Consider the following 57,061-nt stretch of genomic DNA (forward strand, 5'->3'; position numbering starts at 1 on the left):
GGGGTGGAGAGGCGGGGGAACGGTGTCGTGGTCATGTCGGTGCTGCGTCCTTCTTCGAGAGCTGCGACCGGCACGTTCGACCCCCACGACGGGGAGCCGGTCCGGCTACGCCCCGCCGTGGCGGCGAAGAAGAAGGTGCTCTGACGAGAACATGGCTAGACTGTAACACAACTCCTCAGACAAGTAGAGGAGAGGAAGAAGAGGTCCATGGCACAGGTGAGGCGAGCGCCCCTTGCGGATCAGGCTGCGGAACTGCTTCTGGAGCGGATCCGCTCAGGCGAGTGGGCGCTCGGGGAGAAGCTTCCAGGCGAGACCACACTGGCGCCACAGCTCGGCGTCGGTCGCTCGACGATGCGAGAGGCCATCCGACAGCTCGCCGGACGTGGTGTGCTGGCATCGCGGCAGGGTGCCGGAGTGTTCGTCACCGCGCTCGACGCCCCGGAGGACTGGGATGCCGTGTTGCGCAAGGCCGGCATCGTCGCGGTGATCGAGGCGCGCATCGCTATCGAGACGGAGGCGGCCGCGCTCGCCGCCGCACGACGTACGCCTGCCGACCTCCGCGCCATCCGACGCGCGCTCGCTCAGCGCGCCGAGCACCTGTCCGACATCGACAGCCACGTCGATGCTGACACCGTGTTCCACCGCTCGATCGTCGCCGCCGCGCACAATCCGGTCCTCCTCGACCTGTTCGACAGCTTCACCCCACGGCTGCGCGAGGCCATGATCGAGATGCTCCGCATCAGACGGCACTTCGGTGGAGACGCCGATCACGATGTCCACGCCGAACTGGCCGGTGCGATCGCCGACCGCGACGAGGGCGCGGCAGCAGCTCGCAGCCGCGCCCACCTACTCAACCTTCGGGAGTCGCTGGCATGATCGTGTCGGGGTAGGGGCGGTGGATGGGTCCTCTCGCGCCCGTTGCCCCGGCCCGCCTGCTCGTGGGCTGAGCTCCCGACTCCTCGGGCGAGCTCCTCGTCAGCGGAGCACCACGAGTTCCCGGGTCGATCGGGTCATCGCCACATAGCGATCCACGGCGCCGGTCACATCGGCGCCGAACTGCTCGGGGTGCACGAGGATCACGAGATCGAACTCGAGCCCCTTCGCGCCTTCCGGACTCAGCGAACGTACGCGCGAGGTGGCAGCGAATGCCGGATCGCCGATCACGCACGCCACTCCGTCCGGATGTGAGTCGAGCCAGCTCTCCAGCAGGGGAGTGAGGGATGCGGCCGCCTCGAAGCGCACCGGGACTCCGCTCTCGCGCACCGACGTCGGCACATTCGCATCGGGGATCGCCGCGAGGATGGCCGGTGCCGCGACCTTCATCACCTCGGCGGGCGTCCGATAGTTCACGCCCAGGTGGGCGATCTTGACATCGCGGAGACCGATGCGTGCGAGCCTCGCCTCCCAGCTCTCGGTGAAGCCGTGCCGTGCCTGCGCCCGGTCGCCCACGATCGTGAAACTGCGTGAGGGGCAGCGGTCGATGAGCATCCGCCATTCGGAGTCCGTGAGCTCCTGCGCCTCGTCGACGACGATGTGGCCGAAGGGCCCGGCCAATTCATCGGGGGCGAGGGCCGGTGGGGCGTCGACGCCGAGCAGAACGTTCCTCGCATCCTGGCTGCGGAGGATCGACATCACCTTCATCTCGCTGTCGTCGTCTTCGATCAGGTGATCGACGACGTGGGAGATCTGCTCCTGCGCCGAGGCGATCACGGCCTGGCGCCGGTGCTCCTCGCGAACCGAGTCGGGATCGCCGATCCGGCGGTGGGCGGCATCCAGGAACGGGAGGTCTGCAACGGTCCACGGTGCTTCTGCCTCGCGTTGCAGGAGCGTGATGTCGGCGTACGAGAGGTGCGGGGCGCACAGTTGCAGGAAGTCAGGAGAGGTCCACAGCCGTGCGACCACCGAAGGCGGTGACAGCAACGGCCAGGCGGCGACGAATGCTCCGGTGAGCTCGTTCTCCTGGCGCAGCCACCGCCGCACGACGTGCGGGGGCACCTCCTCGTCGCCCACCTGGTCGACCAAGAGCTCCAAGATCTCCTCCCAGACCTCATCGCGTGCCTCGTTGTGCGATGCGGCCGGGTCGACTGCGGAGAACAGCTCTGCCCACTCCTCACGGCTCATCCAGAGATCGGCCCATGGTGACTCGAAACGCATCGCATGCCGAGGCGGACGCTCGAACGATCTGGCGGCGGCATCGAGCATCGAGACGGGATCGAGTGAGGCCTTCAGCGCCACGACCCGAGGATTCGGCTCCTCGACCGACGCCGCCCCCTCCGGAACGAGATCGCGCAGGGTGCACAGCCGCACCGTGTCTTCGCCGAGACTGGGCAGGACATCCTCGACGTACGCGAGATAGTGCGCGTTGGGTCCCACCAGCAGCATGCCCCCGGCGCTCTGCGTCAGTCGGGGCTCGGCATACAGGAGGTGCGCGGCGCGATGCAGCGCCACGACGGTCTTGCCCGTGCCGGGACCGCCGTCCACGACGAGCGTGCCGGCGGAGGGCGTGCGGATGATCGCGTCCTGGTCGGCCTGGATCGTCGCGAGCACGTCGCGCATCCGCGAGGTGCGGTGGGTTCCGAGGCTGGCGATGAATGCGGACTGGTCGTCGAGTGACGCGGCGCCGTCGAACGCGGGAGGTGTGAGCGCCTCGTCCCAGTAGTCACTGACATGGCCGTCGGCCCAGCGGTATCGACGACGGGAGATGATCCCTCGCGGATCCTCCATGGTCGCAGCGAAGTACGGCTCCGCCGCCGGCGTCCGCCAATCGACGAGGAGGCGGGTGCCATCGGCGGCGACCAGCCCGATGCGGCCGATGTAGATCGGTTCGCCGCGCGAGGGTGTCATCCGCCCGAGGCAGATGTCGATCCCGAATCGCTCCAAGACCCGAAGGCGCGCGCTCAACCGTCGGATCTCCAGATCGCGGTCCACAGCGGCATCGCCGAACTCGGCGTTCCGGCGTCGCACCTCGGTAAGGCGCAGCGCGACCTCGGTGCGTTGATCCTCCAGCGTGTCCGCGATTCGCCGGAGCTGCGCCCGGTCGCGGTCGAGGAGTTCAGGGGTGGTCTTCGCGCGGCGGTTCTCGGTGAGGCGGAAGGGTTCGAGGGGCATGGATCTCCTTCACGCTCGAGTGCCGATCACAGGAGCGAGGGTCGATTCTGCCGCATGGTGGGGGCCTTGCGGCAAGCCCCCACCTCGGGGATATCCTGGAGATGCAGGCGGGGAGCTACGGCTCGTAGACTGTTCGTCCCGCGATCACCGTCCGCACCACTTTCGCGGTCAGCAGGGTCGCCGGATCTGCATCGAACGGATCGGCGTCGAGAACGGCGAAGTCGGCTGCGTATCCGACGGCGATGCGTCCACGCCAGTCGCCATCGCCCATCGATGCCGCGGCATCCCGAGTGGCATGCGCCATCGCTCGCTCGAGCGGGAGCGCCTGCTCAGGGTGCGCGGCCGGGACCCCCGGCGTCAGAGCCGAAGCGCGGGTGCTGGCGACGTACATGTTCGCGAGCGCATCATGCGGAGCGGTCGGCGCATCGGTCGAGAAGGCGAGGAGCGCGCCTGCCTGCTCGTACTCCGACCAGGCGAACGCGCGGTCGACACGGTCGTCTCCGATCTGCGCCGCCCAGTTCGCGAAGATCGCGGGGTCCGCGTGCACAGGCTGCATCGAGGCCGTGACGCCGAGCCGCGCCATGCGCTCGGCGGTCGCAGGGGCGGCGTACTCGAGGTGCTCGATGCGGTGCCTACGCTGCTGTTCGCCGTTCACCGCGATCGCGTGCTCGATCGCGTCGAGGGCCAACGTGCTCGCCGCGTCGCCGATCGCATGCAACGCGATCTGCAGGCCAGCGGCGTCCGCCGCCGCGACCACGGGGAGCAGCCGCTCGGCGGGCCAGATCGGCTCGGCGTTCGTGCCGTCGGCATACGGGGCGCCCATGGCCGCGGTGCACGCATCGATCGTGCCGTCGAGCACCAGCTTGATCCCGAGGACCTGCACGCCTGCCGTCGAAGCCGACGCGTGCTCGGCAGCCTGCGCGACCTGCGCGAGGTTCGAGGCGTCGTCGCCGGTGTTCGCGATGAACCAGTGCGCGGCGATACGCAACGGGAGGTCGCCGCGCTCGGAGGCCCGACCGAGCGCGGCGAGCCCGAGCTCGTCGAAAGCCATGTCCACGGCCCCGGTCACGCCGGCGGCGAGGTAGGCGGAGGCGACCCGCTCGACCGCCGCGTCCCGCTGGGCGTCGGTCGTGCTCGCGTCGCGGTGAGCCCACGCGTGCAGCTGCGCAGCCGTCTCGTACAGCATCCCGGTCGCATCGCCCGCGGCGTCGCGGGCGATGCGACCGCCGATGGGGTCGGGGGTGTCCCGCGTGATTCCGAGCTCGATGAGAGCGGCGGTGTTCACCCAGCAGGAGTGGTAGTCGTTCGCGTCGAGGTAGACCGGGATGTCGGAGACGACCGCATCGATCATCGCCGCAGTCGGCTCTCCATCCGGGATCGCATCGAACAGCCAGCCGCGTCCGCGCAGCACGCCGGGAGCGGCTTCTCGCGCAGCGTTCAGCCTGTACTGGATCTCCTCCAGCGAGGAGGCGTCCGTGAGTCCGACCTGTCCGAGCGCCTCGCCCATCATCAGCAGGTGGGTGTGCGCGTCGGTGAATCCGGGGAGGACGACGCGACCCCCGAGGTCGATGACGGTGTCGGCCGGCGGTGCTGAATCCTCCGCACCGACGTGGACGAACACGTCGCCGTCGACGACGACCGAGTCGGCCCAGCGAGACTCGTCACCGGTGAAGATGCGTCCGTGGCGGTAGAGGGTGCGGGTCATGCGATGTTCTCCTGTACGTTCATGCGTTCGAGGCGCGTCGATACGAGGGCGATCGCTCCGGCGGGAACGGCCAGAACGAAGCTCGCGATACCGAGGGCGACGGCGAAACCCTGGTAGCCGAGGGCGCCGACGAGAGCTGCGCCGATGACCGGGGTGAGTGCCGAGCCGACGAGGTAGACCGCGAGCAGCGGTCCCGACCAGCGGCCGTCTGCGTCCAGTGCCGCAGAAGTCGACACGAAGTACATGAACGCGATGGCATATACGGAGTTCCAGGCGATGAACACCACGATGAAGGTGGTGGGATCGGAGACGAATCCCTCCACGATCTTCAACGCGCCTCCGGCGATCAGCAGGATCACGAGCGGAACAGCACGCCCGAATCGGGCTCCGACGATCATGAGGAGCAGGGAGCCGAGCAACCCGCCGGCCGTCGCTCCGCTGAGCGCGATGCCGAGTCCCTCCGGGGTCAACGCCGCCTGCTCAGCGCCCATCACCCCGGCCATCGCCCAGAGCGAATCCTCGCTGGCTGCCCAGAGCGCGAACACGATGAGAAGTCCGAAGCCCGCGATCGTGACGGTGCGTGAACGCGCGGGCGAAAGGCGGACGGTTCCCGTCGGGGGGATCTCGATCGGCATCGCCTCGGCGATCGCCGCCCCCGCCTGCGGAGCGACGACCGGAGCTGCGGGCAGCCAGGCCGACGCGACCAGGCCGATCATGCTGAACAGCGCCAGGGCCCCGAAGACGTCGATCGGCGCGAGGCCGATGAGTGGGATGACGGCGAGGACAACGGTGATGACGCCCCGGTTCGCCATCCCGTTGAAGCCGGCGACCCTGTCCGGATTGCGGAAGGCTGCGAGGGCGGCCCCGGATGCGGCGACAGCGCAACCGGCTCCTGCTCCGCCGAGGAGGAGTGCGGGGAGCATCGCGCCAGGGGCGAGCGCCGCGGTCGAGAATCCGACGACGGCGAGGGCCAGCCCGGCGCGTGCGACGGTTCGGCGATGCACGCCGGCACACAGCGGAGCGATCGCCAGTCCCGTCACAGCCGTCAGCAGAAGCGTCGCGGTGACGAGCCAACTCGCGGTGAGGATGTCGATGCCGAGGCCGGTCTGTGCGGCGGTGATCATGTAGGGCGACAGATTGACGCCCAGGTAGCCTGCGATCCCGATCGCGAACGTGGCCGCAGCCGTCGGGAAGCGGAGCGGGATTCTGGTGCGGAGGTCGAGAGTGGTCATGGGGCTCCAGGGAGTCGGCACGGCATTGTGCGCGGGAGGGGAAGACAGCTGGCGTGCGTCGGATGGAGCACAGCGTCGTAAACGAATGGTGTTCGTAAACGAACGATGTTCATTATTATGCACAGGAGAGGGTTCGTGCGGAACCCCCAATTGCCGACTTCCGGTTCCCGGAGAAAGCGAGTCCCGATGCCGAGGCCTTCCTCACCGCTGCTGTCCCCGGAGATCATCGGCGCTGCCGGGCTCGCGCTGGCCAAGGACGGAGATCCGTTCGGCGTCAACGCGATCGCTCGTAGCCTGGGCGTGCGGCCGTCGTCGCTCTACAACCATGTCGAGGGCATGGACGGGATCCTCGAACTCATGCGAGGTCGACTCGTCGACGGGTACCGCATCGAGTGGAATGGTGAGCCCTGGGATGAGTACCTGCAGGTGGTGCTCCGGACGCAGCGTCGGATGTATGCCGATCATCCGCAACTCGTTCCGCTGCTCGTCGGCAAGACGATCACGCATCCGGCGGTCATCGCCGCCTACGACGACCTCGCCTCCGTGCTCGTCGACGGAGGATTCCCCGAAGATGAGGTGCTGTCGGTCATCGCGGTCATCGACGCCTTCGCTATCGGATTCGGTCTCGACCTCGCCTCGCCCGACGAGGTATGGCAGCCCGGCGAAGAAACGCGCACCCTCGGCCGGCTCATCGACGGTGCGGAACGGGGGAGCGCTCGTTCGGATCGCACGTTCGCGCTCGGCGTCGGTCTGCTCATCGACTCGCTGCGTGCCCGTCTCGCGCGTTGACCGATCCCGGGTCGGAAGCGACCTGACGTAGCATGCACTCTGCGGCATCCACTGATCCCGAGGAGGACTCATGACCACCTGGAACCCCGACGAGCTCGCCCGTATCGCCGAGCCGGAGATGTTCGATCTCTCTGCGCAGCTCGCCGACGGCTCAACGCCGAAGACCGTGGGCATCTGGGCGGTGGCGGTGGACGGTCGTCTGTTCGTGCGCTCCTACACGGGCCTCGAGGGCAAGTGGTATGCCCCGGCCCTCGCCAGCCTGCGTGGTCGGGTCTCGGCGGGCGGTGTCACCAAGGACGTCCGATTCGAGCGGGTCACCGACGAGGCGACGAACTCCGCGATCGACGCCGAGTGCCTCGCGAAGTACACGCCGAGCCCCTATGCGCCGGAGATGGGCCAGGAGCCGGTGCGCTCGAACACCCTCGAGGTCGTGCCGCTCGGCTGAACGCGTCGCCGTTGCGGTCCGCTGAAGGGGAGATTGGCCCTCTCGAACGGCTCCGCCCCAGACGGGTGTCGTCGAGAGGGCTCACCGCCCTTCCCGGACGGTTGGGGAGGCGGCGAAAGAAATCGCTGCGCTCACGGCTGATCCCCAGTACATCAGCCTCGTAGCCCCCGCTACCTGAGCAGAATATCGCTTAATCGGCTTGTCCGCCATTTGGGGGACAAAGAAATTTACGAATGTTACCGAAGAGGACTCCCTGTTGTCTTCCCGGTGGCGTTGCCTAGGGTGGACTCATGGACAGATTGCTCGTGCTCACCGCTCAGGTCGCCATCGCTCACGGCCACCGCATCGAGGTGACCGAGCAGGCCGATCCGCTCACCGATGAGCCCGTCGTCCTCGCGCTCGTCGACCTCGACACCGGTATCCGTTATCGACGCACTGAGGAGCCCAGTGGCGACTTCTCGCGGTGGATCGGTCGCGTCCTGAAGTGCACCGTGACCATGGGGGGAGCCGGCGCGCACACGTCGCTCCTGGTCGGCCCGATCGGACCGGGCGCGACGGGGGCGAAGGTCGCCCTCCGAGACGCCGACGCCGCCGCCGATGCCGCGAAGGCCGAGGCTGACCGATGGGGTGGCGCGGATCGCCCTCCGGCAGAGGAGCCGGAACGCTTCTGGTGAAGGGGTTCCTCCTCAACGGAAATCCCTCGATCGGTGCGTGATACCGGTGCGCAGGTCCTCGAATCCATCCGCGAGCACGTTGACCACGCCCTCGGATGACCGCTCCAGGATGCCGCGGATGATCAGTGCCGGTGAATCCCGGGCGACGCGGCGGTAGCGGTTCCAGACCCCGGCCGAGCAGACGACGTTCACCAGGCCGCTCTCGTCCTCGAGATTCACGAAGGTGATCCCGGCTGCCGTGGCGGGGCGCTGGCGGTGGGTGACGAGACCGGCGACCTCGATGCGTCGACCGACCTCGTGCCCCTGCAGATCGACCGCGGTCAGCACGCCGCGGGTGCGCAGCGCATCGCGGAAATGGGCCATCGGATGATCGTCGGTCGACACCCCGGTCGCCCAGAGGTCGGCGGAGAGACGCTCGTAGCTGGTCTGATCCGCGAACAGAGGCGGTTGCACGGCCACAGTGGTTCCCGGGAGGAAGCGCGACCTGTCCTCTGCCGCCGCCCCGGCCAGCCAGATCGCCTCCCGGCGTTCCAGGCCCAGGCAGTCGAACGCGCCTGCGGTGGCGAGAGCCTCCAACTGCGCGGCGGTGGCATCCGTCCGTCGCACCAGATCGTGCAGATCCCGGTAGCGACCGTTCGCCTCGCGCTCGGTGACGATCTTCTCCGCCATCGGAACGCCGATTCCGCGGATGCCGCTGAGCCCCAGCCGCACAGCGGATCGGCCGTCCCTTCGGTGCGCGGCTGATTCGTCGGGTGCCGCCCTGTCGAAGCGGGCCGCAGCCGGCTGAGGGTCGGCCAGGCACGACTCCCGACCGGTGGGGCCGCTCCCTGTCGCCTCGACGATCGGCTCCAGAGTCTCCGTCGCACCGGAGACGTGCAGATCGGGACGGAGAACCTCCACCCCATGGCGCCGTGCATCCGATGTCAGGGTCGCCGCGGAGTAGAAGCCCATGGGCTGCGAGCGCAGCAGGCCTGCGAGGAACGCCGCGGGGTAGTGCAGCTTCAGCCAGGAGCTGGCATAGACGAGCAGGGCGAACGACAGCGAGTGCGATTCGGCGAACCCGAAGTTCGAGAACGCCTGGATCTGCGCGTAGATGCGATCGGCGGCCTCGTCGACGAGACCGCGCCTGGCCATCCCCGCGTACAGCTTGTCCCTGACCTTCTCGATCTTCTCCAGGCCGCGCTTGGAGCCCATGGCGCGGCGCAGCAGGTCGGCCTCATCGGCCGTGCAGTCGCCGATCGCCGTGGCCATCTGGATGAGCTGCTCCTGGAAGATCGGGATGCCCAGCGTGCGTTTCAGGATCTCCTCGAGATCGCTGTGCGGGTAAGGGATCGTGAATTCCACCAGCTTCTGCCCGCGAGCAGCCCGCCCCCGGTTCTCCTCGTCGATGCGGTCCTTCGCCATCTTGCGCCGTACGAACGGATGCACCGCACCGCCCTGGATGGGGCCGGGGCGGATGAGTGCGATCTGGATGGCGAGGTCGTAGAAGCACCGCGGCTGCAGGCGGGGGAGCAGGCCGATCTGGGCGCGGGACTCCACCTGGAACACGCCGATCGAATCCGCTCGGCAGAGCATGTCGTAGACCGCCGGCTCCTCCTTGGGGATGCTCTCGAGCGTCCACTCCTCGCCGGTGGTCTCCCGGATCAGGTCGAAGCAATGCTGAAGGGCTGCGAGCATCCCGAGGCCCAGCAGATCGAACTTCACCAGTCCCATGAAGGCGGAGTCATCCTTGTCCCACTGGATGACGGTGCGATTCTCCATGCGGGCGTGCTCCACGGGCACGACCTCGCCGACCGGGCGCGCAGTGAGCACCATGCCGCCGGAGTGGATACCGAGATGGCGGGGCGCCTTCAGCAGCTCACCGGCATAGGCGAGCACGTTCTCGGGGATGTCGTGGCCCTCGACGGGTTCCAACCCGGCACCCCAGCCGTCTACCTGTCGGGACCAGGCATCCTGCTGCCCGGGGGAATGACCGAGTGCCCTCGCCATGTCGCGCACCGCGTTCTTCGGCCGGTACTGGATGACGTTCGCCACCTGGGCCGCGCGCTCTCTGCCGTACTCCCGATAGACCCACTGGATGATCTCCTCGCGGCGGTCGGAGTCGAAGTCCACGTCGATATCGGGCTCCTCCGTCCGCGTGGTCGCGAGGAACCTCTCGAAGGGGAGGCGGTAGAGGATCGGATCGACGGCGGTGATCCCCAGCAGGTAGCAGACAGCGCTCGCCGCAGCCGATCCCCGACCCTGGCAGAGGATGCCGAGCCTCCGCGCCTCGGTCACGATGCCGTGCACGATGAGGAAGTACCCCGGAAAGTCCTTCTCCTGGATCACGTCGAGTTCGCGTGCGATTCGACGGCGGCCGTCATCGTCCAGGCGCGGATACTTCGACGGCACGGCCTCCCAGACCAGATGACGCAGCCAGGTCATCGGGGTGTGTCCCTCCGGTACCCTCTGCTGCGGCAGTGCCGGTCGGGCGAGCCGCAGCGGGAAGGCGGATGCCGCTGCCAGTTCGAGCCCGTACGAGATCGCTCCGGGATAGCGCTGGAAGCGCGTCGACATCTCGGCTCCGCTGCGCAGGTGCGCACCCCCGTGTGCGGGCAGCCAGCCGTCGAGCTCGTCCATGCTGCGCACCGCACGGACCGCGGCGACGGCCTCGGCGAGCGGTGCCTGCGCAGGGGTGGCGTAGTGCACGTTGTTGGTCGCGACCACCGGCAGTCGCAGCCGACGGGCGAGGTCGGCGAGGGTGTCGTTGCGGCGGGTGTCCAGCGGGTCGCCATGGTCGAAGAGCTCGACGGCGACGTGGTCGCTCCCGAACCGGTCGACGAGGGAGCGCAGCGGTGTGAGGCCGTCGCCCGCCTCGAGGCCGCGGCGCACGGCGCCCTTGCGGCATCCGGTAAGGATCGTCCAGTCGCCGCCAGCGCGTGCAGCGAGGTCATCGAGGTCGTAGACCGGACGACCCTTCTCGCCGCCGCGCAGCTGTGCGGCGGTGATCGCACCCGAGAGTCGGTGGTACCCCTCCATCCCACGGGCGAGGACCAGCAGATGCTCGCCCGCGGGATCGGCGGAACCTCGCTGGGGTGCGGGCAGGTCGAGGGAGAGCTCGGCTCCGAACACCGTCTGCAGCGGGCTCTGCATGAGGTCGGCCACCTCGGCGAAGCGTGCGGCACCGTAGAAGCCGTCGTGGTCGGTGAGGGCGAGAGCGGTCAGGCCGAGGCGGTCGGCCTCGGCGAGGAGGTCTTCGGGGGAGGAGGCGCCGTCGAGGAACGAGTACGACGAGTGCGCGTGCAGCTCGGCGTAGGGCACCGCGTCCTCGGGCCGGGGAATGGCTGTGGGGGGCGTGCGCTTGCGGCGATGACTCACCGGCCCCGGATCCGTCCGCTGCCCCCTGGGCTCGGAGCCTGGCGGCAGCGGAGGGGACTCCTCGCCGCTGAGGGTGCGCTCCAGCTCGTTCCAGGACAGCGGCGGGTTGTGCCAGCCCATCAGCGATACCTCCCCTCGGCCCACCAGCGCTCGCCGGTGTGGAAGACCAGCCACGCACGATCATGGTCATCGACGATCTGGAGCCGGTGCCCGCGTTTCCCGCCCCCGGATGTCCAGCGCCGCTCGTGCACAGGCCAGGGCCCGGCCCATGCCTGCACGGCAGCTCCGTCGATGCGCGCGGGGTCGTTCGAGAGCGTCCCGCGTTCGTCGATACTGATCGTGCTCTCGTCTGCAGCGATCACCCCGATGGGGCGCGGGGACAGGAACACCTCCGCCGGCAGCGGATCGGGAAGGCTGCCAGGCCAGGGGGACCCAGGATCGCGCGGGGGGACAGCGCGCTCTCCCCAGGGCGTGAGCACCTGACGGTCGGCGAGCCAGCGTCCGCCCGCGACAGCGGCGGTGACCACGCCCTGATGGCCCAGCATGGTCTGCACGCGAGAGACGGCATGGTGCAGGCGCTCATCGGTGCCGGAGCCGAAGAGGCCGGGCTGGTGGTGCGCGGCATCGTCGACGGCGGCAGGGACGATGCGCACCGCCACGATGCCGCCGAACGCCCGTGCCTCGTCGACCGGATCCTTCGCGGACTCCGCCGCCAGCGACTCCAGCTGCCAGCGCACCCGGTCGACGAGGTCAGAGGCGTCGAAGCAGGTCGGGTGCAGCCAGGACCGGGAGAAGACACCCCCGTTGTCGTCGGTCAGGTCGATCCGCACCTCCGTGCAGACGAGCGAGGCGTCGCCGAGAGCGAGCATCACCGCGTCCGCCGTCTGGCGCACCGCGAAGGCGACCTGATCCGTTCCGCCCAGCGGGGAGTCGAACTCGATGCTCCGTACCAGCTCCGGATCGGGCGGGCGCGGCGTCAGCGGGCGGGAGTCGGCACCGGCGGCGAGTGCGTGCAGACGCGCACCGTGCTCGCCGAAGCGATCGCGCACGTCGAGTGGGGCGAGTGCGGTGAACTCGCCGAGCGTGCGCACTCCGAGCCGGATGAGGAGGCCGGCGATCTGTTCGTCGCGCAGCACCTGCACGGGGTACGGCGCCAGGAATTCCCTGGAGCCTCCTGGCGGCACGACCGCGCAGGGGGCGGGGCCTCGTGCGGCGATCTCGGCCGTGAACGGGCCGTCGGCGACGCCGATGCGCACTTCGGGGAAGCCGACTTCCTTGAGGATCGCAGTGAGGGCTTCGGCGGCCTCCGCCTCTCCTCCGTGATAGCGGGAGATGCCCCTGGCGCGGAGGATCGCGAGCCCCGGTCGCAGCAGTGTGACCCCGGGGGCGTGCTTCTCGATCAGGTGCAGCACCGGGAGGAAGGCGCGTTCGTCCCTGTCGGGGTCGTGGGGGAGCACCCGCAACGACGAGAGGTGTCCCTGCGCGACCCGGCGGCGCTGACCGGTGCGCACGCCGTGCTCTCTGGCAGATGCGGTGCAGGCGACGATCGTGTTCGCCTGCACCAGGGCGGTGGGCGGATGCGGGGGCGCGCTCCCGAGGGCGGCACGCATCGGCCAGTCGGGGAACCACAGCACGAGGACGCGGAGCGGAGCGTTCATCCGGCTTCCGCCCATCGCAGGAGCTCACCGGGAGCAGGCTCGCCGGGAGCGGTGGTCTCGGGGGAGAGCGCGGGCAGCGCGGTGAGCTCTGCTGCGGTGGCCTCGAGGGTCCCGTGCCCTCCTGGCAGCTGCACACGCACACTCGACGGGCGAGGGCTGTGCCGTGTCTGCGCGGTCACTGTCACCGTGCAGTCGGAGAGCAGCCCCCAGCCGGCGCCCAGGCCGTGCCAGTGCGGGTCGTGAAGTCGTATCGTGCCCTCGCTCTGCGGCCAGCGCTCGGTGCCGGGCGACTCCGTGACCAGGAGCGTGCATCCGCGATCGCGCAGGCGGGCGCTCAGCCGGGAGACGTCGGCGTCTCGCGCCCGCATGCCGGGGGATACGACGATCAGGGGCACGACCTCGGCCAGGGCGGAGGTCGCCGCGAGCCAGCGCTCGCCGGGGCTGGGGACGAGGATCAGACGGGCGAGATCGATGCCGAACGCGGCTGCTGCTTCGACGCCGAGGTTCGGCATGCCGACCACTGCGCACCAGAGCCCCTTCTGCGATGCCGCACTGAGCAGTGCGAGCACGAGACTCGGTGAAGGGGAGACGGTGTAGGAGGTGCCGGTCTGCAGGCCCTCCTCCGGCAGGAGTGCGGCGAAGGCGGGGTCGAGGGGCAGCAGCGCATGTTCGCTGCGTCGCCGCTGCATCCTGCTGATCTCGCGGCGCAGTCGCAGGACTTCTCCCGCCCGGGAGTCGCTGTCCGGAGAGAGCGAGACCACCGCATCGAGCCCGATCACCCTGCATCCTTTCTCGAAGATATATTCTAATATACCAAGCCGTGTGAATGACGATAGTTCGTACATCGGACATCGACCAGGGGTTGTCCACAGGTGGTCTGCATGGGGTCTGTCGATCTCCTAACCTGCCGGGATGGACATCCGGCTCGCCCTCATCGCGCTCGTGCACATCGCGCTGATCGGTATCGGAGGATGGCTGATCGTGATCGACGCGCGCACGCATCGCCTCCCGAACCGGATCGTGCTGCCGACACTCGCCTGCCTGATCGTGCTCGCCGTGACGGACGCCGTGGCGACGGGGCAGGGCGCGGCGCTCGTCCGCGCCCTCATCGGCATGGTGATCCTCGGAGGGTTCTACGCGGTGCTGCGGGGGATGAGCCGTGCGGGAATGGGCGGCGGTGACGTGAAGCTCGCCGCCGTCATCGGCCTCGTGCTGGGCTGGCACGGTTGGCAGTCGCTCGCGATCGGTGCGGCCTCGGCCTTCGTGCTGGGGGCGCTCTACGCGATCGTGCTCATCCTCCTGCGAAGAGCGAACGGGGCCACCCGCATCGCGTTCGGCCCGTGGATGATCGCCGGCGCCCTCCTCGGTGTCGTCCTCGGATGAATCCGCCCGCCTCGCACCGATACCGCCACGACGGCGCTACCCTGAAGCACATGGCACTCGCACGACTTCACGGCGGCCCGCTGGACGGGCAGATCATCCCTCTCGGCGATGCGGACGACAAGCTGATCGTCCCCTACAGCGAGACGCAGGTGGTGTACAACCGCCGAGGCGGACCGCAGAACACCGGCCCGGACGATGGGCCCACCGAGATCGACTACTGGTTCGAAGAGTCTCTCGAGGACCTCACGCTCGACGATGACTGAGTCGTCCCGAACGGTCGAGGTCGAGCGCAAGTACGACGTCGACATCGAGACACCGCTGCCGCGCTGGAACGCCATCCCCGGCGTCGACGCCGTCACCCCCGGCGAGGCTCGCGCCCTGGACGCCCGATACTTCGATACCGCCGATGGCGTGCTCGCACGCGCCGGCGTGGCGCTGCGGCGTCGTACCGGCGGTCCCGACGAGGGCTGGCACGTGAAGGGGCCGCGGCAGGGCGACGGACGGCTGGAACTCGGCTGGCCGCTCGGCGAGGGTGAAGAGCTTCCGTCTGCGGTCGCCGAGACCGTGTCGGAATGGACGACGGCATCACTCACACCGCTCGCCCGGATCGAGAACGACCGCACAGCGTATCTGCTGACCGGCCCGGACGGGGTCGTGGCGGAGTTCGTCGATGACCGGGTGCGTGCCACCGATCTCCGCCAGGACGTGCAGCGCGAATGGCGCGAGTGGGAGATGGAGCTCGGCCCCGCCGCCCCGGCTGACGACGCGGGACGTGCCGCCTTCTTCGACGCCGTGGAGCGGGCTGTTCTGGCAGCCGGCGGCCGTGAATCGGGCTCCGACTCCAAGCTCGCCCGCGCCCTGGGCTTCTAGACAGAGAGCGCGGTCGCGCGCAACCCCTTCCCCCGGGGCTGCAGTGAGTGCTTGAGTGACAGCATGAGCCGACCGCCTGTGCTTCGATCGCTGCAGACGATCGTTCCCGAAACCGTCCTCGTCCAGGATCAGGTGCGTGATGTCTTCGCGCAGCAGCCCGGCCTCGGCAGGCTCGCGCAGCGCATCGTCACGACGTCGTTCAACGTCTCGGGCATCGACACGCGACACACGGTGATCGACGAGTTGTCGCTGGTATCCGAGATCACCGATCCCGTCTTCTTCGACCGTCGATCGGGGATGCTGCTCGCGCCGGGCACGAAAGCGCGCAATGACCTGTACACGCGTGAGGCGGCGCAGCTCTTCGTCGAGGCGGCACGACGGGCGCTCGATGCAGACCCGGATCTCGAGCCGGCTGATGTGACGCACGTCATCACGGTCTCGTGCACAGGTTTCCATGCCCCTGGTCCGGAGTACGAGATCGTGCGCGCTCTGGGGCTGTCCGACGCGGTGCAGCGCTTCCATCTCGGCTTCATGGGCTGCTACGCGTCGATGCCGGCGCTCCGTGCGGCGAGTCAGTTCTGCCTCGCGGACGAGAACGCCGTCGTCCTGGTCGTGAGCGTCGAGCTGTGCACGCTGCACCTGCGCTCTTCTGAGAATCCGGACACGATCGTGGCGTCGTCCCTGTTCGCCGATGGTGCAGCAGCAGGCATCGTCACGGCGCGCGAGCTTCCCTCGCCATTGCCTGCGCTGCGACTGGACCGCTTCCACACCGCCATCGCGCCGGAGGGCGAGAAGGACATGGCCTGGACGATCGGCGACACCGGGTTCGAGATGATCCTCTCCACGGCCGTGCCGCAGATCATCGGCGAGACGATCATCGGTGCACTCCAGCCGCTGTACGGCGCTGAGGAGGATCTCGGTGAGGCCTTCGAGGCCGGCAACGTGGGGGAGGCGGTTCAGCATTGGGCGATCCACCCCGGCGGGCGCAGCATCCTCGACAAGGTGCAGGAGCGACTGCACCTCAGCGATGCGCAACTGCACCCCGCAAGGGAGGTGCTGCGAGAGAACGGCAACATGTCCAGCGCGACTGTGCTGTTCGTCCTCAAGCGCATCCTGGAGGAGGAGGGGCCGAGTGCGGGCGACCGGGTGTCCGCGATGGCGTTCGGTCCGGGATTGACCGCCGAGAGCGCGCTGATGACCGTCGTCGCGCCGACGCGGTCATGAGCCCAGCCCTCACGACGCGAGACGTCGATGCTCGCGAGCTGATGGACGATCCGAGCGCCGATGCACGGATGCTGGCCAGGACCTACGGACGGTTCGGGCTCGTGAACGCGCTGGTCTCGCGTCCTGGAACCCTCTACCGGCGCGACATCCGACCGCGGGCGGAGCGCTCCCGGGCGTTGCGGATCCTCGACATCGGTGCGGGCGGGGGAGACCTCTGCCGCCTGCTCGCCTGGCGATTGCGTCACGACGGGCTCGACGCCGAGATCACCGCTCTCGACGCCGATGAGCGCGCGATCCGCTGGGCGTCGGCGCATGATCGCGGCGCAGGCATCCGCTATCGCCGCGCCCTCACGACCGAGCTCGTGGCCGCGGGCGAGACCTACGACGTGGTGCTGTCCAATCACGTGCTGCATCATCTCGATGACGCAGAGCTGCAGACGGTGCTCAGCGACTCGGTGCAGCTCGTGGCCCCGAGCGGTCTCGTGTCGCACCATGACATCGCCCGGAGCCGCACCGCCCACCTGCTGTTCGCCGCGGCCACCCGGCCGATCTCCGCCACCCTGCTCGCGGACTCGTTCATCCGCGAAGACGGCCTCATCAGCATCCGCCGCTCCTACACGGCCGCCGAGCTCGCCTCGATCGCCCCTGCCGGGTGGACCGTCCGCGGGGGTGTGCCCTCTCGCCTGGAACTGCGGTGGGAAGACGATCATGCCCGATCATGACGTGCTGATCGTGGGCGCGGGGCCGGTCGGTCTGCTGCTGGCCTGTCTGCTGGTGCAGGAAGGGCTGCGGGTGGCGGTCTGCGAGCGCCGGGAAGAGGCCGATGACCGGACCAGAGCGATCGGCATCCATCGTCCGGGCCTGGATGCTCTGGAAGCTGCGGGGATCGGCGCCGCGGTGCGGACGGAGGCGCTGCGGCTCGAGGGCGGCGAGGTGCGCAGTCGTCGACGGACTCTGGCGACGTTGACCTTCGCCTCCGATCGTCCGGTCCTGATCCTTCCGCAGCCGCGGACCGGTGCCCTGCTGCGTGCGCGTCTGCAGGCGCTCTCCGCAGACGCCGTGATCTCCGGATGCACGGTGAGGGCGGTCAGGGAGACGGCATCCGCCGTGCAGATCTCCGCAGAGAGCTCGGACGGTCCGCGCGATTTCACGGCCTCGGCAGTGGTGGTCGCCGATGGGATCAGGAGCAGCATCCGCGCCGATCTCGACGTCGGATGGCGACGCCGAGCGGGACGCGCCTCGTACACGATGCTCGACGTCGATGGAGCGATGCCAGGGGAGCGCGCGGTCCTGCATTGCGAACCCGCTGGCCTCGTCGAGTCCTTCCCGCTTCCGGGCGGGCGTCGACGGTGGGTGGTGCGTGACGGAGGCGGTGATCTCCGCACCCGCGACGGCTTCCGCACGGCGATCAGGCAGCGCACCGGAATCGGTATCGACCTCGATCAGGGCGCGAAGCCCACCTCCTTCATCGCCGCGCAGCACTCGGCGTCGCGGATGCATCGGGGGCGGGTGGTGCTCCTGGGCGACGCAGCGCACGAGGTCAGCCCGATCGGCGGGCAGGGGATGAACCTCGGATGGGTCGACGCCGTGCGTCTGGCAGAGCAGCTCGCACGCTCCCTCCCGGCGCGGATGCCGGACCTGGCCGCGTACGACCGGCAGGTGCGCAGGTCGGCAGCACGAGCGCAGCGCCGCTCGGCGTTCTACATGTCGATGGGAGCGCCGGCCCCCGACGCCATCGTGCGCGGCAGAGAGCTGCTGATGCGCGCGCTCGGATCGGCACCGCTGCGCGGGTGGACGGCGGGGCTGCTGACGATGCGCGGCCTCTGACCATGACCCGAGACGCACGAAGGCCCGATCCGCGAGATGCGGACCGGGCCTTCGTGAAGTGACTCGATCAGAAGTTGATCATGTGGCCGGCGAGGCCGTGGAAGCCCTCCTGCAGAGCCTCCGACAGCGTCGGGTGCGTGTGCACGTTGCGGGCCAGCTCCAGAGCCGTGAGGTCCCACTTCTGGGCCAGCGTCAGCTCGGGCAGGAGCTCCGACACGTCGGGGCCGATCATGTGCGCGCCGATGAGTTCGAGGTGCTCGGCGTCGGCGATCAGCTTGACGAAGCCGACGGGCTCGCCCAGGCCGTGCGCCTTGCCGTTCGCCATGAACGGGAAGGTCGAGACCTTGATCTCGCGACCCTCGTCCTTGGCCTGCTGCTCGGTGAGACCGAACGAGGCGACCTGCGGCGAGCAGAACGTCGCACGCGGCATCATCCGGTAGTCGCCCAGCGTCTGGGTCTCCGCGCCGCCGATGGTCTCGGCCGCGACGACACCCTGTGCCTCGGCCACGTGGGCGAGCTGCAGCTTGGCGGTGACATCGCCGATGGCGTAGATGCCGTCGACGTTGGTCCGCATGTGGTCGTCGATGTCGATGGCGCCGCGCTCGGTGAGCTTGACGCCGGTGGCCTCGAGACCGAAGCCCTCGATGTTCGGGGCGAACCCGACCGACATGAGGACCTTGCCGGCCTCGATCGACGACTGCTGCCCGTCCTTGCCGGTGTAGGTGACGGTGACGGACGAGCCGTTGTCGACGACCGACTCGACCTTGGTGGAGGTGAGGATGTCAACGCCGTAGTTCTTGTACTGCTTCGTGATCTCCTTCGACACGTCGGCGTCTTCGTTCGGGAGCGCACGGTCGAGGAACTCGATGATCGTGACCTTCACGCCGTAGTTCGTCAGCACGTAGGCGAACTCCATGCCGATGGCACCGGCGCCGACGATGACGATCGACTCGGGCAGCTCGCGGGTCATGATCTGCTCTTCGTAGGTCACGACATTCTCGCTGAGCGTGACGCCGGGAAGCAGGCGGACCTTGGAACCGGTGGCGATGATGACGTTGTCGAAAGTGACCTCTTCGGTCGTGCCGTCGGCCTTGGCGACCGAGATCGCCTTGGGGCCGGTGAAGGTGCCGCGCCCGTTGTACTCGGTCACCTTGTTCTTCTTCATCAGGAAGTGGATGCCCTTGACGCGGCCCTCAGCGACCTCGCGGCTGCGGTCGAACGCCTTGCCGAAGTCGATCGTGAACTCGCCGGAGATTCCGAAGAACTCTGCCTTGTGGTTCAGGGTGTGCGCGAGCTCCGCGTTCTTCAGGAGCGCCTTGGAGGGGATGCAGCCCACATTGAGGCAGACACCTCCCCAGTACTTCTCCTCGATGATTGCGGTGGACAGGCCGAGCTGCGCGCTGCGAACCGCAGCGACGTATCCACCAGGACCTGCACCGAGGATGACGACGTCGTAATGAGGCATGCGTTAAGCCTATCGCTCCGAGGGGGTGTCGGAATCGGACGAGGGCGTGCCTCGACGGCGGCTCATGACGATCCAGACGACGACGCCGGCGATGACGAGGATGCCGACGATCGAGAGCACCCAGATCCACGCGGATCCGTCGGCTGAATCGCCGGAGTCCGCCTCCGGGGTGGTGCTCGGCGAAGGAGCGATGGTCTGCTCGGCGGTCGGTGCCGCGGTCGTCGGTGCGGCGCTGGGCTCGTCCGTCGCGGCTGCGTCGTCGCCCACCGTGACGGTGAAGAAGTACTCACCGGAAGTGGGGTGTCCGTCGCTCGAGACGACCTTCCAGATCACGTGGTACTGACCTGCAGGGCCGGAGGCTCGCAGCGGCTGGGTCACGATCGCACCGTCCACCGTCGCCGCGCCATCGATGATCGATTCGCCGGCCGGATCGGTCACGACGACCTCGGTCGCGCCCTCTCCCTCGATGAGCTTCGCGCTGAAGGTGAGCGTCAGCGCCGTCGGGACGGTCTCGACCGATTCGTCCGCTGCCGGCGACGACGACACCAGCGCGTCGTGCGCGGATGCCGAGAGAGGGGAGAAGAGCACGAGGAACGCGGCGAGCAGTGTCACGGCGAGGGCGATCGGGGCAGCCGAGTGGCGCAGAGCTTTGGTCTTCACGAGTCCACCCTATGAATAACCGGTATGTGATGGCTGAGTATGAAAGCGGCCTCCCGCGAGCGGCTCGGCATCCGTTAGTCTGGACAATCAGGAGGGCACAGTGACTGACAGCGACAGCCGACCGGCCGGAGAAGCCGCGATCCACCGTTCCGGTGAGCAGAGACACGACGTGACGCAGACGTTCGGACACGATTCCGACCTGTCTTTCGTGCCGTTCGGTGTGGAACTCACCGACATCGAGCAGACCGCGATCTCCGCTCTGCCCGCAGGATCGGCACTTCTGCTGGTCCGCTCCGGTGCTCTCGCCGGTGCGCGTTACCTTCTCGACACCGACGTGACAACCGTCGGTCGTCATCCCGAGGCCGACATCTTCTTCGACGATGTGACCGTCTCTCGTCGGCATGCGGAGATCACCCGCACCGGATCGACGTTCGAGATCATCGATCAACGCTCCCTGAACGGGACCTACGTCAATGGCGAGCGCGTCGATCGCAGCACGCTGGTCGACGGCTCCGAACTCCGTGTCGGCAAGTTCCGCCTGAACTTCTTCGCCTCTCCTCGCGACCGCGTGGCGGCGAACGCCTGATGGCGGCTTCTCCCGCCCGCGAACGCTCTGCGTCCGCGGGCCTGCTGAGTATCGGTCAGGTGCTCGCAAGGCTCACCCCGGAGTTCCCCGATCTGACCTCCAGCAAGCTTCGTTTCCTCGAAGTGCAGGGCATCGTCACCCCCTCCCGCACAGACTCCGGCTACCGCAAGTTCTCGGCTTCGGACATCGAGCGTCTCCGGCTCGGGCTCACGCTGCAGCGCGACCATTACTTGCCGTTGAGCGTCATCCGCGAACAGCTCGACGAGGCCGATGCCGGCGGAGATGCGACGGCGCTCGTGCCGCCGCCCTCGATCGCCCCGACGCCGCGCCGCTATCGCCGCGACGAGCTCCTCGCCGCAGCCGGCGCAGGACCGCAGCTTCTCAATGACGCGATCAGCACCGGCGTCATCACGGCGCAGGAGAACTACCAGGAAGTCACGGTGACGTTGCTCCGCGGCCTCGTCGCCCTCGATCGGCACGGCATCGAACCGCGGCATCTCCGTTCCCTGCGTCAGGGCGCCGAGCGAGAGGTTGCCCTCATCGAATCGGCCATGTCGTCGCTGCTGCGCAGGACCGACACCACGTCCCGTGCGAAGGCCAGTGAACTGGCCCCTGAACTCGCCTCACGGATCGACGAGGTGCGATCGCTCTTCGTCAAGGATGCGCTCTCGCGAGTGCTTTCGTAACGAACTGATTGCGACACACCTTCGCCGTCCCACGGATGTGATTGCCGGTGCCCTGGCACTGCTCTACCGTGGAAGATAACCGTTCCAGAGAGGATTTCAGATGAATGCGGATGAGCTCACAGGCGACCCGCGGTTCGTACCCGAACTCCTCTTCACGGACGGTCTTCCGGCCATGGATGACGAGGTCGGTTATCGCGGCGCTGTCGCCGCTCGTGCCGCCGGTATCACCTACCGCCAGCTGGACTACTGGGCGCGTACCGAGCTTGTCGAGCCCACCGTTCGCGGCGCGAGCGGCTCCGGGTCGCAGCGTCTCTACGGCTTCCGCGACATCCTCGTCCTCAAGCTCGTGAAGAGTCTTCTCGACACGGGTATCTCGCTGCAGCAGATCCGCACCGCAGTCGAAGAACTGCGCCGCGCCGGCATCCGCGACCTCGCAGGCACGACGCTCATGAGCGACGGCGCCTCGGTCTACCTCTGCACCTCGAACGATGAGGTCATCGACCTCGTCAGCCGTGGCCAGGGCGTCTTCGGCATCGCCGTCGGCAAGGTGCTCCGCGAAGTCGAGTCGACGCTCGTCGCGTTCGATGCGACCGCTCCCGACCCCGTCGACGAGCTCACCGCCCGTCGCACCAAGCGCTCCGCCTGACGCACATCCGCGTCACACAGAAAACGGCCGTCCTCGATGAGGATGGCCGTTTCGCTGTGCGCGTCGAGAAGGTCAGCTCTGCTGGCCGCTCTCCGGGACGGCGATGCGTCCCGTGCGGATGATGCGGTCGAGCAGCTGATCGAAGTCGGCTGCGAGCTCCTGAGCGGAGTCGCCCGGCCAGATGTGGAGCGGCTTGGCGGCACCCTGAGCCTGCTGCAGCGACGTACGCTCCGGCAGCTGCGGGGAGAGGACGAGGGGCCCGAACATGTCGCGCAGCTCCTTGATGCGGAACTGGTGCTCGATCGATTGCGGGCGCACGCGGTTCACGACGATGCCGAGAGGCTGCAGTCGCGGCGAGAGCCCGCGGCGGATCTCCTCGATCGCACGGAGGGCGCGGTCGGCCGCTGCCACGGAGAAGAGGCCCGGTTCGGTGACGACCATGACGCGGTCGCTCGCCGCCCACGCGGTTCGGGTCAGTGCATTCAGCGATGGCGCGCAGTCGACGAGGACGAGGTCGTAGTCGGCTTCGACGGAAGCGAGGGCCTCCTCGAGCTTCCACACATCGCGGACACTCGGGTGCGGACCGTCGAAGTTGATCGCCGAGGGACTGCCGATGAGTACATCGATGGTTCCGGGGTGCACCTTCGCCCAGCCGCTGGAGGTGATCGCCTGACGGACGACCTTCTCCTTCGGGTTCGCCAGGACGTCGGCGATGTTGAGACGTCCGGCCACCTGGATGTCCATCCCGGTGGAGACGTCGGACTGCGGGTCGAGGTCGACGACGAGAGTCCGGACTCCTCGGGCGAAGGCCGCTGAGGCCAACCCGAGTGTCACGGTCGTCTTGCCGACGCCCCCCTTGAGAGAGCTGACGCTGAGTACGTGCACGGAGACCACGTTACCTTCCCCTAGGCTGGGGGAACACTCAGCCCCGCCCCATGTGCATCGAAAACGCTGCGCATCGAGCTCCCAGAGGTGTGCATGTTCCAGAAGATCCTTGTGGCGAATCGTGGCGAGATCGCGATCCGCGCCTTCCGTGCGGCAGTCGAAGTGGGAGCGCGCACCGTCGCGGTCTTCCCGCATGAAGACCGCGGCTCCGTGCATCGGCTCAAGGCCGACGAGGCCTACGAGATCGGCGAGCGCGGCCATCCCGTGCGCGCGTACCTGAACGTCGACGAGATCATCCGCGTCGCACTCGAGTCGGGTGCGGATGCGATCTACCCCGGGTACGGCTTCCTCTCCGAGAACCCGGAGCTGGCCGAGAAGGCCGCAGCGAACGGGATCGTCTTCATCGGACCGCCCTCGAACGTGCTCGAGATGGCGGGCAACAAGGTCGAGGCGAAACGTCATGCGGTCGAGGCCGGCGTTCCTGTCCTTCGTTCCACCGAGGCATCGGACGACGTCGACGCCCTGGTCGCGCAGGCCGAGGAGATCGGGTTCCCGCTGTTCGCGAAAGCGGTCGCCGGCGGCGGTGGCAGAGGGATGCGCCGCGTCGAGACCGCGGGCGATCTCGCCCCGGCTCTGGCCGAGGCGATGCGCGAGGCATCCAGCGCCTTCGGCGATGCGCGCATGTTCCTGGAGCAGGCGGTCGTGCGGCCCCGACACATCGAGGTGCAGATCCTCGCCGACAAGTCGGGTGAGACCGTCCACCTGTTCGAGCGCGACTGCTCTGTGCAGCGGCGGCATCAGAAGGTCGTCGAGATCGCCCCGGCGCCGAACCTCGACGACAGCGTCCGCACCGCGTTGCACGGCTACGCCATCGCCTTCGCCCGGTCCATCGGCTACGAGAACGCCGGCACGGTCGAATTCCTGCTCGAGACCGCGGGGGAGCGTACCGGCGAGGTCGTCTTCATCGAGATGAACCCGCGCATCCAGGTCGAGCACACCGTGACCGAAGAGGTCACCGACGTCGACCTGGTGCAGAGCCAGATGCGGATCGCCTCCGGTCAGACGCTCGCCGAGCTCGGCCTGCAGCAGGAGAACCTTCACCTGCGAGGCGCAGCGCTGCAGTGTCGGATCACGACGGAGGACCCGACCCAGGGCTTCCGTCCCGACACCGGCAAGATCACCACGTACCGCTCGCCCGGTGGCGCCGGTATCCGTCTCGATGGCGGCACGGTCCACCAGGGGGCCCAGATCAGCCCTCACTTCGACTCGATGCTCGCGAAGCTCACCTGTCGAGGACGCGACTTCCCCGCAGCCGTGGCACGTGCTCGTCGCGCCCTCGCAGAGTTCCGTATCCGCGGGGTCTCCACCAACATCCCCTTTCTCCAGGCGCTTCTCGAAGACGACGCCTTCATCGCGGGTGACGTCAGCACATCGTTCATCGACGAGCGCCCTGAACTCCTGCGTGGTCGCGTCTCGAAGGACCGTGGCACGAAGCTGCTGAACTGGCTGGTCGATGTCACGGTGAACAAGCCGCATGGCATCCATCCCGGCGTCGTCGACGCAGCGGCCAAGCTGCCTGCTGTCGACCTGGCATCGGAACCTGCGCCGGGGTCGCGTCAGCAGCTCCTCGAACGGGGACCGGAGGGCTTCGCTCGCAGCCTGCGTGATCAGACGGCGCTGGCGATCACCGACACGACCTTCCGCGACGCGCACCAATCTCTGTTGGCGACGCGAGTGCGCACGAAAGACCTCGTGGCTGCCGCTCCGTACCTCGCCAGACTGACGCCTGGTCTGCTCTCGGTCGAGGCCTGGGGCGGCGCGACCTACGACGTCGCGCTGCGCTTCCTCGGGGAAGATCCTTGGGAGCGCCTTGACAAGCTGCGCGCAGCGCTTCCGAACGTCGCGATCCAGATGCTGCTTCGGGGCCGGAACACGGTCGGCTACACCCCGTACCCGACCGCCGTGACCGAGGCCTTCGTCGCCGAGGCGGCCGCCAGCGGCGTCGACATCTTCCGGATCTTCGACGCGCTCAACGACGTGGAGCAGATGCGCCCGGCGATCGAGGCGGTCCGTAAGACCGGAACGGCCGTCGCGGAGGTGGCTCTGTGCTACACCGGTGATCTGCTCGACCCGGCCGAAGACCTCTACACCCTCGACTACTACCTGGGCCTCGCGGACCAGATCGTCGAGGCTGGCGCGCACATCATCGCGATCAAGGACATGGCTGGTCTGCTGCGTCCGGCTGCGGCGGCCAAGCTCGTCACGGCGTTGCGTGAGCGTTTCGACCTCCCGGTCCACCTGCACACGCACGACACCCCAGGCGGTCAGCTCGCAACCCTCCTTGCGGCCAGTGCTGCGGGTGTAGATGCCGTCGATGCCGCCTCGGCCCCGCTTTCCGGAACCACGAGCCAGCCTTCGCTGTCGTCCCTCGTCGCCGCGCTCGCGCACACCGAGCGCGACAGCGGCATCTCCCTCGACGCCGTCTCCGACCTGGAGCCCTACTGGGAGGCGGTGCGGCGTCAGTACGCGCCGTTCGAGTCGGGTCTCCCGGGACCCACCGGCCGCGTCTACCACCACGAGATCCCTGGCGGTCAGCTGTCGAACCTCCGCCAGCAGGCGAAGGCGCTCGGCCTCGCCGACGACTTCGAGCTCATCGAAGACATGTACGCCGCCGCCGATCGAATCCTCGGTCGCGTTCCCAAGGTGACGCCATCGTCGAAGGTCGTCGGAGATCTCGCACTGCACCTGGCCGCCGTCAAAGCCGACCCCGCGGACTTCGAGGCGAATCCAGAGAAGTACGACATCCCGGATTCCGTCGTGGGCTTCATGGCCGGCGAACTCGGCGAGCTGCCGGGTGGATGGCCCGAGCCCTTCCGCACGAAGGTGCTCGCCGGACGTTCAGTGCGTATCGGTCTCACTGCGATCACCGAAGATGACGAAGCAGCGCTCGCTGGCAGCAGCGCGCAGCGGCGGACACGGCTCAACACACTGCTGTTCCCGGGGCCCAGCGCGGAGTTCGCCGAGCGTCGCGAGCTGTTCGGCGACCTCTCGGTGCTCGACACGAGCGATTACCTTTACGGGCTCGTGGCCGGACAGGAGCATCAGATCGAGATCGATCGCGGTGTGCGGCTGTACGTCGGGCTCGAAGCGATCGGCGACGCCGACGACAAGGGCATGCGCACGGTCATGACGACGCTCAACGGACAGCTGCGTCCGGTGTTCGTCCGTGACCGGTCCATCAAGGTGGACACGATCGAAGTCGAGAAGGCCGACACCTCCGTACCAGGCCAGGTCGCTGCTCCGTTCTCCGGAGTCGTCACGCTGAAAGCCGAGGTCGGTTCCACGGTCCGTGCCGGGGAACCGGTCGCATCCATCGAGGCGATGAAGATGGAGGCGGCCATCACCGCTCCCGTCGACGGGGTCATCGAACGTCATGCGATCGCTGAGACGCAGCAGGTGGATGCCGGAGATCTTTTGGTCGTGATCCGTCCGGCGCACTAATCTTGTGCGGGCGAGGCCGCGCATCATATGCGCACCCGAGGCCCGCGCAGGCTTGGAGCGACATCGTGACACCGAAGAACACCACTGACCCCGAGGAGAACTCGCTGGGGGTGCTCGACGAAGCCGCGTCTCTGGACACGGCCGGCATCGGCATCCTCGGCGGGACCGCCCAGGTCAGCGTGACCCTACCCAAGGACGAAGACGATGACCTCGCCGACGACGGCGTCGTCGAGGGCGAAGTCATCGGCGACCTCGTGGTCGATCCGCCTCGTGGGGTGGAATCGAAGCCGAAACCCTCGTCGAAGATGAATCCGCTCCTGAAAGCAGCCCCGAGTGCTCGGCCCGCATCCCTGGCGGCAACGGCACAGGTGTCGGCCGAGAAGCTGTCGAATCCCCCGATCGCCGAGCCTGCTCAAGCGGCGGGGCCGATCGTGGAGCCGCCTGTCGTCACGGGGGTGATCGAGGAGACACCGGTCGTCGAGTCGATCGTGATCGACGTGTCGGCGCTCGAACCCGCTCGCATCGTCGATGTCGTCGATGCGATCGTCATCGCGGAGCCGGAGCCGGAGCCGGAGCCGGAGCCGGAGCCGGAGCCGGAGCCGGAGCCGGAGCCGGAGCCGATCGCCGACGATCGTGATGCCGCCGGAGAGCAGGCAGCAGAGGAAGCAGCTGCCGCACGATTCCTCGCCAGAGCTCATTCCGAGATCGAGACGGCTCCCGCACCGGCAACAGCCGTGCGGACTTCCGTCGAGAAGGAGACCAGCACCGTGTCCACTCCCGAAGAGAGGCCCGTCGTGCCGCAGCCCGCACGGGCGACAGCGCGCACAGACGTGACGCTCACCTCGAAGCGCCTGGACGATCTGGGCGAATCGTCGCGCGAGTCCGCCGACCTGCTCACCGCCGACCGTCTGCTCGACCCGCACCGGGTCACGAAGCCGGAGCCAGAGGGGGCATGGAGTCACTTCCTTTATGCAGTCTCAGGGCGACGCATCAACATCGGTGACGGACGCCGTGCGCGCGAGCGCAAGGCGCTGTCGGCGCGGATCGCGGCGCCGCTCGCGGGTGGAGCGCGTTTCGTCCCCGTGCTGTCACGCAAGGGCGGCGTCGGCAAGACGACGATCACCGCACTGCTCGGTATGGCACTGGCCGACGCGCGCGAGGATCGCGTGATCGCCGTCGACGCCAATCCCGATCGGGGCACGCTCGCCGAGCGCATCGTGCGGCCGCACCACAGCAAGTCGGTGCGCGATCTCGTGAGGATCCACGACGACGTCAAGGGCTACCACGACATCTCCGCCATCGTGGCTCGGGATGCGACCCGTCTCGATGTGCTCGCATCCGACTCCGATCCGCGTATCGCCGAGGCCTTCAGCGACAGCGACTATCGCGACGTCGCCGGTGTCGCGGCGCACTACTACTCGCTGGTTCTCACCGACACCGGGACCGGGATCGTGCACTCCGTGATGTCGGCGACCCTCGACCTCGCGGACCAGATCGTCATCGTCTCGGGTCTCAGCGTCGATGAGGCGCGGCTCGCGTCCGAGACGCTCACGTGGCTCGAGACGAATGGCTACGCCGAGCAGGCACGCGAGGCGATCGTCGTGCTCAACCAGTCCACGCCGGGTGCGCCGCTGGTGCGCCTGAACGAACTGCAGGCGCACTTCGCCACCCGTGCGCGCAGTGTGGTCCGCGTTCCGTACGACCCGCAGATCGCGGGCGGCGGGACGATCGTGTTCGCGAACCTGCTGCCGGAGACCCGGATCGCTGCCCGCGAACTCGCGGCGCTGCTGGTCGAGGGCCTGCGGGCCAAGGCCGCCTGATGGCGGTTCGCGAGATACGCATTTTCGGTGACCCCGTTCTGCGGACGGTCTGTGCTCCGATCGACGAGATCGACGACGGGGTGCGCGCGCTCGTGGCCGATCTGGTCGACACCGTGGAGCTGCCGGGGCGCGCTGGCGTCGCGGCACCGCAGATCGGTGTCGCTCTGCGCGCCTTCAGCTACAACATCGACGGTGACATCGGCTATGTGCTCAACCCCGTGCTGACCGAGGTCCGCGGTGAGCCGGAGCCGACGGGGGAGGGCTGCCTCTCTGTTCCGGGCCTCTGGCACGATGCACAGCGCCACCCCTGGGCTCGCGTCGAGGGGATCGACCTCGACGGCAACCCCGTTGTTCTCGAGGGCGATGGCCTCCTCGCTCAGGCGCTGCAACACGAGACTGATCACCTCGACGGAAAGCTGTTCCTGACCCGGCTCGATCCTGAGACCCGCAAAGCCGCGATGCGCGAGGTGCGGGAGAGCTCCTGGTTCTGAACACACGAGGTCTGAAGACATGAAGAAGGGCCCCGCACGTGCGGGGCCCTTCTTCATGCGTGGGGGCGTCAGCCGCCGAGCGGAACGTTCGTCGTCGCGACGGGCTCGTCGTAGATCGCGGCGATCTCATCCGCGAAGTCGTTCATGATGATGTTCCTCTTGATCGAGAGCTTCGGCGTCAGGTGGCCGGAGGCCTCGGTCCACTCCGAGTCGAGGATCGTGAACTTCCGGATCGATTCCGCACGCGAGACGCGGGCGTTCGCGGTGTCCACGGCTCGCTGCACCTCGGCGCGCACAGCCGGGTTCTTCGACGCATCGACGAGCGACATCGTGGCCTCGAGGCCGTTGTTGGCGAGCCAGGTCGGGAGCATCTCCGGGTCGAGCGTGACGAGTGCCGAGATGAACGGGCGCTGATCGCCGACGACCACGACCTGGCCGATGATGGGGTTCGCGCGGATCGGGTCTTCGAGCGCCGCGGGCGCGACGTTCTTGCCGCCGGCCGTGACGATGATCTCCTTCTTGCGACCGGTGATGGTGAGGAAGCCCTCGGAGTCGAAGCTGCCGATGTCGCCGGTGTGGAACCAGCCGCCTTCGCTGAACGCCTCGGCCGTCGCCGCCGGATTGTTCCAGTACTCCTTGAAGACGTTGATACCGCGGACCTCGATCTCGCCGTCGTCGGCGAGGCGCACGCCGACCCCGGGGAGTGCCGGCCCGACCGTGCCGATCTTCGACTTGTCCGCGAGGTTCACGGTGGCAGGCGCCGTCGTCTCGGTGAGGCCGTATCCCTCGAGGATGACCACGCCGAGGCTGTGGAAGAAGTGTCCGAGTCGCGAACCGAGCGGCGCCGAGCCGGAGACGGCGTAGACGACGTTGCCGCCCATGGCCTCTCGGAGCTTGCTGTAGACGAGCTTGTTGAACAGGGCGAACTTGATCTTCATCCCGAACGGGATCGGCTTGCCTGCCTCGATCAGCTTCGAGTGCTCGATGGCGACGTCGGCTGCCGCGCGGAAGATCTTGCCCTTGCCGCCGGCTTCCGCCTTCTGCTCCGCCGAGTTGTAGACCTTCTCGAACACTCGCGGGACCGCGAGGAGGAAGGTCGGCTTGAACGACCCGAGCGCCGGGAGGAGCTGACGCGTATCCGGCTGGTGCCCCGTGCGCACTCCTGCATGGATGTCGAGGATCGAGATGAACCGGGCGAACACGTGCGCGGTGGTGATGAAGAGGAGGGTGGATGCTCCGGGCGTCTGGACGACCTCGTCCAGCGCCTTGGCCGAGTTGCGGGAGAGCTCGACGAAGTTGCTGTGAGTGAGTACGCATCCCTTCGGGCGGCCCGTGGAACCGGAGGTGTAGATGAGCGTCGCGATGTCGGATCCCACTGCGAGGGTGCGGCGACGCTCGATCTCACCATCGGTCACCGATGCGCCCTGCGCGGTCAGGGTGTCGATCGCTCCGAGATGCAGCTGCCACACCTCGCGGATCAGAGGCAGGTCGCCGCGGACCTCATCGACGCGGGCGAAGTGCTCGGGCGATTCCACGATCAACGCGATAGCGCCGGAGTCTTCGAGGATCCACTGGATCTGGGAGGGGGAGCTGGTCTCGTAGATCGGTACCATCACGGCGCCGGCATAGAAGAGCGCGAAATCGACCAGCGTCCACTCATACGTCGTTCTGGCAAGGAAGCCGACCTTCTCGCCCGGCTGGATACCGGCGGCGGCGAAGCCCTTGGCCAGGGCGATGACGGCCGTCTGGAAGTCGGCGGCGGAGATGTCGCGCCAGCCGTCGCCCTCGGGCACGGAGAAGAGCGCGCGATCCGGAGTGGCTTCGACTCGCTTCACCAGGAGGTCGGCGACGTTCGCTTCGGGATCGGCTGGGACGATCGCGGGGACTTCAAACTGGACCACGGCAGCTCCTTCGGTACCGGTCGGGCACGGACTTGATTTCGAGTCTAGGGCATGGAACCCAGTCGCGCCGGAGGTGGAACTGGGTCGCGAGCAGGGGGAACGCGAGAAGAAGACTCTGGCGGATGCCGAGCACGGCGCTAGACTTCACCACGATGTTCTACTGGCTGATGAAGTACGTCGTGATCGGCCCTGTGGTCAAGGGGGTGTTCCGCCCCTGGATCGTGGGGCGGAAGAACGTGCCCGCGAACGGTGCGGCGATCCTCGCCAGCAACCATCTCTCCTTCGCCGACTCCATCTTCCTGCCGCTGGTGATCGACAGATCGATGTCGTTCCTCGCCAAGAGCGACTACTTCACGGGCCGCGGCATCAAGGGCTGGGCCACGAAGTTCTTCATGAAGGCCACAGGCCAGATCCCGATCGACCGTTCAGGAGGCAAGGCCTCTGAGGCATCTCTGAACACGGGGCTCCAGGTGCTCGGCGGCGGCGACCTGCTCGGCATTTACCCCGAAGGCACGCGCAGCCCTGACGGCAAGCTGTACCGCGGGCGCACCGGTATCGCCAGGATGGCGCTGGAGGCGAAGGTTCCGGTCGTGCCGGTCATCATGGTCGACACCGATACGGCGATGCCGATCGGCAAGCGGCTGCCTCGAATCGTGCGAGTCGGCATCGTCATCGGGGAGCCTCTCGACTTCTCCCGATACGCGGGCATGGAGAACGATCGGTACATCCTGCGTTCGGTCACTGACGAGATCATGGTCGCGCTGCAGCGGCTGGGCGAGCAGAAGTACGAAGACGTCTACGCGTCGACGGTCAAGGACCGGCTCCCGACCCGCGTCACATAGCCTTCGCGCGGATCTCGGTGGTATCGGTGACCACTAGGCTGGAACGCATGCTCCCGCACCACATCGAAGCCCTTGATGCGTGGCGCTCGCTTCCCATCAAGCAGCAGCCGCAATGGCCCGACGCGGACCGCGTCGCCGACGTCTCCCAGCAGATCGCGACCCTCCCGCCGCTCGTGTTCGCCGGTGAGGTCGACAACCTGCGCGACCGACTCGCGCGTGCTGCATCCGGCCGTGCTTTCCTCCTGCAAGGTGGCGACTGCGCTGAGACCTTCGCGGGAGCGACGGCCGAGCAGATCCGCAACCGCATCAAGACCGTCCTCCAGATGGCGGTCGTGCTGACCTATGGCGCGTCGATGCCCATCGTCAAGATGGGCCGCATGGCCGGTCAGTTCGCGAAACCGCGATCGAGCGACACCGAGACCCGCGGCGACGTCAGCCTGCCCGCCTACCGCGGCGACATCGTGAACGGCTACGACTTCACAGAAGGCTCTCGTCAGCCCGATCCCGGTCGGCTCCTGCAGGGGTACCACACGGCGGCATCGACGCTGAACCTGATCCGCGCGTTCACCCAGGGCGGTTTCGCCGACCTTCGCGAGGTGCACTCCTGGAACAAGGGCTTCGCGCAGAACCCGGCGAACCAGCGCTACGAGCGCATGGCTGCGGAGATCGACCGCGCCATCAAGTTCATGGAAGCCGCCGGAGCCGACTTCGACGAGCTCAAGCGCGTCGAGTTCTTCACGGGCCACGAAGGCCTGCTCATGGACTACGAGCGGCCGATGACGCGAATCGACTCCCGTACTGACACGCCGTACAACACGTCGGCGCACTTCCTGTGGATCGGTGAGCGCACGCGCGAGCTCGACGGGGCGCACGTCGACTACTTCTCGAAGATCCGCAATCCCATCGGTGTGAAGCTCGGTCCGACCACGTCGCCCGACACGGCGCTGGCGTTGATCGACAAGCTCGATCCGAACCGCGAGCCGGGTCGTCTGACCTTCATCACGCGCATGGGCGCCGGCAAGATCCGCGATGCGCTTCCGCCGCTGCTCGAGGCCGTGCGCGACTCGGGTGCTCAGCCGCTGTGGGTCACGGATCCGATGCACGGCAACGGCATCACGACGCCCACGGGCTACAAGACGCGTCGTTTCGACGATGTCGTCGACGAGGTGCGGGGCTTCTTCGAAGCGCATCGCGCGGTCGGCACGTTCCCCGGCGGCATCCACGTCGAGCTCACCGGTGACGACGTCACCGAATGCCTGGGCGGGTCGGAGCACATCGACGAGGCGGCACTGGCCACGCGCTACGAGAGCCTGTGCGACCCACGACTGAATCACATGCAGTCGCTCGAGCTCGCCTTCCTCGTGGCTGAGGAGCTCGAGAAGCGCTGACACTCCCGTCGCTGAGACGAAGAAAGCCGCCCTCCCGGAATCATCGTGGAGGGCGGCTTTCTCGTTGCGGCCGGTCTCAGCCTCGTTGCGTCCGGGCTCAGCCGCTCAGCTGGATCGAGAGGTTCACTGTGCCACCATTGGGGAGTGACTTGTCAGGGCCGGGATCCTGACCTGTGACCTTGGCCATCTCTGCGAAGCCCGGCAGGTCGCCCCAGGCGGCGTAGGTCGACTTGAAGCCCTTGTCGGAGAGGATCTTCTTCGCATCGTTCAGAGTCTTGCCCGAGACGTCGGGGACCGGGAAGAGCTCTGGTCCCTTCGACACGATGAGCTGCACGTTGTCGCCCGGACGCCAGTTGCCCTCTTCTGCGCGGTCGGCGACGCCGATGACCACGTCCTTGGCGACGCTGTCGCTGAAGACGTATTGCGGGTCGGTGGTGACGGTGAGGCCCTTGTCTGTGAGGGTGGAAGTCGCCTCGCCGACCGACATTCCCGAGACGTCGGGGAAGTCGCCGGCGGAGACGTACAGCTCCACAGTGTCGTCTTCGAAGATCTCGCAGCCGTCACCGCAGATGTAGGCGTCGCCGCCGGCCCTCGGCGTGACGTAGGCGTTGATGACGATGCCGGCGTCGGCGTCGGAGAACAGCAGCAGCGACTCGTCCGTGACCTTGACGTTGAGGCCGGTGAGGTAGTCGCGAGCGTCTTGCTCCGCTCGCCCATTCAGTGCATCGAGGGTGTGGTTGGCGGGTCCGGCGGACACGATGACCGCGACAGGGGCGCCCTTGTCGAGCCGGGTGCCTTCTCCCGGGTCGGTCTCGATGACGGTCCCTGCCGGGATGTCGATCGAGAACTCATCTTTCTGCGTGGGGACGAAGCCGGCTTCTGTCAGCACCGTCGCGGCGTCGTCGTAGGTGCCTCCGGCGACGGTCGGCACGGCGATGAGCGATCCGGGGCCGGAACCGAACCACCAGCCGACGCCGCCGGCGAGCACCGCCAGCAGCAGGACCAGTGTGAGTAGGAATGCGCCGCGCGCGCGCCGTTTGGAGGCCCGTCGGCGCAGGAGCGTCGCGTTGTCGATGGCGGCGGGGACGGGCGCGGTGGGATCGGCGATCACCATGGTGCCAGGCATCACCTTGGTGAGGTCGCCCGAGTCGGCGTGGCTGTGCTGCGGAGCGGTCGCTCTGGCCGCGGTCGGGGCGATACCGAGGTCGCGCTCGATCTCGCGCAGCCGATCGAGCATCTGCTGGGCATCGTCCGGTCGCTCGTCCGGTGACTTCTCCGTGGCCCAGAGCACGAGCTCGTCGAGCTGCTCGGGGACAGCGGGGTTACGGGCGCTCGGTCGAGGCACAGACTCGGTGGCGTGCTGGAACGCGATCTGCATCGGCTGCTCGCCCTTGTACGGCTGTTCGCCGACCAGCATCTCGTACAGCATGATCCCGAGCGCGTAGATGTCGCTGCGGGCGTCGGCGGTGCCTCGCGTGACGAGTTCGGGGGCGAGGTAGGCGATGGTGCCCAGCAGCTGCTGTCCGGTGGCGGTGTTCGCCGTCGTCGCCCTCGCCAGTCCGAAGTCGCCGATCTTGATGCGACCGTCTTCGGCGAGGAGCACGTTCTCCGGCTTGACGTCGCGGTGGACGATGCTGGCGCGGTGCGCGGCGGAGAGGCCGGCAAGGATCGCGTCCATGATCGTGATGGTCTGCGGGATCGTTAGCCGCTTCTGCTCGCGGAGCAGTTCGCGCAGCGTGATGCCGGGCAGATACTCCATCACGAGATACGCGAGCTCGCCATCCTGACCCTGGTCGAACACGTTGACCACATGTGGGTCTGCCAGGCGGGCCGCAGCTCTGGCCTCTTGGATGAAGCGGCTCTGGAAGGCGGAGTCGTCGCTGAGATGCGCGTGCATCACCTTCAGAGCGATACGTCGTTCGAGGCGGAGGTCGGTGGCGACGTAGACCGTGGCCATGCCACCGCGGGCGATTCGAGCGCGAACTCGGTAGCGGCCGTCGACAAGCCGCCCGATGAGGGGGTCGGCCTGCTGATTGGTCGTCACGTCAGAATTCTATGGAGAATTGCCTGAGAGACAGGGGAGCGGCTCACCCCTCGGCCCTGTGGGTTTTCCCGGATGTCGTCAGTTGTAGAGCGCGAGCCAGGCATATGCTTGCGTCTCCCACTGGCCGTACTTGTCCGGATAGGCGGAGATCTGCACGGCTTGGGCCGCCGATGTGAACGACATGTTCTCCCAGCCGGCGATGTCCAGGAGCCCGCGCGTCATCTGTCCGTTCGGGTCGTTCTGCCCTCCATAGAACACGCGAGTGCTCCGGTCGGCGTCCATGATCTGCGCGGGCGTGCCCCATCCGGTGCTCGGGCGCTGCTGGAAGATGCCGAGTGAATCGCGATCGCCCCAGTCGAGGTTGCGCAGGTCGGATTCCACCATCCCGGTTGCGAGGGCGATGGCGATGGCGCGATCAGAGACGCCGAGTTCTCGGCCGATGCGGATGATGAGTGCCGCGTTCGAGGCCTGCTCTGCGGAGAGCGCTGCGGTCTGCTGGCCACCGGCCGATGCGGGCGCAGGAGCGGGGGCTGCTGCGGGGCTCGGAGCGCCTTGCACGGCCAGCGTCTGGCCGGGGTAGATGATCGACGACGACCCCAGGCCGTTCAACGCGAACAGCGTCTGGGGCGTGGTGCCGTACTTCTGTGCAATGCCGAAGACCGTATCGCCGGCGACGACGGTATGGGTCGCGGTGGACCCGGGCGCAGGAGCGGGAGCTGCGGCCGGGACCGCTGCCGGGGTCTGCGGTGCAGGGGATCCGGAGACGACCAGGCTCTGGCCGGGGAAGATGACCGATGCGCGGGTGAGTCCGTTTGCTGCCAGCACGGCATCGACCGTGGTCGCGTACCTCTGGGCGATGGCGTACACGGTGTCGCCGGCGACGACCTCGTGCGTGGTCGAGGCCGCGGGGGAAGGGGCGACCGCGGGTGCGACGGAACCGGCAGCAGCCTGAAACGTCAGAGTCTGCCCCGGATAGATCACCGACCGCCAGGAGAGTCCGTTCCACGTCAGGATGTCGACCGTCCGCAGGCCGAAGCGTGTCGCGATGGCCGACACGGTGTCGCCCGGCTGGACCACATAGTTCGTCGGTGCCGCCTGCGCAGGCACCACAGAGGCCGGCAGCAGGCGCTGGCGCTCGACCGTGGCGTTGTCGTGCATGACAGCAGCGTCGGCCGGCGCCGCGCTGAGTGTGGTCGCCAGGGCACCGAGCACCGCGGCGGGTGCTCCGATCCGCAGGTGTCGCGTTCGACGCGTGGCGGTCTTGAGTATCAAGGCTTGCCCCCTTTTCGAGCTTTTCACGCTGACACGGATGTAAACAGAAGTCAACAGAAGTGACGCAAGTGAAAGGTGTGACTGGAGGGGCGACATGCGACAGGCCAGCAGAGGTGAGATAGTTGGCAACGTGTCTGAGAACGTTGCTGGAACCCCTGCCGCTGCTCCCGCCGAGTGGCTGACGATGCCCGACCTCGTCGAGGCGCTCGATGTGCCCCTCGGTCGCGTACGTCGTCTGATCGACGAGCACTACCTGGTGGGGTCGCGTCGCAGCGGCGTCTTCGCGGTGCCTTCCGTGTTCATCGTCGACGGCCACCCGTTGAGCTCGTTGCGCGGAACGGTCATCGTGCTCCAGGATGCCGGCTTCTCCGATGACGAGCTGATCGATTGGCTCTTCGCCGAGGAGGAGTCGCTGGGCCGTTCGCCGATCGATGCTCTGCTCGCGGGGCACAAGAGCGCCGTCCGCCGCCTCGCACGCACGCTCGCCTGAGGGCGAGTCCCGCTCAGGCCGAACGCACTGTGGCTGCGCGCGCGAGGTCTCGCAGCTCGCCGACCGCGGCGTTGTCGAGCCGCGCGCCAGTCAATGCCCGATCGGCTTCTCGCGCATAGCCGGCGATCATCGCCTCAACCTGATCCAGCGCTCCGGATCCCGTGATCGTCGCCTGCAGGAGCGACACCTGCTGCGGTGTCAGTTCCGGGTCGCCGAGCATCTCGTCCAGGAGATTCCTCGCAGAGGCGTCAAGGCTCTGTCTCGTGAGCGCGATCAGCACTGTGCGCTTGCCCTCTCGAAGATCATCCCCGGCGGGCTTTCCGGTGACGGATGCGTCACCGAACACGCCGAGCACGTCGTCGCGCAGTTGGAAGGCCATGCCGATCGGATGGCCGAAGTCGCGCAGCGCCGACATCTGATCGGAATCGGCGCCGCAGAATGCTCCGCCGAGGACCAGCGGCTGCTCGATGCTGTATCTGGCGGACTTGAGCGATGCCACGCGCAGGGCCCGTTCGGCGTGGAGGGTTGCATCGTTCACACTCCAGGCTGATTCTTCAGCGATGTCGAGGAACTGCCCTGTGGTCACGTCTCGCCGCATCCTGGCGTATTCGGAGCGCACGACGCGGGCGTGCGGTTGTCCCTCGAGTGCCGACTCCAGCAGATCGTCGCTCCACGCGACGAGAAGATCGCCGAGGAGGATGGCCGACGCGCGACCGAAGGCCTCTGCATCCCCGGACCATCCCTCCTGGCGATGAGATGCCTCCAGGGCCCGGTGCGCTGCGGGGCGGCCGCGACGCGTGTCGGAATTGTCGATCAGATCGTCGTGGACGAGCGCGGCCGACTGGAAGATCTCGAGCGCAGTGCAGAGATCCCACAATGCATCAGTCTCCGTCGCGTCGCGATCGCCGAATCGAGCGACAGCACGCCAGCCGGCGTGGCAGAACCGCGCACGCAGCCGCTTGCCTCCCGCGAACGTGCCGTCGGCGGCATCGAGGAATGCCTGCGCATCCGGACCGTATTCCGATGCTTCTTCGCGCATCTTCCAGAGGAAACGGGCGAGGTGTGCGGCGACGGCATCGGGGACAGGGGAGGAGGACGGCACGACTCCCAGCATACGTAAAGCAAGGCAAGGCCGAACTGCTAGCCGAGGAAGCCTCAGCGCGCGTAAGATAGAAGGCACAATACCCGAGGGGGACGAAATGCCACTCTCCGAACAGGAGCAGCGTCTGCTCGACGAGATGGAACGCCATCTCCTCCACAATGATGCCGATGTCGTGACCGCGCCGTCTGGTGATCGCGCGCTGAGCTACCGAAATCTCGTCTACGGTGCGCTCCTTCTGCTCGCCGGGGTCGGCGGTCTGATCGCCGGAGTCATCCTCGGCGGCGTGTGGGGCGTCGTCGTCGGAGTCGTCGGATTCGCGGCGATGCTCGCCGGTGTCATGGTCGCAGTCACTCCTGTGCGACGCACGACTGCAGCCGAGCCGCGCGAGCGATCGGCTCCCAAGAAGCACGAGTCCGCCTCGTTCATGGATCGCATGAACGACCGGTGGGACCGCCGCCAGGACGGTCACTGACCCTCTCCACACACTTCACGACAGAAGCCCGGATGCTGAGCATCCGGGCTTCTGCCGTTAACTTCCGGATCCGGTCGGCCCGCTTCTGAGCGGCCGGCGTTCCTCCACCGGTGCTCCACCTTCCTCCACCGCGAGTTTCCGCGGTTTTTTGGTGCGCCCGACGGGCGCAACGCTGCCATTGCGTGGATTGGTCGTAGGTATGTGGAGGAAAGTGGAGTAAAGTGGGGCGCACCTCGAGTTGGCCGGACGCAGAGGGGGTGATGGCCGATGTTGCTGGGTACGCATTCACCGAAGCTGGACGACAAAGGACGGGTCATCCTTCCTGCGAAGTTCCGCGAAGACCTCGGCGGCGGCATCGTCGTCACCCGAGGCCAGGAGCGATGCCTCTACGTGTTCAGCACGGCTGAGTTCGAGGCCATGCACGAGCGGATCCGCCAGGCGCCGCTCGCCAACAAGCAGGCGCGTGACTTCATGCGTCTGTTCCTCTCCGGTGCGAGTGCGGAGATGCCAGACAGCCAGAACCGCATCACCATCCCCGTGCACCTGCGTCAGTACGCGGGGCTGCAGAAGGAACTCATCGTCACCGGAGTCGGCGCCCACGCCGAGATCTGGGATGCCGAGAGCTGGAACGCCTACCTCGCCGCCGGTGAGGAGACCTACTCCGACCTCGAGCAGGAGGTGATTCCGGGCCTCTTCTGACCACGGCTGTGATGCCCCGCCGCTCCCGCCCCGACACACTTCCCCGGTGCCGGGTCGCGAAGCGGAGGGGGATCAGAGCCGAAGGTCACCCCGAGAAAGATCATGAACCTCCGAGACATCCACACCCCAGTACTGCTCGACCGCTGCGTCGAACTGCTCGCTCCCGCCCTCCAGGCGGACGGAGCGGTGCTCGTCGATGCCACTCTCGGCATGGGCGGGCACTCCGAGGCGCTGCTTGCACGCTTCCCGAACATCCGCCTGATCGGACTCGACCGCGACACCGATGCGCTTCGCATCGCAGGGGAGCGGCTCGCTCGCTTCCGTGACCGGGTAACGCTCGTGCACACGGTGTACGACGAGATCGGCCTTCATGCGCAGGGTGCCTCGGGCATCCTCTTCGACCTCGGGGTCTCCTCGCTGCAGCTCGACGAGGCCGAGCGTGGCTTCGCCTACTCGAAGGATGCTCCGCTCGACATGCGGATGGACCAGACGAAGGGCGTCACTGCGGCCGATGTGATCGCCACGTACAGCGAGGGCAACCTCCGCCGCATCTTCGAGCGCTACGGCGAGGAGAAGCTCGCAGGACGCTATGCGCGCTTCATCATCGCGGCACGCCAGAAGCAGCCGATCACGCGTTCCGGTGAGCTCGTCGAGATCCTGATCGCCGCGACACCCGCCGCAGCCCAGCGCGCAGGCCACCCTGCCAAGCGCGTGTTCCAGGCTTTGCGCATCGAGGTGAACACGGAACTCAACGTGCTCGCAGATGCGATCCCGTCGGCCATGGATGCGCTCGGTGTCGGAGGCCGCATCGTCGTCATGTCGTACCAGTCGCTCGAAGACCGCCTCGTGAAGCAGGCTTTCGCCGCTGCATCCGCCTCGACCGCACCGGCGGGGCTTCCGGTGGAGCTCCCCGAACACGCTCCGCGGTTCCGCATCCTGACCAAGGGTGCTGAGCTCGCCGACGACGAAGAACGCGCGCGCAACCCGCGGGCGATCCCGGTGCGCCTGCGCGCCGCCGAGAAGCTGCGGGAGAGCGCATGAGCCTGAACGCCGTAGTCCGCAAGCCGGTGCAGCCGGTCGTACCGGAGAAGAAGCCGCAGCGGAAGCTGCAGCCCGTCACGCGTCCTGCGGTGCGCCGCAAGCCGAAGCTCGCCTACGCGCTGGTCGCTCTCGGCGGTGCCCTCGCGATCGGCGCCGCACAGATCGCTCTGTCGCTCGCGACCACTCAGGACTCGTTCACACTCGCGAGCCTCTCGTCGCAACAGCGTGAGCTGAACCTCAAGGCCCATGCCCTCCAGGAGGAGCTCACCGGTCTGAGTTCGCCGCAGGTGCTCGCCAACAACGCCGCCGGACTCGGAATGGTCGTCGCCGGCTCGCCGTCGTATCTGCGTCTCAGTGACGGAGCCGTATTCGGCACCGGCGCAGGTGCCGACTGGACCTCGACAGTGAACCCCGAGGGCGTCGGCGCAGTGAGCAACTCACTCATCGTCGAGCCGCCCCCGCCCCTGCCTGCGGAGACCGACGAGGGGACGACAGAGGCGCCGACGCAAGACCTCCCGCCGTCGATCACCGACGGCCTCCCCAGCCCCGCCACGCACTGACACCGACGATCGACGGAGAGATCCCATGACGACCCGAGCAACCCGCGGACCGCGGCGACGCACCGTCGTCGCACTCGCGGTCATCCTTTCCGTGCTGGCCGCCTTCGTCGTGCGACTGGTCGACATCCAGGTCGTGAGCGCAGACGAGCACGTCTCCGAATCGCTCGAGCACCTCGGCGCGAGCTCATCCATCCCCGGACAGCGTGGATCGATCGTCGACTCCGGCGGCACTGTCCTGGCCTCCAGCGTGTTGGTCTACGACGCGCAGCTCAGCCCGCAGGTGATCATGCTGGTCGAGGAGAAGGACCCGAAGCTGCCGTGGGCCGAGGCCTCCGACAAGATCGCGGCCGTCACCGGGCAGACCGGAGATGAAGTGCGAGCGCTGGTGTCGAACGCACTCGCGGAGAACCCGAACAGCCAGTACGTGGAGCTGAAGCGCGGTCTCAACACCGACCAGTTCATGAAGCTCAGGGCGCTGGGCATCTCCTCGTACCTGAGCATGCCGGCGCGCGAGACACGGGTGTACCCGAACGGAGCGGTTGCCGGCAACGTCCTGGGGTTCCTCGACAACTCGGGTAAGGCGCAGGCGGGCGTGGAGCAGCTGGACAACTCATGCTTGGCCCCCATCGACGGCGAGGAGACCTATCGCAAGGGCAAGGATGGGGTCGTGATCCCCGGGAGCGAGCAGACGGTCGATGCCGTGAACGGCGGTTCCGTGCAGCTGACCATCAACAGCGACCTGAACTGGTACCTGCAGCAGATGATCGCCGAAGAGGCGCAGACGCAGGGTGCCAAGGGCGGCACCGTCACCGTCGTCGAGGTGAAGACCGGGAAGATCCGCGCGGCGGCCGAGTGGCCGGCACTGGATCCGAACAATCTCGATGCGTCGACCCCCGCGACCAGAGCCAGCCAGATCTTCCACCACGACTTCGAGCCCGGATCGACCTTCAAGGCGATCACTGCGGCTGCGGCGATCGAAGGAGGGGGGCTGACCCCGCTCAGCACCGTCAGCGCTGCCTCCCGGGAGAAGTTCCCGAACGGCGCTGTCGTCAACGACGCTTTCAGCCATCCTGCGTACAACTACACCCTCGCCGGCGGACTCATCGATTCCTCGAACGTGGCGCTGTCGAAGTTCGGCACCATGGTGAGCCCCGAGGTGCGCTACGACTACCTGGAGAGGTTCGGCGTCGGCGAGAAGACGCTCGACTTCCCCTCCGAGGTCGGGGGCATCCTGCACCCGGTCAGCGACTGGGACAACCAGTCCCTCTACACGACGACGTTCGGGCAGTACTTCACGGTCACGGCTGCACAGCTCGCCGGCGCCTACCAGGCGATCGCGAACGGCGGGGAGAAGATCGACCTCTCACTCGTCGAGTCGTGCACGGGCGCCGACGGCACCGTCACGACCCCGGCCGACCCGAAGCGCGAGCAGATCATCAAGGAGCAGACGGCCGCCGACCTCACCCGGATGCTGGAGAACGTGGCCGTGCAGGGTGGCAACGCCGAACGCATCCAGGTTCCCGGCTACCGGGTGACCAGCAAGACCGGTACGGCGCAGGTCTCCGACGGCAACGGCGGCTACAAGGCGGGGGTGTACTACACCAGCATGGTCGGGTTCGCGCCGGTCGACGATCCGCAGTACGTGGTCGTGGTGACCCTCGATGAGCCGACTAAGGTTGTATCGTCCGCGGCCACCGCATCCGCCTTCCAGAAGGCGATGACGCAGGTGATGAAAACCTATCGCGTGATGCCGTCCTCTGTCCCGATGGACGAGCTCCTCCCCAAGTTCGGATAGTCGGCGAGAGCCGCGCATGGAGATGACATGATCGCCCTGACGCTCGCTGAGATCACTGCCGCAGTCGGCGGTGATCTGCGCGTGGCCGGAGAAGATACGACCGAAACCGTTGTCGACGGTCTCGTCGACACCGACTCGCGAACGATGGGTCCCGGCTCGATCTTCGTGGCCAAGCCCGGAGCCGAGACCGACGGGCACAGGTTCGTCGGCTCGGCCGTTGCCGCGGGAGCCGTGCTGGCGATCGTCGAGCATCCTGTCGACGTCGCCGTCACCCAGATCGTCGTGCCCGACGCGGTCGCAGCTCTCGGAGCACTCGCCAGAGAGGTCGTCGCGCGCGTCCGTGCCGGTGGCGCGCTCCGCATCGTCGGCATCACCGGATCGAATGGCAAGACCACCACCAAGAACTTCCTCGCGCGCATCCTCGAGGGCGAAGGCGAGACCGTCGCCCCCGTGAAGTCGTTCAACAACGAGGTCGGCGCTCCTGTCACCATGCTGCGCGTCACCGAGAGCACCCGATTCCTCGTGAGCGAGTTCGGAGCCGCGGCGCCGGGGAGCATCGCTCACCTCGCAGGCCTCGTCGAGCCGGATCTCGCCGTCGTGCTGATGGTCGGCATGGCGCACGCCGGGGGATTCGGCGGGATCGAGGCGACGGCGAAAGCGAAGGCCGAACTCGTCGACGCAGCCCGGGTGCCCGGAACCGCAGTGCTCAACGTCGATGACCCCAGGGTCGCGGCCATGCGCGAAATCGCGGACTCTCGCGGACTGAGCACGGTCGGCTTCGGCCAGGGCCCCACGGCCGACGTTCGTGCGCACGACATCGAGGTATCGGCCTCCGGCACGTCGTGCATCATCGAAGCGGCCGGACAACGGCTGCCCCTGCGACTGCGCGTGCTCGGTGCGCACCACGTGTCCAACGCGCTGGCGGCCATCGCCGCGGCGCTCGTGCTCGGTGTCGCTCTCGCCGACGCGGTCGCGCGCCTGGAAACGGTCGAGATCGCCGAGCGGTGGCGCATGCAGCCCTTGGGCAGCGATCGCGTGCGAATCATCAACGACGCCTACAACGCCAGCCCGGACTCGATGGCTGCTGCTCTGCGTACGCTCGCACAGATCACGGGACCGACGGAGCGCACGGTCGCGGTCCTCGGCGCCATGAGCGAACTCGGGGAGAGCGCAGGGGAGGAGCACGATCGGATCGGGCTGCTCGCCGTGCGTCTCAACATCCAGCGAATCGTCGTGGTCGGCCCCGAGGCGAGGCGGCTCTATCTCGCGGCGGTCGGCGAGGGCTCCTGGGACAGTGAGGCCGTGCATCTGCCTGACCAGGATGCGGCGTTCGAGTTTCTTCGCACCGAACTCCGCGACGGCGACCGCGTGCTCGTGAAGTCATCCAATTCCGTGGGCCTGCGGCATCTCGGCGATCGTCTGGGAGAATTGTTCTCGTGAGGTCACTCATCATGTCGGCGGCGATCTCGCTCGCTTTCACCCTGTTCCTGACTCCCGTCTTCCTCCGGCTCTTCCGGAAGTGGGGCTGGGGGCAGGTCATCCGCACCCCGGAATCCGTGCACAACCCGAGCCATGAGGCGAAGCGGGGTACCCCCACGATGGGGGGCGTCATCTTCATCCTCGGCTCCATCGTCGGATACTTCACCGGAGTGTTCGTGAGCGGCGAGGTGCCTGCTCTCTCCGCCCTCCTGGTGATCTGGCTGATGGTCGGCTTCGGTGCCGTCGGATTCATCGACGACTACATGAAGGTGCGCAGTCAGCGCAGCCTCGGGTTGTCCGGTTGGCGCAAGGTGATCGGCCAGCTGCTGGTCATCATCCCGTTCGGGATCGTGGCGCTGAACTCTCCGAACAAGTGGGGGCAGACACCCGCGAGCGCTTCCATCTCGCTTTTCCGTGACATCACCTGGCTCAACCTCTTCGCGTTCGGCGTCGTCCTCGGCTGGATCCTGTACCTGGTGTGGATCTCGATCATCGGTGTCGCGACCTCGAACAGCGTGAATCTGACCGATGGGCTCGACGGCCTCGCCGCCGGCGCCGGCGTCATCGTCGTCGGTGCTTACAGCGTGATCGCGTTCTGGCAGTTCAAGCAGCCCTGCATCGGCGGTGATCCCGACGCGCTCGGCGGGTGCTACGAAGTGCGGGATCCGTTTAACCTCGCCATCATCGCCGCCTCGGTCGCGGCGGCCCTCATCGGCTTCCTGTGGTGGAACGCGCCGAAGGCCAAGGTCTTCATGGGCGACGTCGGTTCGATGGCGATCGGCGGTGTCATCACGGCGATGGCGATCCTCACCCGCACCGAGCTCCTGCTTCTCGTGATGGCAGGCGTCTTCGTCCTGTCCTCCGGCTCGGTCATCCTGCAGCGCGCTTACTTCAAGATCACCCGCGGCAAGCGGCTGTTCCTGATGAGCCCGTTCCACCATCACCTCGAGATGCGCGGATGGTCCGAGGTCACGATCGTCGTGCGGATGTGGATCATCGCGGGCCTGCTCGCGGTCTCGGCCGTCGGGCTCTTCTATGTCGAATGGCTCACCCGTGTCGACTGATCGACTCGCCGGACTCACGAGCTGGAACGCTGATTGGAGCGGCCTGCGCGTCGCCGTGCTCGGTCTCTCCATGACGGGTTTCTCGGTGGCTGACACCTTGGCTGAGCTCGGCGCCGACGTCTTGGTGCTCAGCGAATCGGCCGAAGAGGAGTACGAGCGACTCCTCCCTGTGATCGGTGCCCGGCTCGAGCTGGGCTCGCTCACCGAGGTGCCGGCCGCTCTCATCGACTTCGCCCCCGAGGTGGTTATCGCCTCTCCGGGGTTCCCTCCGTCGCATCCGCTCATCCGCTGGGCGCAGGACTCGGATGTCGCGATCTGGGGCGACGTCGAACTCGCCTGGCGCGTTCGTGACAAGGTCGTCCGCACCGACGGGACGCCGGCTGACTGGGTGCTCATCACCGGCACCAATGGCAAGACCACGACGACCCAGCTGACGGCGACGCTGCTCGTCGAGGGCGGACTGCGTGCAGCACCGTGCGGCAACATCGGGGTACCGGTTCTCGATGCCGTGCGCGACCCCGCAGGCTTCGACGTCCTCGTCGTCGAGCTCTCGAGCCATCAGCTCTGGTACCTCGGGCAGTCCCGATCCGAGGGAGAGCTCTTCCCCTACGCCTCCGTGTGCCTCAACCTCGCGGACGACCACCTCGTCTGGCACGGAAGCGCCGAGGCCTATCGCGACGCGAAGGCAGTGGTGTATCGGAACACCCGCGTCGCGTGCGTCTACAACAAGGCCGACGAGGCCACCCGGCGGATGGTCGAGGAGGCGGACGTGGTCGAGGGTGCCCGTGCGATCGGCTTCGATCTCGGCATCCCCGGTCCCAGCGACATCGGCGTGGTGGAGGGGCTGATCGTCGATCGGGCCTTCCTCGACGACCGTGCGCGCAGCGCCCTCGAACTGACGACCGTCGCCGACCTCGATGCCGCAGGACTCGCCGCTCCCCACATCGTGCAGAACATCCTCGCCGCCAGCGCCCTGGCGCGCTCTCTCGGTGTCGAGCCGGAAGCGATCCATGCGGCGCTGCAGTCGTTCCGCCTCGGTGAACATCGCATCCAGGTCATCGCACGGCATCGGGGCATCACCTGGGTAGACGACTCCAAGGCGACGAACCCGCATGCTGCCGCGTCCTCGCTGCGGGCGTATCCCGGCGCCGTGTGGGTCGTCGGGGGCGATCTGAAGGGCGTCGACATCGCAGACCTCGTCGCGGACGTCGGTGCCACCGCGCGTGCGGCCGTCGTGATCGGCGTCGAGCGCGCCACTGTCGTCACGGCATTCCAGCGACACGCGCCCGGGGTGCCGGTGTTCGAGGTGGATGCTGGCGAGACTGGACAGGTCATGAACCGTGTCGTGGAGATCGCCGCGGGGATCGTCGACGACGAGGGCACAGTTCTGCTGGCTCCGGCGGCGGCATCCTTCGACCAGTTCTCCAGCTACGCGGATCGCGGCCATCGCTTCGCCGAGGCGGTGCGGGAGTGGATCGACCGGGGGAGCGCCGATGACACAGGTATCCCGCCCTCCGCGCTCTGAGTCGGGCGGCCTCGCGGCCAGGGTCTCGCTGGGACGCCGGTTCACCCCGGTGTCGACCGAGTTTCTACTCATCGCGTCGACCGCTCTGCTGCTCACTCTCTTCGGCCTCGTCATGGTGCTCTCCGCCACCAGCGCGACCGCCGTCGCCAAGGGTGTGAACCCCATGGACGGTGTACTCCGCCAGGGGGTGTTCGCGCTCCTCGGCATCCCGCTGATGTTCCTGATCAGCCGTCTGCCCGTCGACTTCCTCAAGAAGATGGCGTGGCCGGCGCTGTTCGGCGCCGTCGCCCTGCAGATGCTCGTGTTCACGCCGTTGGGGATCGAAGACGGCGGAAACCGGAACTGGGTGAAGATCGCAGGCTTCACCCTGCAGCCCTCCGAGTTCCTCAAGCTCGCGCTCGCGCTCTGGATCGCTGCGGTCCTGTTGCGCAAGCGCACGATGCTCGGCACCTGGCATCACGTGTTCATCCCCGTGATCCCGGTCGGTGCGCTCGCGATCGGCACCGTGCTCGCCGGAAAAGACCTCGGCACCGCGATGGTGCTGGTGCTCATCCTTCTCGGCTGCCTCTTCTTCTCCGGGGTCAAGCTCCGCCTGTTCATCATCCCGCTGATCCTCGGTGTCGTCGCGGTGCTCGCCTACGCACTCTCGAGCGAGGACCGGATGCGGCGCATCACGGCGACCTGCGACAACATGGCGTTGTACTACACCGACTGCTACCAGTCGATCCACGGGATCTGGGGGATGGCCACCGGTGGCATCTTCGGGCTCGGACTCGGCAACTCGCAGGAGAAGTACGGCTGGCTCCCCGCGGCAGGCAACGACTTCATCTTCGCGATCGTCGGTGAGGAGCTCGGCCTGATCGGGTGCATCGTGGTGCTCGCCCTGTTCACGTTCTTCACGATCGGCGCGTTCCACATCATCCGCAAGACGCCGGATCCCTTCATCCGGGTCGCGGCCGGCGGCATCACCGTCTGGATCGTCGGTCAGGCCGTGATGAACGTCGGCGTCGTCATCGGTCTCTTCCCCGTGATGGGCGTCCCGCTTCCGTTCATGTCCCAGGGCGGCACCGCGCTGCTCGCCGTGCTCATAGCGTGCGGCGTGCTCCTCGCCTTCGCGCGCACGATTCCTGTGGTCGAGAAGCAGCCGGCCGAGCGAGGTAGGGTCGCCAAGTGACCTCGTATCTCCTCGCCGGCGGTGGCACCGCCGGCCATGTGAACCCCCTGCTCGCCGTCGCGGACGGCCTCCGCGCGCGTGATGTCGAAGCTTCCGTGCTCGTGCTCGGGACGGCCGAGGGGCTGGAGTCCCGTCTCGTCCCCGCGCGCGGCTACGAACTCCTGATCGTCGACAAGGTGCCGTTCCCTCGGCGTCCGAACAGACAGGCGATGTCCTTCCCCGGGCGATTCCGTCGTGCTATCGCCCAGGTACGCGAGCACATCCGTCGGCACGACATCGACGTGGTCGTCGGCTTCGGGGGATACGCCTCTGCGCCGGCCTACGTCGCCGCCCGGCGTGAGGGTGTTCCGTTCGTGGTGCACGAGGCCAACGCCAAGCCGGGACTGGCGAATGTTCTCGGTGCACGCCGTGCAGCCGCAGTGGGCGTCGCCTTCGAGGGCACCCCGCTTCGCGGCGGCGAGGTGGTCGGCATGCCCTTGCGCCAGGAAGTGATCGCCCTCGACCGCGCGGCGTCGCGTGCCGAGGCGGCCGAGTACTTCGGCCTCGACGCTGACCGCCCGGTCCTGCTCGTCTTCGGCGGCTCCCTCGGTGCGCAGCGTCTCAACGACGCCTTCGCCGATGCCTGGCGGGACGTCTTGGACGCCGGATGGCAGCTTCTGCACGTGACGGGCGAACGCAGCGACCTCCCCGACCCCGGTGTCGCCGGCTATTCGCTGCATCGCTATGTCGACCGCATGGATCTGGCCTTCGCCCTGGCCGATCTGATCGTGTCCCGCTCGGGGGCGGCGACCGTGAGCGAGATCAGCGCCCTCGGGATCCCTGCGCTTTATGTGCCGTACTCGGTGGGAAACGGCGAGCAGCGGCTGAACGCCGCATCGGCAGTCGCTGCGGGAGCGGCCGAGCTCCTCGACGACGCCACCTTCGACGGCGACGCTGTGCGCCGCATCGTGGTCCCCCTGCTGGGCGACCGCGCACGCCTCACACGGATGGCCGCAGCAGCCGAGACCGCCGGGACGCGCAGCGGCACCGAGAACGTCATCACCCTCATCGACCGCGCACTCGTCGCCGCCTGACGCGGTCGACGAGACGGAAGAAAAGTAGACTGAAGCGGACATGATCAGACCCGACCTCTCCCTCCCCATTCCCGAGACGATCACCTCTGCGCACTTCATCGGCGTCGGTGGTTCCGGCATGAGCGGTCTCGCGAAGATGTTCCTCGACGCAGGCATCCGCGTCTCCGGCAGCGACCGCGCCGACAGCGACAACCTGCGTGCACTGGCCGCAGCGGGGGCGACAGTCCATGTCGGCCACGATGCGGCCTACCTCGGCGATGCAGACACGGTCGTGCACACCGGAGCGATCTGGCCGGAGAATCCCGAGTTCGTGACCGCGAAGGACCGGGGGCTCCATGTGATCCACCGTTCTCAGGCGCTGCACTGGCTGATCGGCTCCCGTCGACTGGTCTCGGTCGCAGGCGCGCACGGAAAGACCACTTCGACGGGCATGATCGTCACCGCGCTGCGCGGACTCGGCGCTGATCCACACTTCGTCAACGGTGGGGTGATCGAGCAGCTCGGCACCTCGAGCGCGACGGGTTCAGGCGATCTGTTCGTCATCGAGGCCGACGAATCCGATGGAACCTTCCTGCTGTACGACACTGCGGTCGCGCTGATCACGAACGTCGACCCCGACCACCTCGATCACTACGGATCGGATGAAGCCTTCCACCAGGCGTTCGTGCAGTTCGCGGACGCCGCGACAGAGGCCGTGGTGATCTCCAGCGACGACGCAGGGGCGCTGCGAGTCGGAGCCGGTCTCTCGCACCCGAACGTGCTGACCTTCGGTCAGGCTGAGGGAGCGGACGTGCGGGTCACCGACATCCTCGCCGCGGGGCCCGTCGCTGCGACGCTGACGCACGGCGACGAACAGGCACGGATGCAGCTCGCCGTTCCCGGGGTGCATAACGCCATCAACGCGGCAGGGGCCGTCACGGTGCTGCGGGCACTCGGCTACCCCCTCGGCGACGCCGTTCGCGCCGTCGAAGGCTTCGCCGGCACCGTACGCCGTCTGGAACAGCACGGCGTCGAGCGCGGTGTCACGGTGTACGACGACTACTCCCACCACCCCACGGAGGTGCGAGCCGCTCTGGAGGCCATGCGAAGCATCGCAGGCTCGGGACGGATCATCGCGATCCAGCAGCCCCACACCTACTCCCGTACGCAGCACATGTACCAGGAGTTCGCCGACGTCCTCGAGGAGTTCGCGGATCACACCGTGATGCTCGATGTGTACGGAGCTCGGGAAGATCCCGTGCCCGGCGTCACCGGAGAGCTCGTGAGCGGCGCGTTCCGCGACCCATCGCACGTGCACTATGTCGCGGACTGGCAGTCGGCCGCGGATTACACCGCGACCGTCGCACGTGACGGTGACTTCGTCGTCACCCTCGGATGCGGCAACGTCTACCAGATCATCCCGCAGGTCTTGGATTCGCTGCGTCGGACCGACGAGGCATAGCCGATGCGCCGGCCCGCACCGCCTCCGATCACCCCGGAGCGCCCGGGGGAGAAGGATGCCGCCGCGGCGGGGAAGTCCCGCCAGCGCAGACGCGATGCCGGAGCCGGGGAAGATGCCTCCTCGCCTGACGACCCGACGCCGGGAGAGTCACCGGGGGACCATTCAGCGGATGACCCACAGCCGACATCGACCAGGGACGTCTGGCGAGCAGCCCGCGCCAGACGGAAGGCGCTTCGTGCGGAGATCCGCCGGTTCACGCAGCGATCCCGCCGTCGGCGGATCATCTGGTTGAGCAGCATCGGCGCTGCCCTTCTGCTCATCGGGGGCAGCATCGCCGCGGCGTACAGTCCTCTGTTCGCGGTCCAGAAGATCACCGTCGCCGGTGCGACGAGCCTCGACCCCGCCGCGATCGAGGGTGCCCTCAGCGATCAGCTCGGCACCCCGCTGGCTCTCGTGGACTCGAGCCGCGTGAAAGCTGCGCTGCTTGCCTTCCCCCTCATCGAGACCTATGCGCTCGAAGCTCGACCGCCGCACGATCTGACAGTGCGCATCGTGGAGCGCACCCCTGTGGGCGTCATCCGTTCGGAGGCGGGCTACACACTGGTGGATGCTGCGGGCGTCGCTCTCTCCACCACCTCCGATCAGCCAGCGGGGCAGCCGGTGATCGACGTCGAAGGTGGCGTGGACTCGGAGGCGTTCCGCAGCGCAGGTCTCGTGGTGCGGTCGCTGCCGGCCGACGTCCGAGCCGGGCTCACCGGGGTGCGCGCGACCACGGCGGATGATGTGACGCTCACCCTCAGCAGCGGACTCACGGTCGTCTGGGGCAGTGCCGAGGAATCCGTTCTCAAGGCCGCTGCCCTCTCCGCGACGATGATCGCGAACCCGGGTGCCGAGACCATCGACGTCACGTCTCCCGACGTGGCCGTCGCCGGCTGACAGCTTTCGCGGGGGAATGGCGCGACACGCCCGTGTCTTCGCGCGTGCGCGGCCGGGCGGCGCTTACCTTCGATCAAAGAGAACGCAATACCGGGAAATACTTTACACCTCTAGTTGAGGTTTAAGGTTCGCCCACTTCAAGGCTCGAATAATCGGAGGCCGGCCATGAGCCAGAACCAGAACTACCTCGCCGTGATCAAGGTCGTCGGCGTCGGCGGTGGCGGCGTCAACGCCGTGAACCGCATGATCGATCTCGGTCTCCGTGGAGTCGAGTTCATCGCCGTGAACACCGACGCGCAGGCGCTGCTCATGAGCGACGCCGATGTGAAGCTCGACGTCGGCCGTGAGCTCACGCGTGGACTCGGGGCCGGAGCGGATCCGGAGGTCGGCCGTCGCGCTGCGGAGGACCACGCCGAGGAGATCGAGCAGGCCCTGACCGGTGCCGACATGGTATTCGTGACCGCAGGTGAAGGCGGCGGAACCGGTACCGGAGGCGCTCCCGTGGTCGCGCGCATCGCGAAGTCGATCGGCGCCCTCACCATCGGTGTCGTCACCAAGCCGTTCTCGTTCGAGGGTCGTCGTCGCCAGAGCCAGGCGGAGGCGGGCGTCTCCAAGCTCAAGGAAGAAGTCGACACCCTCATCGTGGTGCCGAACGACCGACTGCTCGAGATCAGCGACCGCGGAATCTCGATGATCGAGGCGTTCGCGACTGCTGACCAGGTGCTTCTCGCCGGTGTGCAGGGCATCACCGATCTCATCACGACCCCCGGTCTCATCAACCTCGACTTCGCCGACGTCAAGTCGGTCATGCAGGGCGCGGGTTCCGCGCTCATGGGCATCGGCTCCGCGCGCGGCGCCGACCGTGCGATCAAAGCGGCAGAGCTGGCAGTGGAGTCCCCGCTCCTCGAGGCGAGCATCGAGGGCGCGCACGGCGTACTGCTGTCGATCCAGGGTGGCTCGAACCTCGGCATCTTCGAGATCCACGATGCCGCTGATCTCGTGAAGGAAGCGGCGCACCCCGAGGCGAACATCATCTTCGGTACCGTCATCGACGACACGCTGGGCGACGAGGTGCGCGTGACCGTGATCGCCGCCGGCTTCGACGGCGGAGGACCCTCCCTGCGCCTGGACCCGATGGTCGTCACGCGCCCCTCCACGGCGTCCCTCCCCGAGGTCGCCCTCGCGGAGGAAGCGGAGACGGCGAGCGAGAAGGTGCAGCCCGAGCCCGTGCAGCAGCGTGTTCCTGCCACCAGCATCGAGCCGGCTTTCGTCGACGATGACATCGACATCCCCGAATTCCTGAAGTGACCTTCCGGGTCGACGCCCAGGTGCCTTCGGCTCTGGCTGCGCGGCTGTCGGCGATCGATGAACGCATCGCCGATGGCGCGCGGGCAGCGCGGCGGGATCCGGGGGAGATCACCAGGATCGTGGTGACCAAGTTCCACCCGGCGTCGCTCGTGCGCGACCTGCACGGTCTCGGCGTGCAGGATGTCGGGGAGAACCGTCAGCAGGAGCTGTCCGCGAAGGAATCAGAGCTCACCGACCTCGGCCTGCGCTGGCATTTCATCGGTCAGGGGCAGACCAACAAGGCGGCAGCGATCCGGAGAAGCGCGGACGTCGTGCACTCGGTCGATCGCGGACGATTCGCCGATGCTCTGCACCGGGCGGCTGACGGCGACGATCTGCTCGACGTGCTCGTGCAGATCAACCTCACCGATGATGCGGGTCGTGGGGGAGTCGCGCCCGCCGAGGCTGTCGCCCTCGCTGAGCACGTCCTCACCCTGCCGTCGCTGCGGCTCCGCGGGGTCATGGCCGTCGCACCACTCGATGAGGAGCCCGCCTCTGCTTTCGCCCGTCTGCGCGAGGTTGCCGACAGCATCCTCGCCGTGGAGCCTTCCGCGTCCTGGATCTCTGCCGGGATGACCGGAGACTTCGTCGAGGCGATCGCTGCCGGCGCGACACACCTTCGGATCGGCTCCGCAATCACCGGGCCCCGGCCCGACCGGGGTTAACCTGTGAAAAGACCAGCCCGAACGTTCGAACCGGAGGACACGATGGGTAACCCGCTGAAGAAGACCATGGTGTATCTCGGCCTCGCCGACGAAGAAGAGGTCTACGAGGAGGAGACGCAGGCGCCTGCCCGCGCTCACCGTGAACGTGATCGCGACCGTGATCGTGAGGAGCCGGCACCGGCCCCCGTCACGCCGTTGCGACGCCCCGTCGCCGTCCGCCAGCCGTCTGCAGGAGCCGTGAACGAGATTCTCACCGTCCACCCGAAGCAGTACCGTGATGCGCAGCTGATCGCGGAGAGCTTCCGCGAGGGCATCCCGGTCATCATCAACCTCTCCCAGATGAGCGATGCCGACGCGCGTCGGCTCATCGACTTCGCGAGTGGACTCTCTCTCGGCCTCTACGGCCGGATCGAGCGAGTGACATCGAAGGTGTTCCTGCTCTCGCCGGAGAACATCGCCGTCTCGGGTCACGGGGGCATCGCACACGCAGACGCTGAGTCTGCGGGCTTCGACCAGTCGTAGCCCGTGCAGCTGGTCTCTGTCGCCGCGAGCATCGTCCACCTGGTGCTGCTGCTGTACGTGTTCGTGCTTTTCGCGCGCCTGATCCTGGATTACATTCCGATGTTCAATCGGGAGTGGCGTCCGAAAGGATTCGGCCTGGTCGCCGCTGAGGCCGTCTACACGCTCACCGATCCGCCCATCCGCTTCTTCCGACGGATCATCCCGCCGCTGCGGATCGGATCCCTCTCCCTCGACTTCGGGTTCACGCTCACTCTGCTGATCGTTCTGATCCTGATGAACGTCGTAGGGATTTTCATCCGCTGAAATCCCGGCGTGTCTCCTGTGACCACGGCAACGACTTCGCTGACTCTGGGTGTCGTGACATCGCGACGCCAATGCGCGGGGACTATGCTGGCACCCAGGTGCGCGCCCCGGGTTCGCGCCACATCACGACCACGCCATACATCGATACTGGCAATCGAACTCATCGAAAGAGGAGCCACCCATGGCACTTACCCCGGATGACGTCGTCACCAAGCAGTTCCAGCACGTCCGCTTCAAGGACGGCTTCGACCCGGACGAGGTGGACGACTTCCTCGACGAGATCGTCATCGAGTGGCGCAAGGCTCTCGAGGAGAACGTCGAGCTGAAGGCCAAGCTGGCCGCGTACGAGTCCGGTGCTGCTCCTGAAGCCGCCGCTCCCGCCGCCGTCGAGGCTCCGGTTCCCGCCCCCGTCGCCGAGGTTCCTGCGGAGCCCGCTCCGACCGGTTCCGCGACCGCAACCGCCGGCATCATCGAGCTCGCACAGCGTCTGCACGACGAGCACGTCGCCGAGGGTGAGGCCAAGCGCAACGCGCTCATCGCCGAGGCCGAGACCGAGGTCGCTCGTATCCGCACCGAGGCCGAGGCCAAGCAGCGCGAAGAGTCCGCACGTCTGGAGCGCGAGCGCAACACGCTCGAGGCCCGGATCACCGAGCTCCGCAATTTCGAGCGCGACTACCGCTCGCAGCTGCGCGGCTACATCGAGGGCCAGCTCCGTGAACTCGACGAGAAGTCGACGTCCACGGATTCCACCCCCGTTTCCGCGATCGGTCTGTAAGGCGCCCTCTTGTCAGGACGCCGTTCCCTTCGTCGGTCGGCGGCCGGTGCGATCGTTGCGATTCTCGCAGCGCTCGTGCTGGCCGCCGATCAGTTTGTGAAGTACCTCACGGTCGAGAACCTCCCGTACCAGGAGCCGGTTCCGGTCCTGGGTGAGTTCCTTCAGCTGTACTACGTCCGTAACCCCGGTGCCGCGTTCTCCCTCGGCTCCGAGGTCACCTGGATCTTCACGATCGCACTCGCGATCGTCGCCTGTGTGATCGTCTGGAAGGCTTTCGGCATCAAGTCGCGGCTCTGGGCGGTCGTCCTCGGCTGTCTGCTGGGTGGGGTGCTCGGCAATCTCAGCGACCGCCTCTTCCGCGAACCCGGCTTCCCGGTTGGTCACGTCGTCGACATGATCTCGATGCCGTGGATGATGCCGGCGATCTTCAACGTGGCCGACATCTTCATCGTGACGGGGATGATCTCGGTCGCACTCCTGGTTGTCTTCGGCCTCCGCTTCGATGGCACACGCGAGCGCGATCACGCCGTGGTCGAGACCGAAGAAGAAGCGGAAGCAGCGGCTGCGGCCGCCGTCTCAGCGACTGAGACCGACGACGATGCAGTGGATGCCGATGACTCCACCACCGTCCGCCCGAAAGACGACGACGCGCCTTCGGAGGATGCGACTCCCGCATCGGAAGGTCGTTGACGGTGGAGTCCCGATCGCTGCCGGTTCCCGACGGTTTGGACGGCACGCGCGTCGACGCGGCGCTGGCGAAGCTGATGGGGTTCTCCCGCACGTTCGCCGCTGATGTCGCCGCGGCCGGGGGAGTGCGACTCGACGGCGTGACGCTCGACAAATCCGACCGCCTGCGCGGCGGCGGCTGGCTCGACGTCGAATGGCAGCCCAAAGAGGCGCCGAGGATCATCCCGATCGCGGTGCCGGAGCTCGGCATCGTGTACGACGACGACGACATCGTTGTGGTCGACAAGCCGACCGGTGTCGCCGCGCACCCCTCGATCGGTTGGGAGGGACCGACGGTAGTCGGTGCCCTCGCGGCAGCGGGCTTCCGTGTCGCGACCAGTGGTGCCCCGGAGCGCCAGGGAGTCGTGCATCGACTCGATGTGGGTACCAGTGGACTCATGGTCGTCGCCAAGTCCGAGCACGCGTACACGGTCCTGAAGCAGGCGTTCAAGGATCGTACCGTCGAGAAGATCTATCACGCGGTGGTTCAGGGGCATCCTGACCCGCTTGCGGGAACGATCGAGGCGCCGATCGGGCGTCATCCGAACCATTCCTGGAAGTTCGCGGTGGTCCCGGACGGGAAGCCTTCGGTCACGCACTACGAAACGCTCGAGGCATTTCCTGGCGCGTCACTGCTGGAGATCCACCTCGAGACCGGCCGTACGCACCAGATCCGTGTGCACATGGCGGCGCACCGGCATCCGTGCGTCGGCGATCCGCTCTACGGCGCTGATCCGACGATGTCGGCCCGGCTCGGGCTCTCCCGACAGTGGCTGCACGCGCACAAGCTGGCGTTCGCCCACCCGGCGACGGGAGACTGGATGCAGTTCGAGTCTCCGTATCCCGAAGACTTCCGTCACGCGTTGGACGTGTTGCGCGGCGACTGATCCGTGTTTCGCCGACCGGGTGTCGGTGTTGTGCGCGACACTGAGCGCATGACCATCGAGGTTCGCCCTGCGATCGAATTCGACGACGTCGCGACGCTCGTCGGACCGAAGAAGCCGACGTCGAACGTGTGCTTCTGTCTGAGCTATCGGATCGGCAACAAGGAGAATGTGGCGCTGACGGGCTCAGCCCGTGCCGATCGCGTGCGCGAGCTGTGCCATGAAGATCCGCCGCCCGGCGTGATCGCGTATCTCGACGGTGAGCCGGTCGGGTGGGCGGCGGTGCATCCGCGGAACGATACGAGCTTCGCCCGCAACCGGCTGATCCCGCAGGTCGACGATCTCGACGTGTGGTCGCTGTGGTGCTTCCGCGTGCGCCCGGGCTATCGGAAGCAGGGCATCTCGCATGCGCTGATAGACGGAGCTGTGGCCTATGCGAAGGAACGAGGGGCTCCGGCCGTGGAGGGGTACCCGGTCGACAACGGCGGTGAGAAGGTCAACCTGACGATGGCGTACGTCGGAACGCGGT

At 67.5% G+C, this 57,061-nt stretch carries 52 protein-coding genes (1 of these 52 cut by a window edge); 39 read left to right on the forward strand and 13 right to left on the reverse strand.

Features of this window, described 5'->3' with window-relative positions:
- Positions 1-207: 207 nt before the first annotated feature.
- Positions 208-876, forward strand: coding sequence for a FadR/GntR family transcriptional regulator (locus tag CQ040_RS05580; RefSeq protein ID WP_105525686.1), 669 nt, complete (start codon positions 208-210; stop codon positions 874-876).
- A gap of 99 nt (positions 877-975) precedes the next feature.
- On the opposite strand, the gene helR is transcribed toward CQ040_RS05580, so the two are convergent.
- The 3 genes from helR to CQ040_RS05595 all read right to left on the reverse strand — a co-directional run bounded on the left by helR (position 976) and on the right by CQ040_RS05595 (position 6,045).
- Entirely contained in the window at positions 976-3,108 is a 2,133-nt protein-coding gene (gene helR / locus CQ040_RS05585) for an RNA polymerase recycling motor ATPase HelR (protein ID WP_105525687.1), read from the reverse strand.
- A gap of 115 nt (positions 3,109-3,223) precedes the next feature.
- Complete coding sequence (locus CQ040_RS05590) at positions 3,224-4,813, reverse strand: amidohydrolase (protein ID WP_105525688.1); 1,590 nt, start codon at positions 4,811-4,813, stop codon at positions 3,224-3,226.
- Positions 4,810-6,045: an MFS transporter gene (locus tag CQ040_RS05595; protein ID WP_105525689.1), complete on the reverse strand. Its 1,236-nt coding sequence runs from the start codon at positions 6,043-6,045 to the stop codon at positions 4,810-4,812. The genes CQ040_RS05590 and CQ040_RS05595 overlap by 4 nt, the downstream gene beginning before the upstream one ends.
- A gap of 186 nt (positions 6,046-6,231) precedes the next feature.
- Between CQ040_RS05595 and CQ040_RS05600 the strand changes: the two genes are divergently transcribed.
- The 3 genes from CQ040_RS05600 to CQ040_RS05610 all read left to right on the forward strand — a co-directional run bounded on the left by CQ040_RS05600 (position 6,232) and on the right by CQ040_RS05610 (position 7,953).
- Positions 6,232-6,834, forward strand: a complete 603-nt coding sequence (locus CQ040_RS05600) for a TetR/AcrR family transcriptional regulator C-terminal domain-containing protein (RefSeq protein WP_181156721.1) — start codon at positions 6,232-6,234, stop codon at positions 6,832-6,834.
- A 70-nt stretch (positions 6,835-6,904) separates the two neighbouring features.
- A complete protein-coding gene (locus tag CQ040_RS05605) occupies positions 6,905-7,279 on the forward strand; it encodes a DUF2255 family protein (RefSeq protein WP_105525691.1) in 375 nt (124 codons plus the stop codon).
- Positions 7,280-7,569: 290 nt separating this feature from the next.
- Positions 7,570-7,953: a hypothetical protein gene (locus CQ040_RS05610; RefSeq protein WP_105525692.1), complete on the forward strand. Its 384-nt coding sequence runs from the start codon at positions 7,570-7,572 to the stop codon at positions 7,951-7,953.
- A gap of 12 nt (positions 7,954-7,965) precedes the next feature.
- Here the strand turns inward: CQ040_RS05610 and CQ040_RS05615 are convergent, their stop codons facing one another.
- Genes CQ040_RS05615 through CQ040_RS05625 form a run of 3 tightly spaced genes read right to left on the reverse strand, consistent with a single transcriptional unit; the run spans position 7,966 to position 13,747 of the window.
- Entirely contained in the window at positions 7,966-11,430 is a 3,465-nt protein-coding gene (locus CQ040_RS05615) for an error-prone DNA polymerase (RefSeq protein ID WP_105525693.1), read from the reverse strand.
- Positions 11,430-12,968, reverse strand: coding sequence for a DNA polymerase Y family protein (locus CQ040_RS05620; protein ID WP_105525694.1), 1,539 nt, complete (start codon positions 12,966-12,968; stop codon positions 11,430-11,432). The genes CQ040_RS05615 and CQ040_RS05620 overlap by 1 nt, the downstream gene beginning before the upstream one ends.
- Positions 12,965-13,747 (reverse strand): hypothetical protein, encoded by a 783-nt coding sequence (locus tag CQ040_RS05625; protein ID WP_105525695.1) that lies wholly within the window; start codon positions 13,745-13,747, stop codon positions 12,965-12,967. The genes CQ040_RS05620 and CQ040_RS05625 overlap by 4 nt, the downstream gene beginning before the upstream one ends.
- 133 nt (positions 13,748-13,880) lie before the next feature.
- On the opposite strand from CQ040_RS05625, the gene CQ040_RS05630 reads away from it, so the two are divergent.
- The 6 genes from CQ040_RS05630 (at position 13,881) to CQ040_RS05655 (ending at position 18,272) form a co-directional block, all read left to right on the forward strand.
- Entirely contained in the window at positions 13,881-14,351 is a 471-nt protein-coding gene (locus tag CQ040_RS05630) for an A24 family peptidase (protein ID WP_105525696.1), read from the forward strand.
- A 50-nt stretch (positions 14,352-14,401) separates the two neighbouring features.
- Complete coding sequence (locus CQ040_RS05635; RefSeq protein WP_028501492.1) at positions 14,402-14,614, forward strand: hypothetical protein; 213 nt, start codon at positions 14,402-14,404, stop codon at positions 14,612-14,614.
- Positions 14,607-15,221 (forward strand): CYTH domain-containing protein, encoded by a 615-nt coding sequence (locus tag CQ040_RS05640; RefSeq protein WP_105525697.1) that lies wholly within the window; start codon positions 14,607-14,609, stop codon positions 15,219-15,221. The genes CQ040_RS05635 and CQ040_RS05640 overlap by 8 nt, the downstream gene beginning before the upstream one ends.
- Before the next feature lie 63 nt (positions 15,222-15,284).
- On the forward strand, positions 15,285-16,445 hold the full coding sequence (locus tag CQ040_RS05645; RefSeq protein ID WP_258131165.1) for a type III polyketide synthase: 1,161 nt from the start codon (positions 15,285-15,287) through the stop codon (positions 16,443-16,445).
- Complete coding sequence (locus tag CQ040_RS05650) at positions 16,442-17,167, forward strand: methyltransferase domain-containing protein (protein WP_105525699.1); 726 nt, start codon at positions 16,442-16,444, stop codon at positions 17,165-17,167. Before CQ040_RS05645 ends, CQ040_RS05650 begins: the two co-directional genes overlap by 4 nt.
- The gene (locus CQ040_RS05655; RefSeq protein ID WP_105525700.1) at positions 17,154-18,272 is read left to right on the forward strand and encodes an NAD(P)/FAD-dependent oxidoreductase; all 1,119 of its coding nucleotides are present in this window, start codon (positions 17,154-17,156) and stop codon (positions 18,270-18,272) included. Before CQ040_RS05650 ends, CQ040_RS05655 begins: the two co-directional genes overlap by 14 nt.
- A 67-nt stretch (positions 18,273-18,339) precedes the next feature.
- Here the strand turns inward: CQ040_RS05655 and lpdA are convergent, their stop codons facing one another.
- Together lpdA and CQ040_RS05665 are read right to left on the reverse strand one after the other, a co-directional pair.
- Positions 18,340-19,737 carry a dihydrolipoyl dehydrogenase gene (gene lpdA / locus CQ040_RS05660; RefSeq protein ID WP_105525701.1) on the reverse strand — a complete coding sequence of 466 codons (1,398 nt, stop codon included), beginning with the start codon at positions 19,735-19,737 and terminating at the stop codon, positions 18,340-18,342.
- 9 nt (positions 19,738-19,746) lie between these two features.
- Complete coding sequence (locus tag CQ040_RS05665) at positions 19,747-20,397, reverse strand: copper resistance CopC family protein (RefSeq protein WP_105525702.1); 651 nt, start codon at positions 20,395-20,397, stop codon at positions 19,747-19,749.
- A 100-nt stretch (positions 20,398-20,497) separates the two neighbouring features.
- Between CQ040_RS05665 and CQ040_RS05670 the strand changes: the two genes are divergently transcribed.
- The 3 genes from CQ040_RS05670 (at position 20,498) to CQ040_RS05680 (ending at position 22,315) form a co-directional block, all read left to right on the forward strand.
- The gene (locus CQ040_RS05670) at positions 20,498-20,983 is read left to right on the forward strand and encodes an FHA domain-containing protein (protein WP_028501497.1); all 486 of its coding nucleotides are present in this window, start codon (positions 20,498-20,500) and stop codon (positions 20,981-20,983) included.
- Positions 20,983-21,669, forward strand: coding sequence for a MerR family transcriptional regulator (locus CQ040_RS05675; protein ID WP_105525703.1), 687 nt, complete (start codon positions 20,983-20,985; stop codon positions 21,667-21,669). The genes CQ040_RS05670 and CQ040_RS05675 overlap by 1 nt, the downstream gene beginning before the upstream one ends.
- Positions 21,670-21,769: 100 nt before the next feature.
- Entirely contained in the window at positions 21,770-22,315 is a 546-nt protein-coding gene (locus CQ040_RS05680) for a MerR family transcriptional regulator (protein ID WP_028501499.1), read from the forward strand.
- Positions 22,316-22,387: 72 nt separating this feature from the next.
- Here the strand turns inward: CQ040_RS05680 and CQ040_RS05685 are convergent, their stop codons facing one another.
- Positions 22,388-23,200, reverse strand: coding sequence for a ParA family protein (locus CQ040_RS05685; RefSeq protein WP_028501500.1), 813 nt, complete (start codon positions 23,198-23,200; stop codon positions 22,388-22,390).
- A 93-nt stretch (positions 23,201-23,293) separates the two neighbouring features.
- On the opposite strand from CQ040_RS05685, the gene CQ040_RS05690 reads away from it, so the two are divergent.
- From CQ040_RS05690 to def, 3 genes are all read left to right on the forward strand, one after another.
- Positions 23,294-26,701, forward strand: coding sequence for a pyruvate carboxylase (locus tag CQ040_RS05690; protein WP_105525704.1), 3,408 nt, complete (start codon positions 23,294-23,296; stop codon positions 26,699-26,701).
- A gap of 65 nt (positions 26,702-26,766) precedes the next feature.
- On the forward strand, positions 26,767-28,521 hold the full coding sequence (locus CQ040_RS05695; protein ID WP_105525705.1) for a MinD/ParA family protein: 1,755 nt from the start codon (positions 26,767-26,769) through the stop codon (positions 28,519-28,521).
- Positions 28,521-29,012: a peptide deformylase gene (gene def / locus CQ040_RS05700; RefSeq protein ID WP_105525706.1), complete on the forward strand. Its 492-nt coding sequence runs from the start codon at positions 28,521-28,523 to the stop codon at positions 29,010-29,012. The genes CQ040_RS05695 and def overlap by 1 nt, the downstream gene beginning before the upstream one ends.
- 68 nt (positions 29,013-29,080) lie before the next feature.
- Here def and CQ040_RS05705 read toward each other — a convergent pair whose 3' ends face one another.
- The gene (locus CQ040_RS05705) at positions 29,081-30,913 is read right to left on the reverse strand and encodes a long-chain fatty acid--CoA ligase (protein ID WP_105525707.1); all 1,833 of its coding nucleotides are present in this window, start codon (positions 30,911-30,913) and stop codon (positions 29,081-29,083) included.
- Positions 30,914-31,065: 152 nt separating this feature from the next.
- Between CQ040_RS05705 and CQ040_RS05710 the strand changes: the two genes are divergently transcribed.
- Complete coding sequence (locus tag CQ040_RS05710) at positions 31,066-31,755, forward strand: 1-acyl-sn-glycerol-3-phosphate acyltransferase (RefSeq protein WP_036273977.1); 690 nt, start codon at positions 31,066-31,068, stop codon at positions 31,753-31,755.
- A 47-nt stretch (positions 31,756-31,802) separates the two neighbouring features.
- Positions 31,803-33,143, forward strand: coding sequence for a class II 3-deoxy-7-phosphoheptulonate synthase (locus CQ040_RS05715; RefSeq protein ID WP_105525708.1), 1,341 nt, complete (start codon positions 31,803-31,805; stop codon positions 33,141-33,143).
- Positions 33,144-33,240: 97 nt separating this feature from the next.
- Here the strand turns inward: CQ040_RS05715 and pknB are convergent, their stop codons facing one another.
- A complete protein-coding gene (pknB, locus tag CQ040_RS05720) occupies positions 33,241-35,187 on the reverse strand; it encodes a Stk1 family PASTA domain-containing Ser/Thr kinase (protein WP_105525709.1) in 1,947 nt (648 codons plus the stop codon).
- Positions 35,188-35,265: 78 nt separating this feature from the next.
- On the reverse strand, positions 35,266-36,459 hold the full coding sequence (locus tag CQ040_RS05725) for a LysM peptidoglycan-binding domain-containing protein (protein WP_258131166.1): 1,194 nt from the start codon (positions 36,457-36,459) through the stop codon (positions 35,266-35,268).
- Between the two features lie 130 nt (positions 36,460-36,589).
- Here CQ040_RS05725 and CQ040_RS05730 point away from each other — a divergent pair, with 130 nt between their 5' ends.
- Positions 36,590-36,949, forward strand: coding sequence for an Rv2175c family DNA-binding protein (locus CQ040_RS05730; RefSeq protein WP_374954116.1), 360 nt, complete (start codon positions 36,590-36,592; stop codon positions 36,947-36,949).
- A 13-nt stretch (positions 36,950-36,962) separates the two neighbouring features.
- Here CQ040_RS05730 and CQ040_RS05735 read toward each other — a convergent pair whose 3' ends face one another.
- Positions 36,963-38,051 (reverse strand): polyprenyl synthetase family protein, encoded by a 1,089-nt coding sequence (locus tag CQ040_RS05735; protein WP_258131167.1) that lies wholly within the window; start codon positions 38,049-38,051, stop codon positions 36,963-36,965.
- A gap of 97 nt (positions 38,052-38,148) precedes the next feature.
- Here CQ040_RS05735 and CQ040_RS05740 point away from each other — a divergent pair, with 97 nt between their 5' ends.
- The 20 genes from CQ040_RS05740 to CQ040_RS05835 all read left to right on the forward strand — a co-directional run.
- Entirely contained in the window at positions 38,149-38,523 is a 375-nt protein-coding gene (locus tag CQ040_RS05740; RefSeq protein WP_028501510.1) for a DUF3040 domain-containing protein, read from the forward strand.
- Positions 38,524-38,790: 267 nt separating this feature from the next.
- Positions 38,791-39,222 (forward strand): division/cell wall cluster transcriptional repressor MraZ, encoded by a 432-nt coding sequence (mraZ, locus tag CQ040_RS05745; protein WP_028501511.1) that lies wholly within the window; start codon positions 38,791-38,793, stop codon positions 39,220-39,222.
- Positions 39,223-39,324: 102 nt separating this feature from the next.
- Positions 39,325-40,263 (forward strand): 16S rRNA (cytosine(1402)-N(4))-methyltransferase RsmH, encoded by a 939-nt coding sequence (rsmH, locus tag CQ040_RS05750; RefSeq protein WP_028501512.1) that lies wholly within the window; start codon positions 39,325-39,327, stop codon positions 40,261-40,263.
- On the forward strand, positions 40,260-40,823 hold the full coding sequence (locus CQ040_RS05755; RefSeq protein WP_105525711.1) for a hypothetical protein: 564 nt from the start codon (positions 40,260-40,262) through the stop codon (positions 40,821-40,823). Before rsmH ends, CQ040_RS05755 begins: the two co-directional genes overlap by 4 nt.
- A gap of 25 nt (positions 40,824-40,848) precedes the next feature.
- On the forward strand, positions 40,849-42,618 hold the full coding sequence (locus CQ040_RS05760) for a penicillin-binding protein 2 (RefSeq protein ID WP_105525712.1): 1,770 nt from the start codon (positions 40,849-40,851) through the stop codon (positions 42,616-42,618).
- 27 nt (positions 42,619-42,645) lie between these two features.
- A complete protein-coding gene (gene murF / locus CQ040_RS05765) occupies positions 42,646-44,058 on the forward strand; it encodes a UDP-N-acetylmuramoyl-tripeptide--D-alanyl-D-alanine ligase (RefSeq protein WP_105525713.1) in 1,413 nt (470 codons plus the stop codon).
- Entirely contained in the window at positions 44,055-45,161 is a 1,107-nt protein-coding gene (mraY, locus tag CQ040_RS05770; protein WP_105525714.1) for a phospho-N-acetylmuramoyl-pentapeptide-transferase, read from the forward strand. The genes murF and mraY overlap by 4 nt, the downstream gene beginning before the upstream one ends.
- Complete coding sequence (gene murD / locus CQ040_RS05775; RefSeq protein ID WP_105525715.1) at positions 45,133-46,686, forward strand: UDP-N-acetylmuramoyl-L-alanine--D-glutamate ligase; 1,554 nt, start codon at positions 45,133-45,135, stop codon at positions 46,684-46,686. Before mraY ends, murD begins: the two co-directional genes overlap by 29 nt.
- Positions 46,655-47,860: a putative lipid II flippase FtsW gene (gene ftsW, locus CQ040_RS05780; protein WP_105525716.1), complete on the forward strand. Its 1,206-nt coding sequence runs from the start codon at positions 46,655-46,657 to the stop codon at positions 47,858-47,860. The genes murD and ftsW overlap by 32 nt, the downstream gene beginning before the upstream one ends.
- On the forward strand, positions 47,857-48,933 hold the full coding sequence (locus CQ040_RS05785; protein WP_105525717.1) for a glycosyltransferase: 1,077 nt from the start codon (positions 47,857-47,859) through the stop codon (positions 48,931-48,933). The genes ftsW and CQ040_RS05785 overlap by 4 nt, the downstream gene beginning before the upstream one ends.
- 40 nt (positions 48,934-48,973) lie before the next feature.
- Positions 48,974-50,374, forward strand: a complete 1,401-nt coding sequence (gene murC, locus CQ040_RS05790) for a UDP-N-acetylmuramate--L-alanine ligase (RefSeq protein ID WP_105525718.1) — start codon at positions 48,974-48,976, stop codon at positions 50,372-50,374.
- Positions 50,375-50,377: 3 nt separating this feature from the next.
- Positions 50,378-51,310 (forward strand): FtsQ-type POTRA domain-containing protein, encoded by a 933-nt coding sequence (locus tag CQ040_RS05795; RefSeq protein ID WP_105525719.1) that lies wholly within the window; start codon positions 50,378-50,380, stop codon positions 51,308-51,310.
- 165 nt (positions 51,311-51,475) lie between these two features.
- Complete coding sequence (ftsZ, locus tag CQ040_RS05800; RefSeq protein WP_105525720.1) at positions 51,476-52,618, forward strand: cell division protein FtsZ; 1,143 nt, start codon at positions 51,476-51,478, stop codon at positions 52,616-52,618.
- On the forward strand, positions 52,615-53,322 hold the full coding sequence (locus tag CQ040_RS05805; RefSeq protein ID WP_105525721.1) for a YggS family pyridoxal phosphate-dependent enzyme: 708 nt from the start codon (positions 52,615-52,617) through the stop codon (positions 53,320-53,322). The genes ftsZ and CQ040_RS05805 overlap by 4 nt, the downstream gene beginning before the upstream one ends.
- Positions 53,323-53,364: 42 nt before the next feature.
- Positions 53,365-53,844 carry a cell division protein SepF gene (locus CQ040_RS05810; RefSeq protein ID WP_028501522.1) on the forward strand — a complete coding sequence of 160 codons (480 nt, stop codon included), beginning with the start codon at positions 53,365-53,367 and terminating at the stop codon, positions 53,842-53,844.
- A gap of 3 nt (positions 53,845-53,847) precedes the next feature.
- Positions 53,848-54,147 carry a YggT family protein gene (locus tag CQ040_RS05815; RefSeq protein WP_105525722.1) on the forward strand — a complete coding sequence of 100 codons (300 nt, stop codon included), beginning with the start codon at positions 53,848-53,850 and terminating at the stop codon, positions 54,145-54,147.
- Positions 54,148-54,328: 181 nt separating this feature from the next.
- Complete coding sequence (locus CQ040_RS05820; RefSeq protein WP_028501524.1) at positions 54,329-54,922, forward strand: DivIVA domain-containing protein; 594 nt, start codon at positions 54,329-54,331, stop codon at positions 54,920-54,922.
- A gap of 9 nt (positions 54,923-54,931) precedes the next feature.
- Positions 54,932-55,612 (forward strand): signal peptidase II, encoded by a 681-nt coding sequence (gene lspA / locus CQ040_RS05825; RefSeq protein ID WP_258132750.1) that lies wholly within the window; start codon positions 54,932-54,934, stop codon positions 55,610-55,612.
- 2 nt (positions 55,613-55,614) lie between these two features.
- The gene (locus tag CQ040_RS05830; protein ID WP_105525723.1) at positions 55,615-56,535 is read left to right on the forward strand and encodes an RluA family pseudouridine synthase; all 921 of its coding nucleotides are present in this window, start codon (positions 55,615-55,617) and stop codon (positions 56,533-56,535) included.
- 48 nt (positions 56,536-56,583) lie between these two features.
- Positions 56,584-57,061, forward strand: partial view of a GNAT family N-acetyltransferase gene (locus tag CQ040_RS05835; protein WP_105525724.1) — the 5' portion only. 122 nt of this gene lie beyond the right edge of the window; 478 of the gene's 600 nt are visible here — the first part of the coding sequence; it begins with the start codon at positions 56,584-56,586; its stop codon lies beyond the right edge, outside the window.

It is taken from the genome of Microbacterium sp. MYb54, from assembly GCF_002979515.1.
GTDB lineage: Bacteria > Actinomycetota > Actinomycetes > Actinomycetales > Microbacteriaceae > Microbacterium.

What these genes read in the sequence shown, in the direction of transcription:
- CQ040_RS05580 (WP_105525686.1), top strand. Translation starts at nt 208, where the DNA reads ATGGCACAGGTGAGGCGAGCGCCCCTTGCGGATCAGGCTGCGGAACTG.
- helR (WP_105525687.1), bottom strand. Translation starts at nt 3,108, where the DNA reads ATGCCCCTCGAACCCTTCCGCCTCACCGAGAACCGCCGCGCGAAGACC.
- CQ040_RS05590 (WP_105525688.1), bottom strand. Translation starts at nt 4,813, where the DNA reads ATGACCCGCACCCTCTACCGCCACGGACGCATCTTCACCGGTGACGAG.
- CQ040_RS05595 (WP_105525689.1), bottom strand. Translation starts at nt 6,045, where the DNA reads ATGACCACTCTCGACCTCCGCACCAGAATCCCGCTCCGCTTCCCGACG.
- CQ040_RS05600 (WP_181156721.1), top strand. Translation starts at nt 6,232, where the DNA reads ATGCCGAGGCCTTCCTCACCGCTGCTGTCCCCGGAGATCATCGGCGCT.
- CQ040_RS05605 (WP_105525691.1), top strand. Translation starts at nt 6,905, where the DNA reads ATGACCACCTGGAACCCCGACGAGCTCGCCCGTATCGCCGAGCCGGAG.
- CQ040_RS05610 (WP_105525692.1), top strand. Translation starts at nt 7,570, where the DNA reads ATGGACAGATTGCTCGTGCTCACCGCTCAGGTCGCCATCGCTCACGGC.
- CQ040_RS05615 (WP_105525693.1), bottom strand. Translation starts at nt 11,430, where the DNA reads ATGGGCTGGCACAACCCGCCGCTGTCCTGGAACGAGCTGGAGCGCACC.
- CQ040_RS05620 (WP_105525694.1), bottom strand. Translation starts at nt 12,968, where the DNA reads ATGAACGCTCCGCTCCGCGTCCTCGTGCTGTGGTTCCCCGACTGGCCG.
- CQ040_RS05630 (WP_105525696.1), top strand. Translation starts at nt 13,881, where the DNA reads ATGGACATCCGGCTCGCCCTCATCGCGCTCGTGCACATCGCGCTGATC.
- CQ040_RS05635 (WP_028501492.1), top strand. Translation starts at nt 14,402, where the DNA reads ATGGCACTCGCACGACTTCACGGCGGCCCGCTGGACGGGCAGATCATC.
- CQ040_RS05640 (WP_105525697.1), top strand. Translation starts at nt 14,607, where the DNA reads ATGACTGAGTCGTCCCGAACGGTCGAGGTCGAGCGCAAGTACGACGTC.
- CQ040_RS05645 (WP_258131165.1), top strand. Translation starts at nt 15,285, where the DNA reads ATGAGCCGACCGCCTGTGCTTCGATCGCTGCAGACGATCGTTCCCGAA.
- CQ040_RS05650 (WP_105525699.1), top strand. Translation starts at nt 16,442, where the DNA reads ATGAGCCCAGCCCTCACGACGCGAGACGTCGATGCTCGCGAGCTGATG.
- CQ040_RS05655 (WP_105525700.1), top strand. Translation starts at nt 17,154, where the DNA reads ATGCCCGATCATGACGTGCTGATCGTGGGCGCGGGGCCGGTCGGTCTG.
- lpdA (WP_105525701.1), bottom strand. Translation starts at nt 19,737, where the DNA reads ATGCCTCATTACGACGTCGTCATCCTCGGTGCAGGTCCTGGTGGATAC.
- CQ040_RS05675 (WP_105525703.1), top strand. Translation starts at nt 20,983, where the DNA reads ATGGCGGCTTCTCCCGCCCGCGAACGCTCTGCGTCCGCGGGCCTGCTG.
- CQ040_RS05680 (WP_028501499.1), top strand. Translation starts at nt 21,770, where the DNA reads ATGAATGCGGATGAGCTCACAGGCGACCCGCGGTTCGTACCCGAACTC.
- CQ040_RS05690 (WP_105525704.1), top strand. Translation starts at nt 23,294, where the DNA reads ATGTTCCAGAAGATCCTTGTGGCGAATCGTGGCGAGATCGCGATCCGC.
- def (WP_105525706.1), top strand. Translation starts at nt 28,521, where the DNA reads ATGGCGGTTCGCGAGATACGCATTTTCGGTGACCCCGTTCTGCGGACG.
- CQ040_RS05710 (WP_036273977.1), top strand. Translation starts at nt 31,066, where the DNA reads ATGTTCTACTGGCTGATGAAGTACGTCGTGATCGGCCCTGTGGTCAAG.
- CQ040_RS05715 (WP_105525708.1), top strand. Translation starts at nt 31,803, where the DNA reads ATGCTCCCGCACCACATCGAAGCCCTTGATGCGTGGCGCTCGCTTCCC.
- CQ040_RS05740 (WP_028501510.1), top strand. Translation starts at nt 38,149, where the DNA reads ATGCCACTCTCCGAACAGGAGCAGCGTCTGCTCGACGAGATGGAACGC.
- mraZ (WP_028501511.1), top strand. Translation starts at nt 38,791, where the DNA reads ATGTTGCTGGGTACGCATTCACCGAAGCTGGACGACAAAGGACGGGTC.
- rsmH (WP_028501512.1), top strand. Translation starts at nt 39,325, where the DNA reads ATGAACCTCCGAGACATCCACACCCCAGTACTGCTCGACCGCTGCGTC.
- CQ040_RS05755 (WP_105525711.1), top strand. Translation starts at nt 40,260, where the DNA reads ATGAGCCTGAACGCCGTAGTCCGCAAGCCGGTGCAGCCGGTCGTACCG.
- CQ040_RS05760 (WP_105525712.1), top strand. Translation starts at nt 40,849, where the DNA reads ATGACGACCCGAGCAACCCGCGGACCGCGGCGACGCACCGTCGTCGCA.
- murF (WP_105525713.1), top strand. Translation starts at nt 42,646, where the DNA reads ATGATCGCCCTGACGCTCGCTGAGATCACTGCCGCAGTCGGCGGTGAT.
- murD (WP_105525715.1), top strand. Translation starts at nt 45,133, where the DNA reads ATGTCGAATGGCTCACCCGTGTCGACTGATCGACTCGCCGGACTCACG.
- ftsW (WP_105525716.1), top strand. Translation starts at nt 46,655, where the DNA reads ATGACACAGGTATCCCGCCCTCCGCGCTCTGAGTCGGGCGGCCTCGCG.
- murC (WP_105525718.1), top strand. Translation starts at nt 48,974, where the DNA reads ATGATCAGACCCGACCTCTCCCTCCCCATTCCCGAGACGATCACCTCT.
- CQ040_RS05795 (WP_105525719.1), top strand. Translation starts at nt 50,378, where the DNA reads ATGCGCCGGCCCGCACCGCCTCCGATCACCCCGGAGCGCCCGGGGGAG.
- ftsZ (WP_105525720.1), top strand. Translation starts at nt 51,476, where the DNA reads ATGAGCCAGAACCAGAACTACCTCGCCGTGATCAAGGTCGTCGGCGTC.
- CQ040_RS05810 (WP_028501522.1), top strand. Translation starts at nt 53,365, where the DNA reads ATGGGTAACCCGCTGAAGAAGACCATGGTGTATCTCGGCCTCGCCGAC.
- CQ040_RS05820 (WP_028501524.1), top strand. Translation starts at nt 54,329, where the DNA reads ATGGCACTTACCCCGGATGACGTCGTCACCAAGCAGTTCCAGCACGTC.